General features: G+C 71.3%; 78 protein-coding genes and 1 tRNA gene (1 of these 79 cut by a window edge). 12 read left to right on the top strand and 67 right to left on the bottom strand.

Annotated features, from left to right (window positions below; translation table 11 throughout):
- The 13 genes from J7523_RS13645 to J7523_RS13585 all read right to left on the bottom strand — a co-directional run.
- Window positions 1–1,372 carry the 5' portion of a hypothetical protein gene (locus tag J7523_RS13645; protein WP_291887499.1) on the bottom strand. It extends 1,463 nt beyond the left edge of the window, so 1,372 of the gene's 2,835 nt are visible here — the first part of the coding sequence; it begins with the start codon at window positions 1,370–1,372; its stop codon lies beyond the left edge, outside the window.
- A 1-nt stretch (window position 1,373) separates the two neighbouring features.
- Window positions 1,374–1,736 carry a hypothetical protein gene (locus J7523_RS13640; RefSeq protein ID WP_291887496.1) on the bottom strand — a complete coding sequence of 121 codons (363 nt, stop codon included), beginning with the start codon at window positions 1,734–1,736 and terminating at the stop codon, window positions 1,374–1,376.
- 46 nt (window positions 1,737–1,782) lie between these two features.
- On the bottom strand, window positions 1,783–2,193 hold the full coding sequence (locus J7523_RS13635; RefSeq protein ID WP_291887493.1) for a hypothetical protein: 411 nt from the start codon (window positions 2,191–2,193) through the stop codon (window positions 1,783–1,785).
- Window positions 2,186–5,221 carry a tape measure protein gene (locus J7523_RS13630; protein ID WP_291887491.1) on the bottom strand — a complete coding sequence of 1,012 codons (3,036 nt, stop codon included), beginning with the start codon at window positions 5,219–5,221 and terminating at the stop codon, window positions 2,186–2,188. Before J7523_RS13630 ends, J7523_RS13635 begins: the two co-directional genes overlap by 8 nt.
- The gene (locus J7523_RS13625) at window positions 5,208–5,732 is read right to left on the bottom strand and encodes a hypothetical protein (protein WP_291887488.1); all 525 of its coding nucleotides are present in this window, start codon (window positions 5,730–5,732) and stop codon (window positions 5,208–5,210) included. Before J7523_RS13625 ends, J7523_RS13630 begins: the two co-directional genes overlap by 14 nt.
- On the bottom strand, window positions 5,732–6,229 hold the full coding sequence (locus J7523_RS13620; protein ID WP_291887486.1) for a hypothetical protein: 498 nt from the start codon (window positions 6,227–6,229) through the stop codon (window positions 5,732–5,734). Before J7523_RS13620 ends, J7523_RS13625 begins: the two co-directional genes overlap by 1 nt.
- Window positions 6,230–6,303: 74 nt before the next feature.
- On the bottom strand, window positions 6,304–6,801 hold the full coding sequence (locus J7523_RS13615) for a hypothetical protein (protein ID WP_291887483.1): 498 nt from the start codon (window positions 6,799–6,801) through the stop codon (window positions 6,304–6,306).
- A gap of 47 nt (window positions 6,802–6,848) precedes the next feature.
- Window positions 6,849–7,295: a hypothetical protein gene (locus tag J7523_RS13610; RefSeq protein ID WP_291887480.1), complete on the bottom strand. Its 447-nt coding sequence runs from the start codon at window positions 7,293–7,295 to the stop codon at window positions 6,849–6,851.
- The gene (locus tag J7523_RS13605; RefSeq protein WP_291887477.1) at window positions 7,292–7,732 is read right to left on the bottom strand and encodes a hypothetical protein; all 441 of its coding nucleotides are present in this window, start codon (window positions 7,730–7,732) and stop codon (window positions 7,292–7,294) included. The genes J7523_RS13610 and J7523_RS13605 overlap by 4 nt, the downstream gene beginning before the upstream one ends.
- Window positions 7,729–8,136, bottom strand: a complete 408-nt coding sequence (locus J7523_RS13600) for a hypothetical protein (protein WP_291887475.1) — start codon at window positions 8,134–8,136, stop codon at window positions 7,729–7,731. Before J7523_RS13600 ends, J7523_RS13605 begins: the two co-directional genes overlap by 4 nt.
- Window positions 8,129–8,473, bottom strand: coding sequence for a hypothetical protein (locus tag J7523_RS13595; protein ID WP_291887473.1), 345 nt, complete (start codon window positions 8,471–8,473; stop codon window positions 8,129–8,131). Before J7523_RS13595 ends, J7523_RS13600 begins: the two co-directional genes overlap by 8 nt.
- A gap of 10 nt (window positions 8,474–8,483) precedes the next feature.
- Window positions 8,484–9,479: a phage minor capsid protein gene (locus J7523_RS13590; RefSeq protein ID WP_291887470.1), complete on the bottom strand. Its 996-nt coding sequence runs from the start codon at window positions 9,477–9,479 to the stop codon at window positions 8,484–8,486.
- Window positions 9,476–9,808 (bottom strand): hypothetical protein, encoded by a 333-nt coding sequence (locus J7523_RS13585; RefSeq protein ID WP_291887467.1) that lies wholly within the window; start codon window positions 9,806–9,808, stop codon window positions 9,476–9,478. Before J7523_RS13585 ends, J7523_RS13590 begins: the two co-directional genes overlap by 4 nt.
- An 86-nt stretch (window positions 9,809–9,894) precedes the next feature.
- Here J7523_RS13585 and J7523_RS13580 point away from each other — a divergent pair, with 86 nt between their 5' ends.
- Complete coding sequence (locus tag J7523_RS13580) at window positions 9,895–10,341, top strand: hypothetical protein (protein WP_291887465.1); 447 nt, start codon at window positions 9,895–9,897, stop codon at window positions 10,339–10,341.
- 23 nt (window positions 10,342–10,364) lie between these two features.
- On the opposite strand, the gene J7523_RS13575 is transcribed toward J7523_RS13580, so the two are convergent.
- From J7523_RS13575 to J7523_RS13535, 9 genes are all read right to left on the bottom strand, one after another.
- Window positions 10,365–11,597, bottom strand: coding sequence for a hypothetical protein (locus J7523_RS13575; protein WP_291887462.1), 1,233 nt, complete (start codon window positions 11,595–11,597; stop codon window positions 10,365–10,367).
- Window positions 11,594–12,007: a hypothetical protein gene (locus J7523_RS13570; RefSeq protein ID WP_291887458.1), complete on the bottom strand. Its 414-nt coding sequence runs from the start codon at window positions 12,005–12,007 to the stop codon at window positions 11,594–11,596. Before J7523_RS13570 ends, J7523_RS13575 begins: the two co-directional genes overlap by 4 nt.
- Before the next feature lie 62 nt (window positions 12,008–12,069).
- A complete protein-coding gene (locus J7523_RS13565) occupies window positions 12,070–13,149 on the bottom strand; it encodes a major capsid protein (protein ID WP_291887455.1) in 1,080 nt (359 codons plus the stop codon).
- A 14-nt stretch (window positions 13,150–13,163) separates the two neighbouring features.
- Complete coding sequence (locus J7523_RS13560; protein ID WP_291887453.1) at window positions 13,164–13,559, bottom strand: head decoration protein; 396 nt, start codon at window positions 13,557–13,559, stop codon at window positions 13,164–13,166.
- Between the two features lie 313 nt (window positions 13,560–13,872).
- Complete coding sequence (locus J7523_RS13555; protein ID WP_291887450.1) at window positions 13,873–14,490, bottom strand: hypothetical protein; 618 nt, start codon at window positions 14,488–14,490, stop codon at window positions 13,873–13,875.
- Window positions 14,490–14,732: a hypothetical protein gene (locus J7523_RS13550; RefSeq protein WP_291887448.1), complete on the bottom strand. Its 243-nt coding sequence runs from the start codon at window positions 14,730–14,732 to the stop codon at window positions 14,490–14,492. Before J7523_RS13550 ends, J7523_RS13555 begins: the two co-directional genes overlap by 1 nt.
- 1 nt (window position 14,733) lies before the next feature.
- Complete coding sequence (locus J7523_RS13545) at window positions 14,734–15,042, bottom strand: hypothetical protein (protein WP_291887445.1); 309 nt, start codon at window positions 15,040–15,042, stop codon at window positions 14,734–14,736.
- The gene (locus J7523_RS13540; protein WP_291887443.1) at window positions 15,039–16,646 is read right to left on the bottom strand and encodes a hypothetical protein; all 1,608 of its coding nucleotides are present in this window, start codon (window positions 16,644–16,646) and stop codon (window positions 15,039–15,041) included. The genes J7523_RS13545 and J7523_RS13540 overlap by 4 nt, the downstream gene beginning before the upstream one ends.
- A 112-nt stretch (window positions 16,647–16,758) precedes the next feature.
- The gene (locus J7523_RS13535) at window positions 16,759–16,950 is read right to left on the bottom strand and encodes a hypothetical protein (protein ID WP_291887441.1); all 192 of its coding nucleotides are present in this window, start codon (window positions 16,948–16,950) and stop codon (window positions 16,759–16,761) included.
- A 181-nt stretch (window positions 16,951–17,131) separates the two neighbouring features.
- Here J7523_RS13535 and J7523_RS13530 point away from each other — a divergent pair, with 181 nt between their 5' ends.
- Both J7523_RS13530 and J7523_RS13525 read left to right on the top strand, forming a co-directional pair.
- The gene (locus J7523_RS13530) at window positions 17,132–17,326 is read left to right on the top strand and encodes a type II toxin-antitoxin system HicA family toxin (protein WP_291887439.1); all 195 of its coding nucleotides are present in this window, start codon (window positions 17,132–17,134) and stop codon (window positions 17,324–17,326) included.
- On the top strand, window positions 17,323–17,703 hold the full coding sequence (locus J7523_RS13525) for a hypothetical protein (protein ID WP_291887436.1): 381 nt from the start codon (window positions 17,323–17,325) through the stop codon (window positions 17,701–17,703). Before J7523_RS13530 ends, J7523_RS13525 begins: the two co-directional genes overlap by 4 nt.
- A gap of 49 nt (window positions 17,704–17,752) precedes the next feature.
- On the opposite strand, the gene J7523_RS13520 is transcribed toward J7523_RS13525, so the two are convergent.
- From J7523_RS13520 to J7523_RS13325, 40 genes are all read right to left on the bottom strand, one after another.
- Complete coding sequence (locus J7523_RS13520; RefSeq protein ID WP_291887433.1) at window positions 17,753–17,968, bottom strand: hypothetical protein; 216 nt, start codon at window positions 17,966–17,968, stop codon at window positions 17,753–17,755.
- 52 nt (window positions 17,969–18,020) lie between these two features.
- Window positions 18,021–18,302, bottom strand: a complete 282-nt coding sequence (locus J7523_RS13515) for a hypothetical protein (protein ID WP_291887430.1) — start codon at window positions 18,300–18,302, stop codon at window positions 18,021–18,023.
- A 74-nt stretch (window positions 18,303–18,376) separates the two neighbouring features.
- Entirely contained in the window at window positions 18,377–18,952 is a 576-nt protein-coding gene (locus J7523_RS13510) for a hypothetical protein (protein ID WP_291887427.1), read from the bottom strand.
- Entirely contained in the window at window positions 18,945–19,541 is a 597-nt protein-coding gene (locus J7523_RS13505; RefSeq protein WP_291887425.1) for a hypothetical protein, read from the bottom strand. Before J7523_RS13505 ends, J7523_RS13510 begins: the two co-directional genes overlap by 8 nt.
- Window positions 19,538–19,825 (bottom strand): hypothetical protein, encoded by a 288-nt coding sequence (locus J7523_RS13500; RefSeq protein ID WP_291887422.1) that lies wholly within the window; start codon window positions 19,823–19,825, stop codon window positions 19,538–19,540. The genes J7523_RS13505 and J7523_RS13500 overlap by 4 nt, the downstream gene beginning before the upstream one ends.
- A 66-nt stretch (window positions 19,826–19,891) precedes the next feature.
- The gene (locus J7523_RS13495) at window positions 19,892–21,379 is read right to left on the bottom strand and encodes a terminase family protein (protein WP_291887419.1); all 1,488 of its coding nucleotides are present in this window, start codon (window positions 21,377–21,379) and stop codon (window positions 19,892–19,894) included.
- Window positions 21,376–21,708 (bottom strand): hypothetical protein, encoded by a 333-nt coding sequence (locus tag J7523_RS13490; protein ID WP_291887418.1) that lies wholly within the window; start codon window positions 21,706–21,708, stop codon window positions 21,376–21,378. The genes J7523_RS13495 and J7523_RS13490 overlap by 4 nt, the downstream gene beginning before the upstream one ends.
- Window positions 21,705–21,950 carry a hypothetical protein gene (locus J7523_RS13485; protein ID WP_291887416.1) on the bottom strand — a complete coding sequence of 82 codons (246 nt, stop codon included), beginning with the start codon at window positions 21,948–21,950 and terminating at the stop codon, window positions 21,705–21,707. Before J7523_RS13485 ends, J7523_RS13490 begins: the two co-directional genes overlap by 4 nt.
- 480 nt (window positions 21,951–22,430) lie before the next feature.
- The gene (locus J7523_RS13480; protein ID WP_291887549.1) at window positions 22,431–23,216 is read right to left on the bottom strand and encodes an HGGxSTG domain-containing protein; all 786 of its coding nucleotides are present in this window, start codon (window positions 23,214–23,216) and stop codon (window positions 22,431–22,433) included.
- A 69-nt stretch (window positions 23,217–23,285) separates the two neighbouring features.
- Window positions 23,286–23,903: a hypothetical protein gene (locus tag J7523_RS13475; RefSeq protein WP_291887413.1), complete on the bottom strand. Its 618-nt coding sequence runs from the start codon at window positions 23,901–23,903 to the stop codon at window positions 23,286–23,288.
- Between the two features lie 64 nt (window positions 23,904–23,967).
- On the bottom strand, window positions 23,968–24,147 hold the full coding sequence (locus J7523_RS13470) for a hypothetical protein (protein ID WP_291887410.1): 180 nt from the start codon (window positions 24,145–24,147) through the stop codon (window positions 23,968–23,970).
- Between the two features lie 53 nt (window positions 24,148–24,200).
- On the bottom strand, window positions 24,201–25,487 hold the full coding sequence (locus J7523_RS13465) for a DnaB-like helicase C-terminal domain-containing protein (RefSeq protein ID WP_291887407.1): 1,287 nt from the start codon (window positions 25,485–25,487) through the stop codon (window positions 24,201–24,203).
- Complete coding sequence (locus tag J7523_RS13460) at window positions 25,475–25,765, bottom strand: hypothetical protein (protein ID WP_291887404.1); 291 nt, start codon at window positions 25,763–25,765, stop codon at window positions 25,475–25,477. Before J7523_RS13460 ends, J7523_RS13465 begins: the two co-directional genes overlap by 13 nt.
- On the bottom strand, window positions 25,762–26,661 hold the full coding sequence (locus J7523_RS13455; RefSeq protein ID WP_291887401.1) for a hypothetical protein: 900 nt from the start codon (window positions 26,659–26,661) through the stop codon (window positions 25,762–25,764). Before J7523_RS13455 ends, J7523_RS13460 begins: the two co-directional genes overlap by 4 nt.
- Complete coding sequence (locus tag J7523_RS13450; protein ID WP_291887398.1) at window positions 26,658–27,146, bottom strand: DUF4326 domain-containing protein; 489 nt, start codon at window positions 27,144–27,146, stop codon at window positions 26,658–26,660. Before J7523_RS13450 ends, J7523_RS13455 begins: the two co-directional genes overlap by 4 nt.
- Window positions 27,143–27,736 (bottom strand): hypothetical protein, encoded by a 594-nt coding sequence (locus J7523_RS13445; RefSeq protein ID WP_291887395.1) that lies wholly within the window; start codon window positions 27,734–27,736, stop codon window positions 27,143–27,145. The genes J7523_RS13450 and J7523_RS13445 overlap by 4 nt, the downstream gene beginning before the upstream one ends.
- The gene (locus J7523_RS13440) at window positions 27,736–28,152 is read right to left on the bottom strand and encodes a hypothetical protein (protein ID WP_291887391.1); all 417 of its coding nucleotides are present in this window, start codon (window positions 28,150–28,152) and stop codon (window positions 27,736–27,738) included. Before J7523_RS13440 ends, J7523_RS13445 begins: the two co-directional genes overlap by 1 nt.
- Entirely contained in the window at window positions 28,152–28,523 is a 372-nt protein-coding gene (locus J7523_RS13435) for a hypothetical protein (RefSeq protein ID WP_291887388.1), read from the bottom strand. Before J7523_RS13435 ends, J7523_RS13440 begins: the two co-directional genes overlap by 1 nt.
- On the bottom strand, window positions 28,520–28,870 hold the full coding sequence (locus tag J7523_RS13430; RefSeq protein ID WP_291887385.1) for a hypothetical protein: 351 nt from the start codon (window positions 28,868–28,870) through the stop codon (window positions 28,520–28,522). Before J7523_RS13430 ends, J7523_RS13435 begins: the two co-directional genes overlap by 4 nt.
- Window positions 28,867–29,373, bottom strand: a complete 507-nt coding sequence (locus J7523_RS13425) for a hypothetical protein (protein ID WP_291887382.1) — start codon at window positions 29,371–29,373, stop codon at window positions 28,867–28,869. The genes J7523_RS13430 and J7523_RS13425 overlap by 4 nt, the downstream gene beginning before the upstream one ends.
- Window positions 29,370–29,615, bottom strand: a complete 246-nt coding sequence (locus J7523_RS13420; RefSeq protein ID WP_291887380.1) for a hypothetical protein — start codon at window positions 29,613–29,615, stop codon at window positions 29,370–29,372. The genes J7523_RS13425 and J7523_RS13420 overlap by 4 nt, the downstream gene beginning before the upstream one ends.
- 140 nt (window positions 29,616–29,755) lie before the next feature.
- Window positions 29,756–30,226, bottom strand: coding sequence for a hypothetical protein (locus tag J7523_RS13415; RefSeq protein ID WP_291887378.1), 471 nt, complete (start codon window positions 30,224–30,226; stop codon window positions 29,756–29,758).
- Window positions 30,226–30,504 carry an HNH endonuclease gene (locus J7523_RS20620; RefSeq protein WP_363267018.1) on the bottom strand — a complete coding sequence of 93 codons (279 nt, stop codon included), beginning with the start codon at window positions 30,502–30,504 and terminating at the stop codon, window positions 30,226–30,228. Before J7523_RS20620 ends, J7523_RS13415 begins: the two co-directional genes overlap by 1 nt.
- Before the next feature lie 278 nt (window positions 30,505–30,782).
- Window positions 30,783–31,241: a single-stranded DNA-binding protein gene (locus tag J7523_RS13405; RefSeq protein ID WP_291887372.1), complete on the bottom strand. Its 459-nt coding sequence runs from the start codon at window positions 31,239–31,241 to the stop codon at window positions 30,783–30,785.
- Window position 31,242: 1 nt separating this feature from the next.
- Entirely contained in the window at window positions 31,243–31,572 is a 330-nt protein-coding gene (locus tag J7523_RS13400; RefSeq protein WP_291887369.1) for a hypothetical protein, read from the bottom strand.
- Entirely contained in the window at window positions 31,569–32,522 is a 954-nt protein-coding gene (locus J7523_RS13395; RefSeq protein ID WP_291887366.1) for a hypothetical protein, read from the bottom strand. The genes J7523_RS13400 and J7523_RS13395 overlap by 4 nt, the downstream gene beginning before the upstream one ends.
- Entirely contained in the window at window positions 32,522–33,571 is a 1,050-nt protein-coding gene (locus J7523_RS13390; RefSeq protein WP_291887364.1) for a ParB N-terminal domain-containing protein, read from the bottom strand. Before J7523_RS13390 ends, J7523_RS13395 begins: the two co-directional genes overlap by 1 nt.
- Entirely contained in the window at window positions 33,552–34,031 is a 480-nt protein-coding gene (locus tag J7523_RS13385; RefSeq protein ID WP_291887362.1) for a WhiB family transcriptional regulator, read from the bottom strand. Before J7523_RS13385 ends, J7523_RS13390 begins: the two co-directional genes overlap by 20 nt.
- Entirely contained in the window at window positions 34,028–34,927 is a 900-nt protein-coding gene (locus J7523_RS13380) for a helix-turn-helix transcriptional regulator (RefSeq protein WP_291887360.1), read from the bottom strand. Before J7523_RS13380 ends, J7523_RS13385 begins: the two co-directional genes overlap by 4 nt.
- Window positions 34,924–36,618, bottom strand: coding sequence for a DNA cytosine methyltransferase (locus J7523_RS13375; protein ID WP_291887357.1), 1,695 nt, complete (start codon window positions 36,616–36,618; stop codon window positions 34,924–34,926). The genes J7523_RS13380 and J7523_RS13375 overlap by 4 nt, the downstream gene beginning before the upstream one ends.
- Window positions 36,615–37,484, bottom strand: a complete 870-nt coding sequence (locus J7523_RS13370; RefSeq protein ID WP_291887356.1) for a hypothetical protein — start codon at window positions 37,482–37,484, stop codon at window positions 36,615–36,617. Before J7523_RS13370 ends, J7523_RS13375 begins: the two co-directional genes overlap by 4 nt.
- Window positions 37,481–38,047, bottom strand: coding sequence for a hypothetical protein (locus tag J7523_RS13365; protein WP_291887354.1), 567 nt, complete (start codon window positions 38,045–38,047; stop codon window positions 37,481–37,483). The genes J7523_RS13370 and J7523_RS13365 overlap by 4 nt, the downstream gene beginning before the upstream one ends.
- A complete protein-coding gene (locus J7523_RS13360) occupies window positions 38,047–38,328 on the bottom strand; it encodes a hypothetical protein (protein ID WP_291887352.1) in 282 nt (93 codons plus the stop codon). Before J7523_RS13360 ends, J7523_RS13365 begins: the two co-directional genes overlap by 1 nt.
- 117 nt (window positions 38,329–38,445) lie before the next feature.
- On the bottom strand, window positions 38,446–38,655 hold the full coding sequence (locus J7523_RS13355; RefSeq protein ID WP_291887350.1) for a hypothetical protein: 210 nt from the start codon (window positions 38,653–38,655) through the stop codon (window positions 38,446–38,448).
- 299 nt (window positions 38,656–38,954) lie between these two features.
- A complete protein-coding gene (locus tag J7523_RS13350; protein WP_291887348.1) occupies window positions 38,955–39,326 on the bottom strand; it encodes a hypothetical protein in 372 nt (123 codons plus the stop codon).
- Window positions 39,323–40,033, bottom strand: coding sequence for a 3'-5' exonuclease (locus J7523_RS13345; protein ID WP_291887546.1), 711 nt, complete (start codon window positions 40,031–40,033; stop codon window positions 39,323–39,325). Before J7523_RS13345 ends, J7523_RS13350 begins: the two co-directional genes overlap by 4 nt.
- A gap of 20 nt (window positions 40,034–40,053) precedes the next feature.
- Window positions 40,054–41,019, bottom strand: a complete 966-nt coding sequence (gene bet / locus J7523_RS13340; RefSeq protein WP_291887346.1) for a phage recombination protein Bet — start codon at window positions 41,017–41,019, stop codon at window positions 40,054–40,056.
- On the bottom strand, window positions 41,016–41,918 hold the full coding sequence (locus J7523_RS13335) for a lambda-exonuclease family protein (RefSeq protein WP_291887344.1): 903 nt from the start codon (window positions 41,916–41,918) through the stop codon (window positions 41,016–41,018). Before J7523_RS13335 ends, bet begins: the two co-directional genes overlap by 4 nt.
- The gene (locus J7523_RS13330; protein ID WP_291887342.1) at window positions 41,915–42,403 is read right to left on the bottom strand and encodes a hypothetical protein; all 489 of its coding nucleotides are present in this window, start codon (window positions 42,401–42,403) and stop codon (window positions 41,915–41,917) included. The genes J7523_RS13335 and J7523_RS13330 overlap by 4 nt, the downstream gene beginning before the upstream one ends.
- 144 nt (window positions 42,404–42,547) lie before the next feature.
- On the bottom strand, window positions 42,548–42,763 hold the full coding sequence (locus tag J7523_RS13325; RefSeq protein ID WP_291887339.1) for a helix-turn-helix domain-containing protein: 216 nt from the start codon (window positions 42,761–42,763) through the stop codon (window positions 42,548–42,550).
- A gap of 112 nt (window positions 42,764–42,875) precedes the next feature.
- Here J7523_RS13325 and J7523_RS13320 point away from each other — a divergent pair, with 112 nt between their 5' ends.
- A complete protein-coding gene (locus tag J7523_RS13320; RefSeq protein ID WP_291887336.1) occupies window positions 42,876–43,331 on the top strand; it encodes a hypothetical protein in 456 nt (151 codons plus the stop codon).
- A 25-nt stretch (window positions 43,332–43,356) separates the two neighbouring features.
- Here J7523_RS13320 and J7523_RS13315 read toward each other — a convergent pair whose 3' ends face one another.
- The 3 genes from J7523_RS13315 to J7523_RS13305 form a co-directional block, all read right to left on the bottom strand.
- Window positions 43,357–43,593 (bottom strand): DUF3039 domain-containing protein, encoded by a 237-nt coding sequence (locus J7523_RS13315; RefSeq protein ID WP_291887334.1) that lies wholly within the window; start codon window positions 43,591–43,593, stop codon window positions 43,357–43,359.
- Window positions 43,590–44,339: a phage antirepressor KilAC domain-containing protein gene (locus tag J7523_RS13310; protein WP_291887331.1), complete on the bottom strand. Its 750-nt coding sequence runs from the start codon at window positions 44,337–44,339 to the stop codon at window positions 43,590–43,592. The genes J7523_RS13315 and J7523_RS13310 overlap by 4 nt, the downstream gene beginning before the upstream one ends.
- Before the next feature lie 127 nt (window positions 44,340–44,466).
- Window positions 44,467–44,700, bottom strand: a complete 234-nt coding sequence (locus J7523_RS13305) for a helix-turn-helix transcriptional regulator (RefSeq protein ID WP_291887329.1) — start codon at window positions 44,698–44,700, stop codon at window positions 44,467–44,469.
- A gap of 250 nt (window positions 44,701–44,950) precedes the next feature.
- Here J7523_RS13305 and J7523_RS13300 point away from each other — a divergent pair, with 250 nt between their 5' ends.
- From J7523_RS13300 to J7523_RS13265, 8 genes are all read left to right on the top strand, one after another.
- A complete protein-coding gene (locus tag J7523_RS13300) occupies window positions 44,951–45,403 on the top strand; it encodes a helix-turn-helix transcriptional regulator (RefSeq protein WP_291887326.1) in 453 nt (150 codons plus the stop codon).
- A gap of 8 nt (window positions 45,404–45,411) precedes the next feature.
- Window positions 45,412–45,825: an ImmA/IrrE family metallo-endopeptidase gene (locus tag J7523_RS13295; protein WP_291887325.1), complete on the top strand. Its 414-nt coding sequence runs from the start codon at window positions 45,412–45,414 to the stop codon at window positions 45,823–45,825.
- 258 nt (window positions 45,826–46,083) lie between these two features.
- Entirely contained in the window at window positions 46,084–46,542 is a 459-nt protein-coding gene (locus J7523_RS13290; protein ID WP_291887322.1) for a hypothetical protein, read from the top strand.
- A 106-nt stretch (window positions 46,543–46,648) separates the two neighbouring features.
- A complete protein-coding gene (locus J7523_RS13285; RefSeq protein ID WP_291887320.1) occupies window positions 46,649–47,710 on the top strand; it encodes a site-specific integrase in 1,062 nt (353 codons plus the stop codon).
- Window positions 47,705–47,780: transfer RNA gene (locus tag J7523_RS13280), tRNA-Arg, on the top strand. The genes J7523_RS13285 and J7523_RS13280 overlap by 6 nt, the downstream gene beginning before the upstream one ends.
- 307 nt (window positions 47,781–48,087) lie before the next feature.
- Window positions 48,088–49,239 (top strand): DUF262 domain-containing protein, encoded by a 1,152-nt coding sequence (locus J7523_RS13275; protein WP_291887318.1) that lies wholly within the window; start codon window positions 48,088–48,090, stop codon window positions 49,237–49,239.
- Window positions 49,236–50,327: a DUF3696 domain-containing protein gene (locus J7523_RS13270; protein WP_291887316.1), complete on the top strand. Its 1,092-nt coding sequence runs from the start codon at window positions 49,236–49,238 to the stop codon at window positions 50,325–50,327. Before J7523_RS13275 ends, J7523_RS13270 begins: the two co-directional genes overlap by 4 nt.
- Entirely contained in the window at window positions 50,327–51,259 is a 933-nt protein-coding gene (locus tag J7523_RS13265; protein WP_291887315.1) for a hypothetical protein, read from the top strand. Before J7523_RS13270 ends, J7523_RS13265 begins: the two co-directional genes overlap by 1 nt.
- A 386-nt stretch (window positions 51,260–51,645) precedes the next feature.
- Here J7523_RS13265 and J7523_RS13260 read toward each other — a convergent pair whose 3' ends face one another.
- Window positions 51,646–51,885, bottom strand: coding sequence for a ribbon-helix-helix protein, CopG family (locus J7523_RS13260; protein WP_163275276.1), 240 nt, complete (start codon window positions 51,883–51,885; stop codon window positions 51,646–51,648).
- Window positions 51,886–51,930: 45 nt separating this feature from the next.
- Window positions 51,931–52,378: fibronectin type III domain-containing protein (locus J7523_RS13255; protein ID WP_291887313.1), on the bottom strand; the 448-nt coding region annotated here is incomplete at its 5' end.

Raw genomic sequence — 52,378 nt, 5'->3', positions numbered from 1 at the left:
GCAGGTACCCGGTGACGCGTGGCTCCCACCCGCCGAGGACGGACGTCAGGCACCCGGTCACTACGGGAGCGAGCGCGTCGTGGCGGCGAGACACGGCGGAGTTCAAGACCTCCGCGACGACGTCGCCGATGTCCCTGGGCTGCGTCAGGAACGCCGGCTGCCGCAGCTGCAGGTCGGTCGTGTAGAGCGCGCCGACGCACTCGATGGTGAAGAGGCCGGTGTCTGCGCGGTGCCCGAACGTCCCGATGACACCGGCGAACAGGTCACCAACGCCCCCGCCTGTCCGGGCGATGCGGATGTCCACGGACGCTCCGGGGACGCACCAGTCCGGGAGACGGTGGAACGGCGTGATCTGCGGGACCTGGATCGTCGCAGCCGCGGACCCGAAGGGCTCCGTCCTCGTCCACGACGGCACCGGCAGCGGGGCGCCGTCGAGGTAGGTGATGTCGACGCCCTCGACGACGACCTGGATGCGGCCCACCTGCTCGCGGATGACCTGCGACGGCGTCCATGCGACCGGGTTCCCACGTCCGTCCAGGTCGGGCGAGGGCATGACCTCAGAGACGCGCCACAGCACTGGGTCCGGGACCCCCGGCGGCGGCGCCTGCGGCTCGGGCAGCGGCGGCGGCGTCACCGCGCCGCCCGGGGTGCCAGCGGGCAGCTCAGGGATGGGCGGATCGCCGACCATGACGGTGGCGGTGCCCGTGATCGTCCACGACCCGGCCGCGCCCTCGTGTGTGGGTGCCTCGATGCCGGTGGCGGCGTAGATGTCCTGCGTGAAGGCGTAGGGGTCGGTGACGCCGTCACGCACCTCGACGAGCGCGACCTGCGTGTTCCGCAGACCGGTGCGCAAGTACCCCTCGGCGATCTCGACGGGCGGGTACCACGTGCCCGACGTCGCGGCGGCCTGCTCGCCGTCGACGTGCAGGCGGACGGCCAGGGTGCTTCCGTCGGCCGTCCACGACACGACCAAGACGCGCCACACGTCGTCGTCGACCGGACCCGGCAGCGCGTAGAACGCCACCTGCCCGTCGACCGACGCCAGCACGTCGCCGGACGACATCAGCAGCAGCTGCAGCGCCGTCGACCAGTTCGAGCGCGCCAGGAGGATCTCGAACGGGTCGAGGGCCGCGCCGCCGGGCGGGACGCGCAGCGCGATGCCGAGGGCGCCGTCTGCCGGCAGGCCCCAGGTGCCGGTCAGGACCGCGGACTCCTCGTCGTCGTCCAGCACGACCGCCTGCACCGGACCCGTCAGGTCCAGCGACGCGCCCGCCCCGGTCGACGCGAGCTCGGCTGCTCCCGGAAGCGGCCACGTCGTGACCCGCCCACCGGTCTGCGGCAGGGTGCCCGGCAGCCACGCGAACCCAGCCACGTCAGGCCGCCACGAACACGAGGGCACCGGGCTCGAACGCGAGCGCCTCGTCCTCGTCCGGCGTCACCGGCGCCCCGAGGGCCGCGGCGACGACGAGCGTCCCGTCGACGGCGGCATCGAACAGGCCGACGCCGCGCAGCGTGCCCCACCCGTCGCCCGCCGCACCCGCGTCGATCGCCACGACGTTGGAGACGCCGTCACCGGACGGACCCCACACCTCGTGCGTGACCGACGTCCCCGACATGGCGATCAGCCCGCCCGAGCCGTCGAGCCAGCCCAGCCACAGCACCGCGGGGATCAGTTCCGAGTGCGACGGTCCGAGGACCGCCTGAACCGCACGCGAGCGGTACGCCTCGCCGATCACAGGTCACCTCCGCGATTCGTCACGCGGCATCATCACGACCCCGGTGTCACACGGGCGCGATCGGGATCGACAGCGTGACCTCCTGCCATCCCCGCATCGCCCGGAACTTCTCCAAGGGCGCGGACGAGTCGGCCGGCTCGCACGTGTACGTCGTGAAGTGGCCGTCCACGTACACGGTCACCTGGTGCTCGAGCCGCTGCACGTACGCCAGCAGCGACCCGAGGCGGTTCTGCGCCGCGACGTACGTGGCGCCCTTGCAGCGGATGACGATGTCCAGGGACGTCGTCTCGAGGACCGCGCCCAGCAGCACCCGGCCGTGCATGTAGGGGCCCTCGGCGGTCCGGCGCCGCCACGTCCGGTCGCCGACCGTGACGGTCACGAGCTCGTAGTCGGGGCCCTCAGTGATCGTGAGGTCCGGGCTCCCGTGGAACGTCACGCGCGCGTCGAGATCAGCCACGGTTGCCTCCGAAGATGTTCCGCTGCTGGCGGGTGCGGTCCCCGTACAGCCCGAGGGAGCCCGCGTCGACGACGTAGGCCTTCTGCACAGTCACGGGGGAGTACCGCTCGTGCGTCGACGACACGGGGACGGTGACGACCTGCGGGATGCCGCCGTTGGCGAACCCGCCCAGGTAGCGGCCCATCGCCTCCCGCACGCCTCCCACCCCCGCGGTCCGGGCGATGCGGTTCATCATGTGCACGAAGTCCGGGCCCACGGCTCGCGTCCACTCCGGGCGCATGATCGCCTCACCACCCGAGACGCCGATGTACCCGACGTCCCGGCCCGGGGTGTACCCCGGGAAGATGCCGCCTGTCGCGTACCCGCGGGTGGGCCCCCCGGGAACCCGGAAAGACCCGTCCGCGAGCGGCTGGAACTGCGACGCGTCGGAGAACCCCGCCAGGAACGACAGACCGAACTGCTGGCCGACGTTGTAGATCCGCTGCGGGTCCTGACCCAGGGCGTTCGCGATCTCCTGGATCGTGCTCGCCGACCCCTCCTTCGCCGCGACCTGCATCCCGAGCAGCAGGTTCGCCCCGAGCTGCAGCCCCGGCGCTTCGAGCGCCGACTGGTTCACCTTCGCCTGAGCGGCGATCTCGCTCGAGAGGGCGTCGATCGTCGTGCGCGCCTCGTTCGTGAAGTCCACGAGCGACGGGTCACCCAGGAGCGCCTTCCGGGCCTCCGCGGACGCCTCCGGGCCAGCGGCGTACAGCGCAGCGAGGTCCGTCGAGTTGAGGCCCTGCTCCACCAGCGACTTCATGTCGTCGTTGAACGACCGGGTCTCGTCGATGATGCTCTGGACTTGCTTGCGGTACTGCGCCACGGGGTCCCGGCGCGCCTCGACATCCCGCAGGTCCGACGTCGCCGACGCGAGGGACTTCCGCGCCTCGGTGACCGCCTCGTCGGCCTTCACCTTGTCGTTCGCGGAGACCTTCTTCCGCGAGTACGTGTCCTCCCGGTCGGCCTCCTCGTTGCGGACCTTCCGGGTCGCCTCCGCGACCTTCTCCCGCGCCGCGGCGAGGTCGTCCTCGGTCGACAGGTTCAGGTCGAGCGTGCCGAACGCCGCCTGAGACGCCTTGCGCGCCGACTCCGTCGCGGAGTCGATCGACTTCTGCTGCTCATCGGACCACTCGCGCATCGCCGAGATGTTCTGCGTGATCGCGTCCGTGCTCGCCTCGGTCGCCTCAGCGTCAGCCGTGCCGGCGCGAGCCCGCTGCTCCTGCGCCTTCTGCGCCTGCTCGAACGCGCTCCGCTGCTGGAGGACCTTGACGCGGATCTCGTCGAGAGCGTTCCAGTCCTTGGAGTCCGCGGTCCGGTGCATCTCCTCGAGCATCGCGATGTACGCGTCGAACTCCTTGCGGGGCCCGACGATCGTCTTCCCGACCTCCTCGAGCGAGAGCCCGAGGCCCTCCACGGCGTCGGCCGCGGAGTCGTACCCGGACTGCCACTTCTGGAACCAGCCCCAGTCCGCGTTGTCCCCGGAGATGAGGTTCTCGATCGCGATCTTGCTCGCTGCGCTCTGCGCCCGATCCCCGACCTCCTCGACAGCCTGCGCGTAGGAGTCGGCTCGTGCCTTCGCGTCCGCTGCCGCAGCGGCGAACGCGGTCACGGCGGTGGTCACGGCGACGATCGCGAGCCCCACCGGGCCACCGAAGGCACCCAGCAGGGCGGACTTCGTCGCTGCGCCGAACACGACCATCCGTGCCGTGTTGACGTTGACCTGTCGTCCGAGAGCAGCCTGTCGGTCCATCGCCTGGCCGACATTCGCCTGGTAGGTCCGCCACAGAGCCCTCGCGCCCAGCCACGCCGCTTGCGCGCGGCCCTGGACGTTCAGCAGTCGCATGGCCACCGCCGTGGCGGACAGGGCGAGTGCCGTGCTCTGGACCGGGCCCGGGAGTTCGCCGAACCATCTGGCTGCCTTCTCCACGAACCCGAGCCCACCCTGGACGGTCCGCACGAGGTCGAGGAACGCGGGGATGAACGTCTTGGTGACCTCACCGGCGGCGTTGCGCATCGAGGTCCGGAACGAGTCGATCGTCGCGGTGATCCCGCCGGACTCCTTCACCTGGGCCATGAACCCACCGAAGGCAGCCGTGGTGCCGTTGATGCCGGTCGTGCCCTCGTTGATGCCCTTCACCAGGCCGTCGATCGCCTGCTCGGCCGGGATCAGCCCGGCCGTGACCATCTTCTGGTACTCGAGGGTCGTGACGCCGGCCTGGTTCGCGAGGATCGCCAGGCCGTTGATGCCGATCTCGTTGAGCTGCAGCAGCTCCTCGGACTGCAGGCGGCCCTTGGCATTGATCTGCCCGAGCGCACGGGACAGGCGCTCGACGCCCTCGGTGCCCTTGCCCATGAGGGTCGCGGCGTCACCGACGGCGGTGAGGATCGGGATGATCTGCTCGGCGTCGAACCCGTACGACAGGAGCTTCTGCGCCTGGTCCGTGAGGTCGGTGAACGCATACGGCGTCTGCTTCGCGAACGTGAGGATGTCCGCGAGGAACGTTCTGGCCTTCGCGGCGCCGCCGAGGAGGTTCTCGAGCGCGATCGTCGAGTTCTGCTGGAACTCGTTGAAGCCCAGGCCCAGGTCCCAGACCTGCTTGGAGAGGACCGCGAGCCCACCGAACCCGGCGACACGTCCCAGGGTCCCTGCGACGCCCGAGAGCGAGTTCTTCGTGCGGGTCGCGGACCGCTCGACCTCGTCGGCCGAGTCACGAGACGCCTTCGCGGCCTGCTTCTCCGCAGCCTCGACGCGGCGCATGTACTCGGTGAACGAGTCGGCCCTCGTCTTGTTCGACCGGGTCGTGCGAGACGCCTGCGCCTGCATGCCGGCGGCCGACTGCTCGAGCGCGGTCGCGGCCCGGTTCAGCGCCTCCACCGAGGCGTTGGAGAACTGGCTGACGAGCTGGGCGCCGGCGGCGAGCTCCTGCCGGAGCCCGGCGATGTCACCGGTCAGGCGGACGCCGAGCGTGTACGCGTCACCGAGGGACACGGCGCACCTCCGTGAACCAGCCCACCGTCATGTCCGGTGCGGCGTCCTTCAGTCGCTCGTCGAGCTCGTGCTCGCGCGCGCACGCCGCGCAGTAGACGCGGTGGATGTCGACGGCGTCCGGGTCAGTCATCGCCTCACGAGGGTGGCGACCGGCGGGGCAGACATCGGCGTGGCGGATGTGCCGGGCGATCGCAAGGTCCTGCGAACGCTCGGGCCAGTCCAGGAAGGCGTCGTGCGAGATCCCGAGGTCGGCGCATACCTCGACCTCCAGCGCGAGGAGCGGGTCGCGGGCGAGCGCATCGACCGCCCACGTGTGGTCGGGAACCAGGTCGCGCAGGGCGCGCTGGTACGCGGTGAGCGCGTCCCTCTCCCCGCCGGTCTCCCACACGTCCGGGTCGCCGCCGGCCGCGGCGATCACAGCCTGCGCGAACTCGTCCGTGGGCTCTGCGGGGTCGACGGCGGGGTGGGTGAACCGCAGGTCCGCCCACACCCGCCGCGTCCCCTGCGCCATCAGGACTGCACCGTCACCGCGGCGCCGATGAGCAGGGAGACCTCGCCCTCGGACCACGCGTCCGAGGTGAGGATGTCCTCGACCTGCGCCGCCGACAGACGCGGCTCGTACGACGCGTCACGCAGCAGCGGGGCCGCGATCGAGTCGAGGTCGAACAGCTCGTCCTTGTTCTTCGACGGGTGCGCTGCCTTGAGCGCGCGCCACGCCTTGAACCCGAGCGGGCGGAACGAGTACACGGTGGCGTGCTCGTTGAGGGCGGCCTGTGCCTTCGTGTAGGCGGCCTCCAGGTCGGCGAGCTCGGCCATGTCCGCGTCGTAGACGGCCTGCGGCGCGTCCGCGTCGGGGTGCATGGTCTGGTGCTGGCGGACCCGGGCGTTGAACGTCTCGAGGAGCGTCTGCGACCGCGCGTCGAGGGTGCGCTTCGCGTCGAGGACGGCCTGCTCGATGGCGGGGTCCGTGACGATCGGGACGGAGACGGTGCGGGGCTTCTTGTCCACGGTGGTGCCTTCCTGTGGGTGTGGTGGCGCCCGCCCACCCCGGGGCGGCATGGGTGGGCGGGCGCAGCGCGGGGTCAGGCCTGGACGGCGCCCTTGCGCAGGGCGTGCGACGCGGCGAACGTGATGCCGACCGTCGACGCGGCGGCGTCGAGGGTGAGCGTCGGGACCTGCGCGGACACGACCTCGCGCTGCCAGTAGCACTTGTCCCCGACGGCGGGGGCCTGCGTGTGCAGGAAGAACACGAGCGTGCCCTCGGCCCCCGGGGTCAGCGTGTCGAGGACCTCCTGCCGCAGCAGCGCCAGGGAGTCCGTGCCGTCGTCGTCGACCACGGTGAGCGTCGGCGTGCCGAGCGTCTCCTCACCGGCGATCTGGATCGGCGTGCGCGAGCGCAGGATCGGGACGTTGATGTTGTTCGGGGTCGTCTCGAGCCCCGACACACCGGTCGTGGAGTCCGTCAGGTCGAGGACGTCGGGGTCCGCGAGCTGCTCCTCGGTCGGGCCCAGGGGACCGACCTCGATGTCCGCGGGCAGCCAGTACGCGCTGCCCGTACCGCGCCACATGTACAGGGCCATGTGTGTACCTCCGGGGTCAGGCAGCCGTGTCGCTGCTCCCCGGATGGTCAGGCGGGGGGTGCCACTCGGTACTGCCAGCCCAGGCGGAACGTCTCGACCCACGTGTGCACGCCGCCAGACGTCTCGACGTGCCCGTCCTGCTGTGACGTGGGCACGTCGAACACGTACCCGGCGGCGTCCAGCGGGTACACGGCGCCGCCGCGGCGCCGGGACGTCAGGACGTCGCGCACGTGGTCGCCAGCCAGGCGGCAGCCCTCGCGGGTGGTGTCGCGGATCGTGACCTGGATGAGCATCGTGGAGCGCTCGGGGGCGCCCATCGTGACCCACTGCGGGTCCGGGGTCGTGACCGGGTCGATGACGACCTCCCTGGACACGGGGGTCGTGCCGTCGGCGAGGGATCCGCCGTCCAGGGACACCGCGTACAGGGGCGGCATCTCGACCGTGAGCAGGGTCCGAACGGCTTCCAGCGGGACGCGGGTGCGGGTCAGGCTCACTGCGACCTCCTCACGGCGCGCGCGAGCGCGGCGGCCATGTCGGCCTCGAAGCGGGGCCGGTACTGCTCGACGGCGGGACGGACGTGCGGGTACGGCGGCTGGGCGTACCGGCGGCCGAGGGAGTCGACATCGGTGAACCCGTACTCCAGGCGGGGGCCCTGCGGGGACCGTGTCGACACGAGCGCCACCACGGCGCCGGCGGCGTCACGACCGGTCTGCACAGCCCACGACCGCCGGTAGTCGCCGGTGGCGACGTTCGGGCCGGGACCGGTGCCGGGGATGTGCGGCGCCCCGGGCTTGTGCGACCCGGTCGCCGCGTTGCGGCGGATCTGCGTCAGCAGCGCCAGCGCGGAGTCCGTGACGACGCGGGACACCTCGTCCTCTGCCGCGACCGCGAGGGAGTCGAGCGGGACGGACCCGTACACCTCGACCTTCACTGCGCCGGCCCCGGCCGCGCGAACACGAGCAGCACCGCGCCGGCCGACGACACGGTGTGCCCGAGGACCTTCGCGTCCATGCCCGGCAGGTGCAGGTCCCGGGACGCCTCGACGACGACCCACGCCCCGACCGGAGGCGGCGTGACGTCGGGCGCCAGGACGACCTTCCAGTCCCCGGGCCGCAGCTCGACACCCGGCACGGGGTCGGTCGTCGCGTTGACGTTGCCCGCGGGGACGACGAGCGCCGGGTGCGTGCCGAGGGCCGTGGTGGTGACGGTGTCGCGGAGCGTGTCGGGGGCCCGAGTGGTCACACGGGTCTCCAGGCGCACGGTGGTGCCGCCGGTGCGGACCGCGTCACGCACCAGCGCCTCACCGATCGCGAACAGCGGGCTCAGGTCAACCATCGGCGAGCTCCACGATGACGTCGAGGGTGGTCTGGTAGGGGTCGGCCCGCGGCGTGATGCGAAGGCGCTGCTGCACCCGAGCCGCGACGTCTGTGGCGTCGAGGCGGCGCAGCGCGGCGACCGCAGCCTGGTCGATCTCCTGCGCGGTGGGGTCGCGCACGATCTGCACGACGCCCTCCGCGGTGATCGTGCCGGCGCCCGTGACCCAGGCCGTGAGCGTCGGGATCTGCCCCTCGCCGATCTCCAGCACAGCCCGGACGGCCTCGACCTCCTGACCGTCGACGAGGATCGCGTGCTCACCCGGCTGCGCGGTGATGGCGATCGATGCGAGGCTCATGCGGGGATCGTCACCCCGCTGGTGCCACCTGGTGTCGTGCGAGCGTCGCGGCATGCCGGCGGGCCGCCGCGGTGTTCGGCAGGACGTCGAACCCGACCGACGCGGTCGCGCGCTCCGGGGTGAGGGACAGCCCGGTTGTGCCAGTCGCCGCGGCCTGCGCCTCGACGGCGGCCCGCCACACCGCCTCGTCGGTGGGCCGCGTGGCGTCCGCGCGTCGCGCGTGGTCCGCGCTGCGGATGTCCGGGCGCGGGGATGTCGACCGGCGGCAGTTCGGGTGCGAGATCGGGTGGGCGCGGGCGTCGTCGAGGTCGACGATCAGCCCGTCGGCCTTCCGGGGGTCGTCATGCGACGTCCACCCACACCCCGGGCCGTCCATGACCTCCCACCACACCACCCCGAGCCGGTTGCCCTGGCTCAGACCGCCCTCCTGGTAGGCGATCGCGGTCTTCGTGCGCATCACCATGTCCGCGTACACCGGCAGCGACACCGCGCGCCCGTCGCGGTAGATCACGGCCACGATGCCGCGGTCCGCGAGCTGCTGCGCGAGCGTGCGACCCGCCTGCGTCGCGGTCTGCCCGAGGTACACCTTCGAGCGGACCTGCTGGCGGACGAGGTCCCGGACGACGATCTTCACGTCCTCGCGCATCCCCTTGGTCGCCGCCAGGAGGTCGCTCATCGTGTCCTGCGCGAGCGCGGTGATCGCGTCGACGTCGACCGCAGCGAACGTCGCGCCGCCGCCCGCGGTGAGGGCCGTGGCCCACGCCCCGACCTCGTACGCCGTGCGGGTCCCACCGAGGACGTGCCGGGCGGCGATCGTGTCCGCGCGGCCGATGAGGGCCTCGACGTCGCGCAGCACGGCCCGCGCGCGCTGCTGCCGTACCGTGACCCGCAGCGACGCGACCTCGTCCGCGAGGGCGACCAGCAGCGCGAGGACCTCGTCGTACACCGCCTGCAGGTCAGCGACGAGGGCCGTCGTGAGGTCCTCGAGCTCGCGCGGCTGCGTCACCGGTACCGGTCCGGCCGGCGGATCAGGCCGACGGACATCCCGGACGACGACCCGTTGGCGGCGGCGATCTGCGCCTCGAGGTCCGTGATCGCCTCGGTGAGGGACTTCGTGTCCGCCGTCGCCAGGCCCACGGACAGCACCCCGTCGAGGGCGAACGTCTTCGCCGACGACCCGCCGGCGGCGGCGTTCGCGCGGCGCCGGTAGAGGACCCTCAGGGCGACCTCCTGCCAGCGCGTCGCGTCCTCGGCGTACAGGTACAGGGTCGTGTCGTCGGGGGTGTCACCGACGTAGTCCCGCACCCGCTCGAGGTCACGCTGCGACAGGTCCATGCGGGCATAGTGCTGGCAAGGGTGCAGTTCATTGCGGCTCGGGTTCTCAGGACGTGGGCTCGCCTCGGGCGCTACGGTCACGAGCCATGAGCTCGCACCCTGCACCGACTCCGGCAGAGATCTGGCGTCGCCCTGCCACCGTCGCCGACCTCACGGCCTACCGCAGTCTCAAGGATGATCAGCGACTTGAGCGACGGCTGGTGGCTCAGCAGACCGCGGAAACGGCAGAGCGCGTGTTCCATCGAGCCTGGGTCGGCCCCGTGCTGGCCATCATCACGTTCAGCGTGGGTGCACTAGCACTTGTGTGGGAGAGCCCGATCTACGAAGACATCAGGGCTCTCCGCAACGTAGGGCCTGTCGTCGTGACGGTCCTACTCGGCCTGTTGATGTTCGCGTCCTGGGCGTTGCTCAGAATGGGCCGTCGCTACGAGATTGAGTTGGCGAATGCGCGCACATGGGTGACTGGGTACGCCGAGATGGAGACGCGCATCGCCACCGAGCAGGCGCCAGTCCGGCGCCGCTGGAGGCGGTAGTCGACGACGCCTTCTGTGCGGTCCTACGCCTGCGTGACGACGAGCGCGCCACCGTCGGTCACTGTGATCCCGAAGCGGTTGCCGTTCGGTGACCGGAGGATGACCCGGCTCGCGTCCGACGTCATGCTGCTGTACAGACGGAGGTCGGTCGCGTTGACTCGGCACTCATCCTCGGCCTCGGTGCTCGCCTGTGCGCCGAGAGCGATCGAGCGCGCGTACTGCGCCTCGGCGTAGTCGCCGATCGCAACCGCGCTCTCCGCTGTGTGGATGGCGTTGCTGGCTCGCGCGCCCGATCCAACCGCGACACCACTGGTGTCGGCCGTAGCCGAGTCGCCGAGCGCCACGGAGTACGTGCCGTGAGTCGCGGCGTAGCACCCGACGACCGTCGTCGCGCGTCGCTCGTCGCCCGCGGCGGCAGCGGATGCCCCGTCGCCGATGAGGGTCACGGTCGTCTGCCCGTTGGCGTCGATGGACGCGCCGGTCGGGAGCCACACGCCCGGGTTGTCGTCGGGGTCCAGTGCGGCGGCGTCCCACGCGCGCAGCGTCGCGCTGGTCGTGTCGAGCCACAGGTCCCCCGGCTGAGGGGCCTCGGGAGGCGTGTCCTGCACCGAGATCCCGCCCCCGCCCCCGCCCGCCACCGGCTGCCACGACCAGGCGCCTGCACCGTCGGCCGTCGGCACACGACCCGCCGAGACACCCGTCGCGTCCAGCCCGCCCGGGTCGCCGGGGTCACCCTTCGGGCCGCGCAGCGAGGTCAGCCACTCGGCCTCCGTCCCGGTGAAGCCCCGCGCGACCGCGACGTCGTACGCCGACGCTCCGTCCGCGCCCGCGGGGCCGTCCGCGCCGTCCGGTCCCGCGGGTCCGGTGAGCGACTCGAGCGGCACGAGGTCCGCCCACGCACCGCCGGTCTGCCGCCACTGCACGAAGCCGCCCGCGGTCCGCAGCTCGACCGACCGTCCGTCCGGCCCAGGCGCACCGTCGGCCCCGTCACGCCCGGGCTCGCCGTCGGTGCCGTCCCTGCCGGGGGCGCCGTCCTGCCCGGGCGGCCCCTGCAAATCGGCCAGCGGCACGAGGTCGACCCACGCGGTGTCACGGACGTACCGCCACTGCACGAACCCGGCGGCCGCGCGCAGCTCGACCTCACGGCCCGGAGCGCCGTCCACGCCGTCGGCACCGGGGTCACCACGCGGGCCGACGACGACCGGGATCTCGACGACCTCGACAGGAGGCTGCACGACCTCCACCACGTCGGTCATCGCGTCACGTCCGCGCTCACGAGTACCTCACCCATCACCAGTCGCACGACCTCTCCATTCGGCGCCACGAGCTCGAGGTCCCAGGCGCCCTTCGCCCGCGCAGGGCTGTTCCACGCGGGCTGTTCCGTCTCCGAGTGGTGCACGTGCAGGGTCACGAACCCGTCCGCGTCGAGGGTCAGGGTCGACCCGTGGTCGGTCGGGGCCTCGGTGGTGACGGACAGCCACACGTCGCCACCCGGCCGCGGACGCACCTGCGCGCGCCCCGCCCACCCCGTCAGGTCCACGTACTCCACCGGGGCGTCCGGGGCCGCCCGGGTGCCGTACCGGTAGCGGTACGTGTTGTCCGACCCCTGCGACACCACCAGGTCCCCCACGGGGGACTGCACGAGCGCGGCACGACCCTGCGCCATCAGGCACCTCCGGTACGGGACGGCCCCCACCCCGTGCAGGAGTGGGGGCCGTCCATCAGCGGTCAGAGACCGGCGTCGTCGTCCTCGTCGGGCTCGACGTCGATCGCGATGCGACCCTCGGGCGTCGTGGCCGGCTCGAGGACCTCCGCGACGAAGAGGCCGTTGATGTCGCCGGCGACGACCAGGCCCGTGGCGTTCGCCTTGGACCAGAGGTTCACCGGGTCCGTGGTCTTCCACGCCGACGCCGTGATCTTCGGCGCCACCGTCGACACCTGGTCGACCGCGTTCGACCCGAGGAGCGTCAGGCCCTCCGCGGTGTCACCCCACTGGAACTCCGCGACCGTGCTCGTCACGAGCGCGATCTTGTTGTCCGGGGTGACGCGGGCCCCGCCGACCTTCGCGTCCACGACGAGCAGCGGAGGCAGGCCGTACTCCGCGCGGACGGCGTCGCGCACCGCCGGGGTGACCCGGCCGGTGGTGACGTTCGCCGCGGCGACGTACTGCCGGTTCGTCAGCATCGCTCGGGCGATGCGGGACGAGACGACGGCCCGCACCACGGTCTCCTGGGTCTCGTCCTGCACCTGCTCGACCCACGCGAGCTCGAGGTCGATGATCGGCGCGTCCGGGTCGGACCACGCGTCGCCGACGTCGGCCAGGTCGAGGTTGTGGTCCGCCGGGAGCCCGAAGTCGGCCTCCTGGATGAACCCGTTCTCCTCGATCTGGACGCCGCCCGTGAACAGGAACTGCCCGCGGAGCTGCAGCGCCCGGTTCAGGATCGACGCCACGTTGTTCTCCGTGTCGTCGTACAGCGCTGCGATGACGTCCTTGAGGTCCGAGTTGTCGGCGAGGTACCGGTCCAGGATCTCCAGCTCCCGCAGGGGGAGCTTCTGGCCCAGCGGCGCGAGCTCGACGGACTCGACCGTCGCCGCGACCGGGCGCCGGCCGATGGGGGTCTCCGCGTCGAACGACCGGAACTTCGCGGCCGTCGTAGTGCGGCTGACCCGCGTGACGCGGGACCGGCGGCCCCGGATGACCCGGTTCGGGATGACCTGCACCAGCGGGTCGACCTCCCGCGCCGCGAGCTGCCGCGCGAACACGGTCAGGTCGGCCGGGGGCAGCGCCTCGAAGAGGATCTCGCTCATGATCGTCGTCCTCCTCAGACGTACCGGATGCGGCCGGCGGCGTCGGTCTTGCCGCTGGCGTCGATGGGAACGGGCAGGTTGGCCTCCACGACACGGCCGTGCGTGAGCATGCCGGCCGCGATGCGCTGCGTGGCCGACGCGACGTGGCGCGGGGCGACCAGGTGGCCCTCGAACGTTCCGCGGCCGTCGGTCGCGGCGTTGTCGTAGGGGCCGAACAGGCCGGTCGTGGTGACCTGCGCGAGGTTGAGCCCCGACGGCAGGTAGCCGTCCGGGTAGTGCGTCTCGGCGTCGAACAGGCTGACGTCGAGCGTGACGGTCTCGGTCGCGTCGGTGCCGTGCGCCGAGCCCAGCCACGACGGGTCGTCCGTGACCCAACCCGGGTCACTGGACTGGGGGGCGATGCTGACCATCGCGTGCCTCCAAGGGGTCGAGTTCTGGTGTCGTGCCTTGCTCGGGCACGGGGCCCGCCCACATCAGTCGCGAGTGGTCAGCACCGGTCCGAGGACCGTGCCCGCATCTTCGACAGGGGGGTGTCACACGAGGCGGGAAGGTGGGCTGGTGTGGGCGCAGGTACGCCGCTGCAGGGGGAGAAAGGAGCACGACGGCCAGGCGCGGCGTTACCCGCCACGGGCCCCCCAGTCGTCCTTCACCGCTGTACCTAGCACCCGTCCTCGGGTTGGCCGTCTTCGCGGTGTTGACGCCCACACCAGCCTGATCGTGGGGTCAGGCGGTCTTGCCGAACCGCCGCTCGAACTCCGCGGCGCCCGCCGCGCCAGCACCCGCCACGGGACGCGGGGCGCCGCCGGGGGCGCCCGGGTCGGCGGACGTGCCACCAGCGGTGCCGAACAGGCCGGGGAGGGTCTTCTTGAGGCCGTCGACGGCGGTCTTGATCTCCTCCGGGGTGGACTCGACCGTGACGCCGGGGACGGTGATCGCGGCCAGGCCCGCCTCGGGGACGCCGGCGGCGACGAGCGCGGCCGTCACGCGGGACCGGTGGAGCTCGGTCTTCGCCTCGGCCTGGATGCGCTCGGCCTCGGCCTTCGCCGCGTTCGCGGCCTCGAGCGCGCGGTCCGCCTCGGACTTCTTCGCGTCCTCGGCGTCCTTCGCGGCCTTCGCGGCGGCGAGGACCGCGTCGAGGGACTGGTCGCCGAGCTTGGCCTTGAGCGCGGCCTCGGCGTCCTCCTTCGCCTTGCGCTGGGCGGCGGCGACGCGGGCCTGCACGATCGCGTCGACCTGCTCCTGCGTGAGGCCGCCGGTGGAGGCGCCGCCGTTCGCGGTGGGGTCAGCCTCGATCGGCTCACGGTCGAAGCGGAGTCGGGGGTTCACGAGTCGGCGGTGCATCAGCCCTCCTGGGGACGGTCGTTGATCGTGAGGGTGATGGTGGTGGTGGGGGTGTCACGCGATGTGGCGCGGCTCGCGAGGTAGTGGACGGCCCGCGCGGGGATCGACCGGTACACCCGCACCTCGCGCGGGCTCGTGTCGTCGTACGGGATCACCTCGAACCCCGAGCGGAGGTCCCCGGCGTACACGCCCCACAGGTCCCACGCCTCGACATCGGGCAGGACGAACGTGCCGGCCGACATCTCACGGGGCGACCGTCGTCGCGACGAGCTGCACACCGCGCTGGTGGATGCGCCGGAACACCCGCCACTCGGCGAGGCGCCCCCAGTGCCGGACCCGGTGCACCGGGGTGTCCGCGACGTGCACCTGCCACAGGTCGTACTCGACGCCCGAGACCCGTGGGGTGAGGGCCCACGCGTCGAGCGGGGTCGTCCCGAGGCACACGGCGAGCCCACGACCCCCGGTCGGGCACGTGGGCCGCAGGCCGCGGCGCCGGATCGACGCCCGGTTCTCGGCGGGGGACCAGTGGTACAGCGGCGGGATGCCCCTCACGCCTGACCGGCCGCCTGCTCGAGACCGGTCGTGGTGACGGGCGGGACACCGAGCATCTGCGCGGCCGCCGCGGCGTTCCCCGTCGCCTCGAAGAGCTTCACCGCGTCGTCGAACCGCTCGCGCATGATCGCCTCGACCTCGGCCTTGGCGTCCTCGATGGGGAACCCTGCGTCCGTGAGCACGCGCACCGCGGTCGCCGTGGAGATCCCATGCACCGGCAGCAGGTCCTTCACCTCGGCGACCGCGGCCGCCCGGTCCGCCGGAAGCGATGCCCCGAGGGCGACGGCGATGTCCGGGGTGTCCCCGGCAGGGGCCCAGCCGTTGGCCTGCGCGAGGCGCAGCGCGAACCGCAGGATCAGGGGGAACTTCTCGTCCCTGATCGTGCGGGCCTCGCGCATGAGCTGCCGTGCCGGGTGGAACCCGAGCTGCAGCGCGTAGCCCGAGGGGACCTCGTTCGGCTGGATGCGGCCGAGGAGAGCCTGCGCGAGGCGCGTGTTGACGGCGATGCGGTCGAGGAGGGTCTCGAGGTATCCGGTCATCGCGACCAGGTTCTTCGAGGTGTCCGTCCAGGACGCGCTACCGCCGTCGGGCAGCCCGAGCGCCTCGCCGGGGCGGCCGGTGAGGGGCGCGGGCCCGCTACCGGTCGTGACGAAGGTCGCCGAGGTGGAGGTCTGTGCGCCGAGGGCGAGGTCGGTGTCGGCGCCGGCGATGTCGTCGAGGATCTGCCCGACCCTAGTCAGGGTGGACTGCCCCCACACGTGCGGGGTGTTCGGGACGTGCACGACGGGGATGAGGTCCACGCCGAGGTCCGTCCAGTCCTGCACCACGACCGGGTCGCGGGAGATCTCCGGGGAGTAGACGGTCGCGTTGTCGAGCATGAGGTCGACGCGGTACCGGGCCTTCCGGAACCAGCACGCGTACGTCTGCAGCCCGCCCCAGGGCGACGCCCGAGGCGTGTCGAGGGGGCGGATCTGCCAGGTCGAGCGGACGACCCACGTGTACCCGCGGTCGTCCTCCTCCTCCCACGCCAGGTGCACGATCGACGGGTAGTCGTCGTCCCACCCGGGGAGGGTGGCGAGCGTGTCGGGGAAGTAGAACCCGGGGTCGTAGACCCTGAGGCGGGGCCGCTGCTTACCGGCGTCGGGGCCGAGGACGTACACGGAGTCCCCGCAGGTCGCGGCGTCGCCCTCGCCCTGCAAGAGCTTGCGCGTGAACTGCTCGGAGCGCGCCCACCCGGTGAGCCACGAGGTGATCGGCTCGGGGGTGTCGTCGGGCAGGGTGATCGACTGGTCTTCGCCGAGGACGAGCGCGCGGGCGGTGTCGACGAGCAGGGCCGCGTCGCCGTACTCGCGGATCCCGTCAGCGGGTGCCTTCTCGGCCTGGATGTACCCGTCGACGTTCGTGATGCCGCGGCGCTGCTGGTCGGCGGGGAGGAAGTACCTGCGGGCGTTGTCCCGGTAGGCGGCGAGGACGCGGTAGGCGGTGAGGCGGCGGGCGTCGAGCGTGTCGACCCAGGTGGGTGCGCCGACGGGTCGGGCGGTGTCCTCGGCGAGCTCGGGGATGTACGAGAGGGGTGCCCACTCGTCGTGGATGAAGCGGCGCACGTGCGTCCTCCCTGGGGCTGGTCTCCAGGGAGTGTCCGCGTGAGGGTGTCACGCACACCTGCGGGTTCCCCCGGAGTCGGCCAGCGTCTCCGGGGGACCTGCGGGCGTGGTGCTACGAGGTCGGGAGTTCCTCTGCCACGGTCGCGCGGAGCCATGCGCCCGGCGCGTACACCGCAGCGTTGTAGTTCCTGCGATCCTTGTCCGTCGCCAGGACGAACAGGTGTCCCTCGGCGACGACGGCGTTCCACCCCTCAGGGTGCTCACCGTCCGGTACGGCGCCCGGGCGGATGACGGTGACGGCCACGCTGTGCTCCTTGCCTGTCAGGCCCTGTCGGGCTGGCTCCGCGCGGCCTGGTGGCGGCGCGGGTGGTGCGAGCCAGCAGCGTTCCACGGCCCTCCGACAAGGGGATCGGGGCTGGGTCGAGGAAGTGGCTGCTGTCTAGTCGCGCTTGACTTGTTCTGTCTAGTCGGGCTAGACTATTCTCATGGTCAGCGAGCAGCCCACCCGCAAGGTCACCCGCGAACTGCGGGACGCCGGGTTCACCCCCACCCGCACCGTCGGGTCCCACACCCGGTGGCAGCACCCCAGCGGCGTGAGCATCACGGTCCCCGACGGGCACCGCACCATCAGCCCCGGCGTCTACCGCCAGATCACCAAGGCCATCAAGGAGACCCGATGAGCACCACCTACACCGCCACCGCGGCCCGCGAGGGCCGCTGGTGGACCATCACCGTCCCCGACGTCGGCGTCACCCAGGCCCGCCGGCTCGACGACGTCGAGGGCATGGCTCGCGAACTCGTGGCCGTCACCCTCGACGTCCCCATCAGCGCCGTGACCGTGACCGTCGAGGTCGCGAAGGTGGGTGACGTCGACGTCGCTGACCGCCTCGCGACTCTCCGCCGGGAGCGCGCCGAGGCGGAGCGCCTTGAGGCGGCGGCGCGCGAGCACACCGCGGCGCTCGCGCGGGACCTCGTTGCGCACGATGTTCCTCTGCGGGACGTGGGCGCGATCCTCGGAGTGTCGCACCAGCGCGCACACCAGCTCGTCGCGGGCTGAGACGCAGCAGGGCCGGGTCGACGATGCGACCCGACCCCGGTGCGAGCCCTCACTTCTGCGCGTCGCACTCCGCCTGCTTGACCTCCGCCTGCATGCTCGCGACGAGCCGGTCATGCCCAGTGGAGCCCCTTGCGATCGCAGCGGCGTCTCTGGCCTCGTCGCACGGGCCCTTCCCGATGCCGAAGATCTGCGACGCCAGCCACAGCGTGAAGAGAACCCCCACGACGACGCCGAAGCATCCGCATCCACTGCGCCCCTGACTCATGGCGCCACGATCCCACGCCGGCGGTGGGCTCGAGGGCGGTTCCGCTCCCCGCTCACGCCCCACCTCCCGCCCGCTCGGCCTCAGCACGAGCGCGGAGCCACGTCTCGGCAGCCGCCTCGGCGTTGTGGTGCTCTGAGAGCCCGCCTGTGATCGCCGGATCCAGGTCCACCTCGTCCGCCGCCTCGCCCAGCGCCGCCGCCCGCTCCTGCGCCAGCCGCTCCGGGGTGGTGAGCAGACCCGCAGCGGCGAGGGCGTCGAACACCTCCGCGACCGGAGGCGTCCCCTGGATGCGCCAATACGGCTCCCCGAGCACACCTGGCTCGACCTCGGGCACGACAAGATCGGCTAGCCCCCTGCGCCCGAGTGCTGAGGCCACGCGCCACATGTCAACCGCGCTCGGCTGCCCGGTCACGGGGTCACCTCGATCCTCAGGGCGGTGAGGCCCGCGTCGGCCTCCGCGAGCGCCTGCCTCCACATCGGCGAGCCATCGCCCTGCGCCTCGTAGAACGCGACGTGCTCGGCCCCGGACCGCGCCGCCGCGAAAACGCGAGCCAGGGCAAGCCGCTGCTCCGCGCTCACGGACCGCACCGGGGCGTCACCCCGGGCGGCGAGGAGGGCCTGCACTAGCGGACGTGCGAGCAAGTCGTCGGGGATCGCACCCTCCGCCTCCCGGCCCACCGCCTCCCCGCCGCGCTGGGCGGTAGCGGCCGGAGCGCCGTGCACGCGAGCCGTGACGCCGCCGACCTCGCACTCGCCCTCGTGGCCCGGTGCACGACCGCACCACGCCCAGCAGCGGACGACCATCGTGTTGCCGCACTGCCCGTCCAGTACGGGCTCCGCCTCCCCAGCGCGGGCAGCGGCGAGAGCGGCGCGGGCGTGCGGGCGTGCGGACGCGCCGGGCATCACGAACCCCGCAGCGCTCATCGAGCGCACGAAGGCTACGGTGGCCCGCTCGACGGCGGCCGGGTCCAGGTCGTCAGCCACGGCGGGCCCCCTCCTCGATCAGGGCGCGGATGCTGTCCTCCGCCTGGGTGAGGGCATCACCGTGCGCCTCGCTGTACGGCTCGACGCGAGCGACAGCCGAGAGGGCGTCGTCGAGGGCCTGCCTGCGCACCGTGGCGGCGTTGGTCGTCGTCTCGGGCTGACGGGCGGCGAGCTCGCGCAGGACCGCGAGCGCGTCGTCGCGGGACCAGCCCGTCGTCGCACCCAGGGTCGTCGCGATCGCGGCCAGGTCCGGGCCCACCGGGGCGGGCTGACGGGTCTGCCGCTTCCACGTCATGCCGCAGGCAGTGCAGCGCCCGTACAGGGACTCCGCGTGGTCGCATCCCCGGTCCTCGGCGGACGGGGCGGGGGCGTCGGGGCGGTGCAGGACCGTGAGGGTCGCACCCCAGTCCAGGAGTCGCGCCCACGTGGCCTCGTCTGCGATCGTCCAGCCGCCGGAACCCGCGCCGCCGCGCCGCCCGCCACGGGCGATGCGGTGGTCCTCGTGCTCGCCGCTCGGCCAGTGCGCGAGCACGACGCTGTGGACGGGCAGGGCGTCCAGCGCCTCAGGTGTCTCGATGGTCTCGCTCATCGCTCGGTCTCCTCACGGACATCGGCCTCAGCGGCCAGGTCGTAGACCCGCGGCTCACGCCACGTCACCGACCCGCCGGCGTGGAGCAGCAGGTCGTAGTCCCCGAGCGACGTCACGATCGGGCGCGGCTCGGCGTCGTTCAGCGTCGGCGTGGAGATCACGCGGGGGCAGCAGGGGGTGATGCGGACGCCGGCGATCTCGATGGCGCACCCGGAGCGGCGGACCTCGGCGATGAGGGCGGCGTAGTCCGGGGGCTGGGCGGGCGTGGTGGGCAGGCTGGGCATGGCGGTCCTCTCTCGGGGGCGTGCATGACGGAAGTGACTGTAGCGCGAAATAGTGCTACCGACAGGTCATCGGAACCGGGACGCTGAGCGCCGCTGCGGAGCACGCACCGCGTCCCCCGAGTGCGCCGGCAGGAACAACGCCGTCAGCCCGTGCGTGAGCGCGTCGATCCGGTCCGGGGAGTCCCCGTCCCCCGTCCACGAGAGCATCTGCCCCTCGAGCTTGCTGAGGCGGTCTGTGCCGTCCGCGGCGTGGTGAACCCTGCCCGTCTCGTAGTACGCGGCGACGGCCTCCGCGCGGACACGCTTCGACTGCCGGGCCGTCACCGGGGTGACCTTCGGCGCGAGCTGGGTGACGCGGCGGCGGCCCTTCACCGCGGCCCACGTGGTGCGCATGACCTCGAGGACCATCTCGCCGCCCTGGTTGTCCTCGACGACGACCTCGGTGCCGTTCCAGTCGAGGAGCGCGTCCCACGCGGCCATGCCCCACTCGGTCGGGGTGCCGCGCAGGGTCCGGTCGTCGAGGACCCACCCGTGCCCCTGGGTGTCGAGGCCGACGACGACGATGCCGGTGTAGTCCGACGTGCGCTTCGACTTCGCGGCGGGGTCGACGGAGACGATGACGCGGGCGAGGTTCTGCCACACGTCGCCGGTGCGTGCACGGTTGAGCTCGATCCACGGCGCCTTCCACACGGCGCCCTCCACAGGCGCGGGGCGCTGCTGGTACAGCGCGGCCCAGGTGCGCGCGGTCGACCGGGTCTTGATCGCCTCCCACTGCTCCCGGGTGCGGCCGCGCGCGGACACCATGTACTCGCCGACGTCACGGCCGAGCGGGTCGTTCGCGTCTTCGGCCTGCGCGGGGATCGACACGACCCGCCACAGGTGCCCGTCCTCCGCGGCGAGGATCCGGCCCGCGAGGTCGTCCTCGTGCCACCGGGTCAGGATGAGCACCACTGGTGCGCCCGGTGCGAGGCGGGTCGCTGCGGTCTCCTGCCACCAGTCCCACGCGCGTTCCCGGTAGGTGGGGGAGTCGGCTTCCTCGCGGCCCTTGATCGGGTCGTCGATGATGAGCATGTCCACGGGGCGTCCGGTCATGGCGCCGCCGACGCCAGCGGTGAACACGCCGCCGTCGTGCCCGGCGAGCTGCCACTCGTGCTGCGCGGACAGGTCGTCGCGGACGCGGAGGCCGAGGTCGGCGCCGTGCGTGGTGATGTCGTCGCGGATCGCGCGGCCCCAGCGGCGGGCGACGCCGGCTTCGTAGGACGCGATCGCGATGCGCAGGTTCGGGTTCTGCGTAAGGCCCCACAGGGGGAACCGGCGGGACGCGCGCTGGGACTTCCCCTCCTGTGGGGGCATCGAGATGATGACGCGCGCGTCGGGGGTGGTGAACGTCTGGACGAGTGCGGCGTCGATGACGTCGAGCGCGGGCGTCTGCACGGTCCGCGGGTCGAGGAACCGGGCGAGGTCGCCGGGGGTGGCCCAGCGGGGTGGGGGCGGGGGTTCGAACATGCGGGCGGCGTGCTCCCACCACTCCACGGGTGCCGCAGTCACGGTCACGGCCGCGCCTGCCGCACGAGCCGGTCGCGTCCGGCGTCGTCGAGCGCGTCGCGGACGTGCGCGTATGCCTGCGCTGCCGGGTCGCCGGAGTACGACGGGTCGATGGTCGAGCGCCACGCGACGACGCGGCCGCCGGGGAGGCGCACGACGAGCACCCGTCGGGCCACGGCGAGCGATGCGGCGTGGCGGGCGCGCCGGTCCTCGTCTCCGATGAACGTGGGCTGCCACCGGCGCCACGACTCGCGCACGGCGTGGGCCGCGAGGAGGGTGAGCCAGCCGACGAGCGCGACGGCGGGGAGCGTGGCGACTCCGAGTAGGTAGGTGCTCACAATGCGGCCCGGTCGCGGTCTCGGCGGCGCTGCGCCTCGGCGCGACAGCGGCGGTGCTCAGCGCGGACGCCGGCCTCGTAGCCGAGCGTGTAGATCGTCCCGGCGAGGGCGTGGAGCGACCGGATGCCGGACTCGTCGAGGGTCGTCCGGTTCTCGTACTTCTCCGCGTCGGCGAGCTCGACGGACACGTGGTGCTCGACGGCGTCGACGACCTCGATGGGCTCGATCGCGGGTGCGCTCATGCCCGGATGGTGCGTTGGGGGGTGTCACTCATTCCGTCACGCGTTCACCCTCGCGGGACGGGTCTGCGCGACAGAATGAAGCCGTGACCCTAGACGCCTGGCTCGCCCTTGCCGCTGTCGTCGTCGGCGTCATCATCACCGCCGCGAGCTGGCTCGTCGCCCGCCGCAGGTCGGCCCGTGACGACATCCTCGACGACCTCAAGATCCGCGATGCCCTCCAGCCCGGGGACATCCGCGATCGGCTCGAGGACAGCATCGATGAACGGGTGTGGGCGCTCGCTGTCAGTTCCGAGAGGGTCCGCAACCCGTTCCTCATCGCCAACGGCATCTCGGTGATGTGGGCCGCGGTCGTGATCTTCGCCACCGCCGGCACGGGTCTCTTCACCGCGACGTGGGTCCCGCTGGTCGCAGGCGCGCTGTGGCTTGTGGGGTACGCGCTCCTGTACTGGGGCGCCTGGCCCACCCACCGCACGACTCGCCTCACACCGCGCCGGACAGCAGTCTCAGGTGCCGCGGCACCACCTCAGCCACAGCCCGACCCCACTCCGTCACGAACGCGTCCCGCCACCCCTCCGCCGGGGCCATCCGACCCACCAGAGCCACGACCACGGTCAGCAGCGCGTCGAGGATCTGCCGGATCACGTTCCCCACGACCTGGCCCTGCTGCTCCGCCAGCTGGATCTGCCGCTCAGCCACCCCCGCCTTCAGCGCCGCGACGGCGAGGTTGGCGAGCCGGTCGCGCTCCTCGTTGAACAGCCGCAGCCACATCGACACCGCGGCCTTCGACTCGACCTCCGACGCCGGCACCGACCCGAAGTCGACCAGCCCCACCGTGTCCTCGTCGTCGACGTCACGGCCACCGAATGTCAGGCCCATGCCCCCGGCGGTCTCCGTCTTCGTCTTCGTCACGCCCCACACCAGGGCACCCGGCTCAAGGTCCCGGATCTGCTCCCGGTAGAAGTCCACCAGCCCAGACGACACCTCGATCAGCCCGACCAGCACCGACCCGGGGTCCGCGACACCCTCCGCCGGCGCGCCGAACGACTCCAACGCGCGCCGCGCACGAGCCTCACCCTGACGACGCTCCGCCGCGGCCTGCGCCTGCGGGGACCGGCCGCCATGCATGCGGCACACCTTCTGCCCGGGCAGTGGGCCGTTCTGGCAGGGCTTCCCGGCGCGGTTGTGGCTGGTGCAGGTGGGCTTGCCGTTCTCGCGTGCATGGGGTGTATCGCACTTAGGGCAGTTCACGGGGTCGTCGGACCACATGTCGGGTCGTGCCATGTGCGTCCTCCACCGGGCTCAGGTCCACGACGGGTGCGTGGTCGTCGCGCATTCTCAGGGGCGCCGTGCCAGCTCGGCCATCGACTGCTTGATTGCTTCGAGGCTGACCGCGACCCTGCGGATGCTGCCGAGCTCCGAGTTCGACGCCACAGGGTCGGACTCGCTGCTGACCGTGCGTGTGTCGAGGATGAAGGACTCTCGGATGACCCGCCGTCCTGAGCGGTAGGAGACGGCTACGGTGCACCGCTCGGGCGCGCTCGACAGGACGCCGTGGTCGGTCCACGTCTGCCATGTGTTGGTGAGCGCCTGTCCTGGGCTCAGGTTAGGGATCGGCTCCGAGTACCGACGCGCGACGGATCGGATCGCGTCGTTTGATCCGGGCTTCGGCTCTCGGGGTGTGAGCTCGGGCTCGAACTTGAGTACGACGTCGCGCGCGACTGTCTGTCCGCTGTTGACCACCCTGAGCACAGCGCTGAATCCGCTCAGTGGAGCCGGCGCGAGTTCGACGGTGATGTATGGCCGTGCACGCTCGCGGCTATCTCGGGCGGCGGCGAGGAGGGCGCCGATAGCGACCAGGGCCGTGACCACCGTGGCGATGGTCGAGATTGCTCCCCCGTTGGCGTTGATCCACGACCAGAGGTCGCCTGGCGGTGAGGAGGGCTGCATGAGCATGGTGCCGATGCTGGCACGGGGTGCCGTCCGGCGTGCGGAGTTTCCCGGGTCAGGTCGACGCCTGTCAGCCCTCCTTGGGCGCGCGGACGCGGCGGGCCTTGATGTCCGCGGCGACGAGGCCGCGGATGTACTGGGAGCGTGTGGCCGTGCCTCGTGCGGCGTCCAGGAGGGTGGTCCCCTTGGGGGTGAACCGGACGTGCACGGTGGTCGTGCGGGGCTCGGCGCCGTCGGGCTTGCGGGTCATGGGTGGATCATGACCCTGGGGGTGTCACACGAAATCCGCGTAGCGCGTGACACTCACCCGCGGGCCATGTCGACGAACCGCGCGTAGTGCAGCTGCGCAGCGAGGACCACCCGCCCGCGGGGGCCGTTGCGCTGCTTGCGCACGAGCATGTCCACCTCACCAGCGCGGGGGGACTCCGGGTCCTCCATGTCCTCGCGGTGGATCATCACGACGGTGTCGGAGTCCTGCTCCAGGGCGCCGGTCTCGCGGAGGTCCGACAGGCTCGGCGGGTCAATCTCCCGGCCCTGGGGTGGTCGACGGAGCTGCGCCGCGGCGACGACGGTGACGCGCTCGTCCTTCGCGAGGACCTTGAGCTTGCGGGACATGTCCTCGAGGGCCTGCCGGCGGTCGCGGATCGACGGGTCGGTGCGGGCGAGCTGGATGTAGTCCACGAGGAGCACGACGGGGCGGTGCTCGCGGACGGCGCGGCGCATGTCGCCGACCGCGGCGTCCGCGGAGTCGACGATCGTCAAGGGCGCGGCCATGAGGCGGGCGGTGACGTCGGCGATCTTCGCCCACGCGGCCTCGTCGAGGTCGCGGGTCTGCATGCGCGACAGCGGGATGCGGGCCTCGGCGGCGATGAGGCGCTGCAGGACCTCCGTGGACGACATCTCCATCGAGAACAGCACCACGGGTCGTCCCTGGTGGAGGGCGACGTCGCGGGCGATGTCCAGCAGGGTGACGGACTTGCCGACGGACGGGCGGGCGCCGAACAGCACGAGCTGCCCCGGCCGGGGCGGGAGGAGCAGGTCCCGCAGGTCGAGCCACGGCCACTGCCACTGCGCGGCTTCCTCGCCCTCGAGCTCGTCGAGGGTGGCCTGTACCTGGTCGACGATCGTGGGTGCGGCGACGGTCGTGCGGACGGCGGCGGTCATCTGCTCCGCGGCCGTGGTCGCGATGTCCCCGGCTGGGCCCTCCATGCCGCGGGCGACCTGCACGGCCCGCGTGGCGGCGAGGACGACGCGGCGGCGGGTGGACAGGTCCGCGACGATCCGGGCGTGCGCGTGCACGGCCTCTGGTCGGCCGGCCTCGTAGCAGTCGAACACGAACGCCGGGCCCTCCACGGGGAGGGTGCCGGTGGCGCGCATGTAGTCGGTGACGGTGATCGTGTCCACGGGGTCGCCGGCGTCACGCAGGGTGGTGATCGCGACCCACACGGCTTCGTGGGTGGGGCGGTAGAAGTCCGCGGCGGTGAGCATGCCCGCTGCGGTGGTGGCTGCGGTGGGGGAGCGGAGGGCGGACCCGAGGACGGCGCGTTCGGCGTCGACGTCGACGAGGTCCTCGAGGTTCAGGTCGGCCACGGCGCGGGTTGTGCGGACCGGAACAAGCCTGTGGCCTTGTGGCGGGGCTCGTGCTGGGTGGTGATGTGGACGGTCACGCCGCACGCGGGGGTGCTCCGCCACCCGTCGGGGGTGGGCGCGGCGTGCAGGGCGTGCGCGGCCGCGCGGGCCGCGGCGGGGTGGACGTACCGGATCGTGAAGTGCACGTCGTCGCCGCTGCGGGTCTCGTCGACGCGCTTCGGCGCGGTGGCGTCGATGCGGACCCGGGCCTGCTCCGCCGGGGTGATGAGCGTGGTCACGATGCCTCCCTGGTGGTGTCGAGGTCGAGCGCCGACTGGTGGTGCTCGGCGCGGCGCATCGGTGCCGCGGGCGGGATGACGTGCCGGGCAACCTGCTGCAGCACCCACTCGCGCGGCGCGACCGCGGCGGCGTGCTCGCGGAGCTCCTGCACGTACATGCGCGACACTGGCCGGGCGAGGTGCCCCGCGCGCTTGGCGATGTCGTTGAGCGCGGGCCGCCCCACGACGAGGTTCATCGCGAGGCGCGGGGACACGTGCGGGTTCGGATCGGCGGGCCGGTCGAGGCGCAGGCCCGCGGAGTCGTGGACCAGGACACCCCAGTGCGCCGGCAGCAACGCGGTGGCCTTGGCGTGGTGCCGCGACCCGACAGCGAGCCAGCACCGCTGCGCGACCTGCTCGTACCCGGTGATCTGCCGGGGCAGGCGTGCCACGGAGTCGGCGTCGGACTTGATCTCGAACGCCTCCAGGAGCCCGCCGGCGCCCGTGCCTGGGTCGGCTCCGGTCACTGCGAGTACGTCGATGCGGACCTCGACAGCGCCAAGGCCGCCGACGAGGACCTCGTGGCGGACCCGCCGCTGCGTGCCGTCGGGCTCGATGTGCGCGACGAGCGCTGCCCGGATTTCGGGGTCCAGTCCCTCGACCGCGACCGTCTCGCCGCGGCGCCACGCCTCGTCCGCGCGCTTGCACTCCCCGCACAGGTACCGGCCGTCGCGGAGCCACCGGCCGGGGCGCCGGAAGCGTGTGCGGCCCTCCGCACCGCAGGCGTTGCGCGCGTCGTCCGGTCCCCAGCCCTCGCAGGTCGACAGCGGGTACTCCAGGCGGCGGTACACGCCGTCGCGTCGGCCCGCCGCGGTCCACGTGTCGCGGTACGGGACGACCTCGGCGGCCGCCCTCATGGTCGGCCCCGGTCGGCGCGCGCGTTCGCGAGCTCAAGGAGCACGTCCGCGTGGCACGGCTCGTCGAGCGGGCACCAGCACGCCAGGTCCCGGCCCGCGAGCTGCTCACGGATCGCGCGCCGGAAGGGAGCAGGAGCGGCGTCGACGTACAGCCGGAACGCGTCGACCGCGGTCGCGCGCGTGTGCTTGAACGGCCACCCGTGCTTCTCGCGCCAGACCGGGGTGACGTCTCCGACGCGGGCCGGGTTCCCCCACGGTGACGGGCGGGCCACGATCACCGCGTCGGGGTAGTCCGCCCGCCACGGGCGCTGCCGGGTCATCCGGACGCGCTGCGGTGCACCGAGCCCCTCGCGCAGGACCCGCCCCGTGAGGGCCTCCGTCGTCAGGCCGCACCAGGTGCAGACCGTGTACGGGTCGTCGCCGTCGAACCGCCAGTCGTGCTCGCCGTCCGCGCGCCGCGAGCGCAGGCACACCCGCGCGGTCACGACGCTCTCCCGTGGCAGTCGTGCGCGCACGGCACGAGCACGTCACGCTCGTGGTCCCACGCGTCGCCCGAGCACGCCCGGCACTTCTCCGCCTGGCAGTCCGGCGACGTCGCCGGCGGCGCCACGGCGAGCGGCTCCGTGCCGACGAGTGCGAGCTGCTGTTCGATCGCAGCGGACAGCGCGTCGTCGGGGCGCCACAGGCCTAGGCGCCCGCGCGCCGGGACCGGTATCGCGAGCGGGCGCGGGTTCGCGAGCTCGAGGTGCCGGTGGCCGGCCATCGCCCACGGCGTGCAGCGGTCGTTGCCGTAGTACCCGGCGCAGTCCTGCTCGGTGTGCTCGCCGACGAGGTCGATGACGCCGATGACGTGGCCGCGCTGGCCGCCGGGGTCGCGGCCGTTGTTCTGCTCGTTGCCCCACCACATCTGCCAGGCGATCTCGAGCGTGGGCGGGGCGTTGGGCGCGTCGCGCACGGCGGCGTGGATCGCGACGAGCCCGCGGTACGGGCCGAGCGGCCGCACGCGGTTCTCGACGTCCTTGCCGCCGTGGACGATCGCCCACGCCCACGGCTGACGCACAGTCAGGACGCGCATCACGCACCCCACCCCTCGTGCTCGATGCTCACGACGACCTGCCGCATCTGGGGCGACCGGCCGTGCGCCGAGCACTGCTCGCATCTGGGCTGGGTACGCCGCTCGGACTCCGTGGCGCCCGCGGTCGGGTGGAGCAGGGTGCCGCAGGGGCATGCCCAGTACGGGGCCCGGATGACCCGGGCGAGGTCGTCGAAGACGAACTGCTGCTCGGCCATCACGCACCCGCCCTGCGTGGACGCCTCGGGCATCAGGTGGACGTCCCGACCCGTGCCGGGGCACACCTTGGAGAACGGCGACCCGGGCCACTCGGGGCGCCCGTTCGTGTGGTGGCGCAGCGTGCCGTTCTTGCGCACGGCCACGCGCTTGTAGCAGTGCGGGCACTGGGCCCGGGCGTCCGGGGTTTCGAGCGCGGCCATCAGGACTCACCCCGGGCGATGCGGGCGGCGTGCGCGTAGGCATCCCCGACGGCGGAGAACCCGACCTGTGCCGCGTCGTGACGACGCATCGGGGCCTCGATCTCCCGCGCGATCCGCTCCCGCTCCTGCTCGCGGACCTGGCGCTCGATGTGGGGGAGGGCGGCGCGCACCATCGCGGTGGCGTCGTAGGAGGCCGTGCAGTCCGGGACACGGCACGTTGCGGCGTGGGCGGCGTCGATCGCCGCGGTCAGGTCGATGTCGGGAGCCGTGGCCGAACTCGTCGACGGCACGACGTCCGCGCGTCCGGGGCGGCGGGAGCAGTCCATCTTGTGGGTGCCGCCGATGCGACCGCACTCGGGGCAGAGCGTCACCGGTCTACCTCCGCCGTGCCCGTGAGGTTGAGGTCTGCGGGCGCCACACGCAATCCAGCGCCCCCGTCGGCCTCGTGCTGGGTGATGCACGCCGCGACGTACGCGTCCATCTCTGCGTCGGTGAGCCACCGGGGCATCCCCAGGCCGTACCCGAACCCGACGAGCGAGGAGAGCCGGCCCTGCCCGTCGGCAGGGAAGACGCAGGTGTCACCCTCACGACCGAGGGAGAGGACCAGGTGCTCGAACGGGGTCGGGTGGTCCTCGGTTGTCGTCGCCTGCGACAGGCGGTAGTGCGTGCGGGTCGCGCGGGTGATCAGCCCCGTGCGGGTGGCAGTCAGGTCACTCATCGGTCCACCTCCGCCGTGCCAGCGAGGTTCAGGCCCCACTGCCGCGCGATCGCGAAGTCCTCGTCCTGCAGCGACAGGACCTCGGCGGCCGGGTTCGAGAACGCGAGCGCGTCGGCGGCGTGCTCGTCGAACCCCGTGTCGTCCGACCGGCAGTTACGGATCGCGGCCAGCAGCCGGTCCGCCTGCTCGGGCGTCGGCAGCGGGGCGACCCCGGCCTCGGACAGCAGGATCGCGGCCTGCGTGGGCGACGGGCGCCACCCGGCCGCGCGCTCCTCCTGCGTCGGCCACCCGACGAGCGCGAGCTCGTGGTAGCCGGGCACGCAGGGCCCGACGACGCGCATGTCCGCGTCGCCCGGGTCGTACCCGCACACGGTGCAAGCGCGGGGCGCGTCGTCGCGCAGGCGCCGGGTCCCGACGCCGTCGAGGGCGTCGAGGTTGGACGTGTCGCCCGCGGGGGCGTCGGACACCCAGGACGCGAGCCAGGCGCGCAGGCGGGCGATCACGCCGCCACCGCCGAGGTGTCGCGAGCGATCCGTGCGCCGGGCCGCACGCGGGCTCCGGCGCGCTCACGGGAGTCCGCGGTCCGCCGCAGCGACTCGGCCCCGAGGAGGTCGCCGCGGGCCTCGGCGGCGTCAGCCTCCGCGCGCATCCTGGCGACGACCTCGGCCGTGCGCGCTGCCACGCGGGCGGCCTGCGTCTGGGTGACGACGGCTGGGCCGGCGTCGGTGCTGGTCTGGTGGTTCATGGTCGTGAGACCCTTCCTGTGAGTGGTGAGGCCCGGGCGTGCTGTGGAGGCGGTCCGGGCCTCGCTGCGTTCGGAGGCTGTCGGTGGGGCTTGGTTCGTGCCTGCAAGCGACTGTAGCGCGAATTCGCGCTACACAACAGTCACGACACGGCCTCTGCCAGCGGCGAGCCGTACCCCACCGCCCTGACCTGCGCCAACGCCGACTCCAGCGACATCCGCACGACCGACGAGTCCGTCACCATGTCCCGCAGCTCCGTCGGGTACCCGCGCAGGTCGCAGATCCACCCGTGACGCCAGAACGCATGCCAACGGTGCGCGTTCGGGGCCCCCACGCCCGCGCGCTGCACGACGAGGAACGCCACCGCGGCGCCCGCGTTCGCGCGCTCCCGCTCGGTCTCCGCGAGCCACCGCTCGATGGCCCCGTCCGACGCCCTCCGCGCGGCGTCCCCGCCCTTCACCTCCACGATGACGCCCGGGCAGAGCCCGACGTCCCCGCGGTCCTGGGAACCGGTGAGGGTGAGCCGGTCGGCACCCGGGAACCCGAGGCGCCGAGCGGCGCGGACGACTGCGGTCTCGGCTCGGGTGCCCAGGTTCTTGCTCCTGTTGACCATCAGGCCACGTCCTTCCGGTAGGTGCGTGAGGCCAGGGCCGACACGTGACCCTGGGTGATGCCGAAGCGCGCCGCGATGGCGCGTTGACGCTCGCCGTCCGCGACGGCGGCCCGAATCTCGCTGACCTGCTCGTCGCTGAGGCGGGTCTGCGGAAGGGCGCGACCTCGGGCCTGGCGGGCGCGAGCGACCATGTCGCCGACGTTCTGGGTCTGCGTACCGAGCTCGAGGTGCTCGGGGTTGCAGCACGGCGGGTTGTCGCAGCGATGCCGGACGATCATGCCGTCGGGGATCGGCCCGTACGTGACCTCCCACGCGGCACGGTGCGTGGCGACGAGGCCGTCGCGACGTGAGCCGCGTCCGATCTGCCCGTGACCGGTCGGTCCGCGGAAGCCCTGCCACTCCCAGCACCCGGCTTCGGTCTTCGTGACGCGGGACCAGAGGCGGTCAGCGAGCGGGCGGGGCGGGCGGTGGCCGGCGACGTACCGCGCGTCCCACCGCCTCGGGTGCTGACCGCATCCGCACGCGCACGGCGTGATCGCCTTCGGTCGGTTGACCATCAGAACGGCGGCTCGTCGCCGTATCCGCCGGCAGGCGTCGCCCACGGGTCACCACCGGCCGCGCCGCCCGACGGAGCGCCACCACCGCCGGACCGCTGGGTCTTGGTGACCTTCGCGGTCGCGTACCGCAGCGACGGGCCGACCTCGTCGACCTGCAGCTCGTACACGGTGCGCTTCTCGCCCTCGCGGGTCTCGTACGAGCGCTGCACGAGGCGGCCCTGCACGATGACGCGGATGCCCTTGGTGAGGGACTCGGCGACGGACTCGGCCGCCTCCCGCCAGATCGAGCACCGGAGGAACAGCGTGTCGCCGTCCACCCACTCGTTCCGCGCCTTGTCGAACGTCCGCGGCGTGCTCGCCACCGTGAAGTTCGCGACCGCCGCACCCGACGGCGTGAACCGCAGCTCCGGGTCCGCGGTCAGGTTCCCCACCACCGTGATCGTGGTCTCTCCGCTCACGTCATCCTCCGATCTGCCTACGTCCACCACTCGCGAGGCGCTTCACCTCAGCGAGGTACCCGGCCACGTCGTCCGGGTCAGCCACCGGCAACGGTGCCGGGGCGTCTGCCAACCGCGCCGCACGCGCCCGCTTCACGCCGGCGAGCACGTGCGCCGGCATCAGGTACACCCCCGGCTGCTCACGGAAGTGCGCCGTCGCCGCGGCCTTCGCCTCCCCGACGTCGACGTCCGGGAGGACCTCGGCCCACGCGTGCGCGGCCTCCCGCGTCACCCTGCGGTTGTCGATCGTCGAGACCCACGCCAGCAGCGCGCCCGCCTCAGCCGGGGTCACGGGGCCGCACCGATCTGCACCGGAGCCTGGAAGATGCCTTCCTCGGCGGCGAGCTCACGGACGACGGCGAGGTTGTCGTCGAGCCGCGAGCCCCCGCCGCGCACTGGTCGCGCGCGCTCGTGCTCGCGGCGCAGCCAGTTCCTCCACGTGGCCGGCCAGTCGAGCTTCACGCCCTTCGAGCCCGGGACGCCACGCCAGTAGTCCACGAACCGCTCGGTGACGGCGCGGTGGTCGATGCCCGGGGTCTCGGTGCGCGCCCACTCGACCATGTCCGGGGTGATCGGGAACGGCTCCGGGACGCGCGTCCCCCGGGGGCGGGCCGGCTTCGTCTCGGCGACCGCGGCAGCGGGCGCGTCCTGAGACACCGTAGGTGTCTCGGGGGTAGGGGGTTGGGGGTAGGGGGAACGCGCGCGCGCACACGTGGGGGGTACCGCATACCCTTCCGATACCCTTCCCGAAGGGTTCCCGAAGTCCTCCCGAAGGGCATCCACAACCCCGCTGACCTGCGCGTTCACCGACGGCGCCCCTCCACGGCCCGGCTCATCCGACAACTCGTCGAGCGGCAGCCGATCCAGCTCGACCGCGAACGCCTCACGCAGCCGCTCCGACTCGATGAGCTTCGCGTCCTCGCGCATGCGGAGCATCACCTTCGGCTGCTTGTACACGCCGTCGTTGCGGACAAACGTGCGCACGAGGACCTCCTCGGTGTCGTCGTCGACGACCACGAACCGGGCAGCCTCCAGGACGCCCAGAGCGGCCCGCACCGCGTCCGCGGACCCGCCGGCGTACTTCTGCGCCCAGCGGCGTGCACGCAGCGGCAGCAACCCCGCCTGCGTCAGGTCGGGCTGCGACAGCAGGAACAGGTAGAGCCGCTGCGGCTCCGGCTCGAGCGCGAGGAAGTCAGGGTCCTGCCAGATGCCGGTCAGGATCCGGCCGTGCGAGCGGGCCATCACGCACCTTCCAGCAACTCGACCTCGACCGGCGACGGCTCGTAGTCCAGACGCGCCAGCAGGTCGTACTGCCCTGGGACACCCGACGCCACGACGGTCGCCAGAGCGAGCAGCGCACGGTCCGGGTCGACCTGGTGCACCTCGACCGGCTCCCCGAGGCCCAGAGCGTCCAGCCACGCGCGGACGACCCGACGGGGCAGGCCCTCCGCGAGGGAGGTCACGACCTCCCGGCGCAGCCCCGGGAGGGCCGCCCGGGGTGGTCGCTGCGCCCCCGTGAGGAACGGCTCGAGGAACTCCCGCCGCAGCTCGGCCGCGAGGGCGGCGCGGTCGTCGGTCTCGAGCCGCTCCCGGGCGACCTCCTGCCGGAACGCTGTCGTCCCGACCGACCGCAGGACACGGTCGGCCTTCTCGGGCGGGAGGTCGAGCATCGCCTCGGCGTCCCCGAGGGTCATCTGCCCGCGGGCGAGCTTGCGGCGCGCCCGCTCGTCGAGGCCCATGAGCGCGAGACGCCGGTCGACGGTCTTCTTCGACCTCTTCACCTGCTGCGCGATGCGCGTCGCCGTGAGTCCCTCGAGCGTGAGCTGGTGGAACCCCTGCGCCTCCTCCAGCGGGGTCAGGTCCCGCCGGTGGGAGTTCTCGCGGAGCATGAGCGCGATGACGTCGGCGCGGGTCCGCAGGTCGTACCGCGTCACGCACGGCACGTCGTGCACGCCGGCGTCGAGGGACGCCTGGCGGCGGCGGTGCCCGGCGACGACGTACCAGTCGTCCGCCGCGGGCTCCGCGCCGCCCGCGCATGGTCGTCCGTCGACGACGTGCTCGGCCAGGACGCCGGAGCCGTGGCGGGGCACGTCCTGGTCGCAGTCCCCGCACAGGCCGTGCCCGCGGCCGTACGACCCAGGGATCACGACGAGCGGCTCGATGAGCCCGTTGTCCCGGATGTCCGCGGTCAGGTCGGCGAGGTCACCGAGGTCCATCCGCGGGTTCGCCGGGTGTGGTCGGATCGACCTCAACGGCAGGAGCCTGATCCCGTCAGGCGATGTCGGAGACACGGGCCCACCCCTTCATGTACGTGCGTCGCAGGTAGTTCACGGTCCGGTGGGTGATGTCCTCCCGGCCGAGGCGGTCGACGATCTGGTCCGCCGACATGCCTGCCTTCGTCATCCGCAGGACCAGGTCCCGGACCCGCGGGTGGATCTCCCCTCCGCCGGACGCCGGCAGGTCGTCGAGCATCGCCGCGGTGATCTGCCGGGCCGGGGTCACGTCCAGCAGGGACGTCGACTCCGGGTGCACCCCGTGCCGCTCCTGCCACGCCAGCCGCTCGCCGCGGGTCAGGCCCGCGGCCACGCCGGCGACGTCCATGCGCTTCACCAGCGGTGAGCAGCGCATCAGCGCAGGGCACGCCAGGCACACGGCGCGGGCCTCGTCGATCCGGTCCTGCGGGGCGCCGTCACCGACGGTTACCAGGTCGATCGGCGGGTCGTTCTCGGGTGCGCACGCGATGCTGCTCACGCTGCTGCCCCTCTCTCGTTGCCGCGCATGCGGTGCAGCAGGTCGGTCTGGTGGTGGTAGCGCAGGAGCTTGTCCAGCGCGGACGGGGTGGTCCCGAGCCGGGTCGCGGCCTCGGTGAACCCGACCCCGGCCGAGGCGAGGAACTCGGCCTCCTCGACGACCGTCACGCGCTCGTCGGAAGCCGCGGCCGGGGCAGGGTCGGTGTCGATGTCGTCCCACGCCAGCGGCGGCACCCATCCCTTGCGGGCCGCGACCTTCCGCACCTGCTCCGACGGCCCCGGGGTCATCGACAGCGCCTCGTACACGGCCCGCAGCGAGTCGTCCGACCGGGACTCCACACGCGTCGAACGCCCCGCCGTGAGGTCCGCCACGACCGCGATCGACACCCCGGCGCGTGACGCGACGTCACGGGCCGGCCACCCGATCGCTGCCAGCGCGCGCACCCGGCGCGCCACCGGCTCCGCGGGACGCCACCCGGGATCGAACGTCACGGCCAGCAGCCGCCGTGCCGTCTCCGGGCGGATCCCGTGCCGCCGCTGCTCGACCGTCTGGACCGTCGACACCGAGACCCCGGCGCGCGCTGCGATCCGCTTCGCGCCCATCCCGCGGCGCTGCAGCTCACGTACGTGCCGCACGACTCGGCGAGCGTCGACGTGCGGGACGCCCTCCACGTGCTTCCGGGCCTCGTGGTAGTACGCACGGTGGTACTCGTGCGCGGCCTTCTTGCACGGGTCGCACGGCTCCTCCCCGCGGGCGTGGTGCGAGACGAACCCGGGCCGGCTGCCGCAGTTCGACACGTGGTCCGGCGCGTGGACGCGCTCGTGCGCCCGCAGGTTCGCCGCCGCGCGCGCCGGCGTCGCACCGGCCACGACCCGACCGCAGGTCTCGCACGTCACGCCGCCACCTCCCCGGTGATTGCGGCGGCGACCGTCGCGATGAGGTCGCGCGCGGCCGGCGGGGTGACCGCGTTGCCGGCCATCTTCGTGACGTCCGCGTTCGACGCGGGACGCCCCTTCTCCGGGTCGATCGCGTCCCACCGGTAGTCCGCCGGGAACGCCATGCCCGCAGCCACCTCGTGCGGCCTGAACATCCGGAACAGGACGTCGTCGACCATGTCGAGCGCCTCGCGCAGGTCGGCGGGCGACAGCCGGGGGCGCCCGGACTGCAGGAGCGCCTGGTGCCCGGCGGTCGTCAGGGTGCGGAGCTCCTCGAAGACCGGGGTGGTCATCTCGGCGCCGCCGCTGTTGTTCCGGTGCACGAGCGCGTCCATGTCGGCCTCGATGAGGCCGTGCCCGCCGCCGGTCGCGGTGGTGAACGTAGGCATGGGCTCGGACGTGAGGCGCGGGCGGTTCTCCCGCTGGTTCGTCATGACGAACGGGAGGGTGGCGACCCCGTAGGCGTCCCTCGTCGTGAGGGTCCGCAGCGGCTCGTCGGTCGGGCGAGCGTCGTCGTTCCACGTCCCGCCGCACGGGGTGACGAGGCCGTGGTGGTTCCCGCCCGCCGTGAACGTCCCGGCGGGGTCGGTGACCGGCCGCGCCGTCGACGTGCCGTACATCTCGGCGATGAACGGCGGCGTCGCCAGTGCCTTCGTGGCGTCGGTCGTCAGCGCCCGCAGGTACTCGCGCGTCGACCACGAGCGGTAGTACGCGTTCGGGTCAGCGTGCTGCGGGTGCTTCGGGTTCGCCGCGTCGAAGGTGTTCCCCGCTGCCTCGAGGTGAACCGGTCCCCAGTACCGGGCGATGCCGGCCGCGATCCGCAGACGCGTCTTGTCCGCCAGCGGCTTGCTGCGGTCCCCGACGCGCTCGCCCGCGATCGACCAGTCGATCGCCGCGGCCGCCGGCAGCCAGTCCGGCTCGACGACCGTCCCACACGCACCGTGCACGTACACGTACTGCGCCCGGTACTTGCCGACCTCCCGGCCGTTCTTCCACGCCTGGTTCGCCTCGATGATGCGGTCGCACCTCGAGCAGTACGCGCGCGGGCGCAGCGCCCGGTCGAGGTCCGGCGCCCGCTCGCCCTCGCGCCAGCACACGATGTAGATCCGGTCGCGGGACTGCGGCGCCGGGGCGCCCAGGACGCTCGCGTGCATGCTGTTCAGCGACACGACCCGGAACCGGTACCCGAGCGCCCGCAGCTGCCGGCGCCACTCGTGCCACGCCAGCCGGTACTTCGCCTGCGTGGCGATGTCGACGACGTTCTCGATGATCATCGCCCGGTACCGGTGGTGCTCGGCGAAGCGGAGCACGTCGAACATCAGCAGGCGGCTGCGGGTCGCGGCGTCGTCGGACAGCGGGTCCTCGAACAGGCCCTCCTCGATCGCGGGGCGCGCCTTGCCGTTCGCCTGCGACCACTTCGTGCACTCCGGCGACGCCCACAGGATGTCCGTACGGGGGAAGAACCGGGGGTCCTCCTGGTGGAGGTCGACGGCGGCGTGGTCGGTGTCCGGGTGGTTCTGGTTGTGGACCTCGCAGGCGAGCTTCCAGTGGTTCGCGGCGATGACGACCTCGATGCCCGGGACGGAGGCCATGCCGGTCGACGAGCCGCCGGCGCCCGCGAAGAGGTCGGTGACGGTCAGGTTGGCGCTCATCGCTGCCCTCCTCGGTTGTCGCGGACGAGGCGGCGGATCTGCCAGCCCACGCCGATAGATGCGGCCGCAGCGATCACGGTCCAGAACGGGTCGATCCCGGTGGCGGCGAGGGCGTCGCGGCTGTCGAGCTCGTAGAGCGGGTGGCCGTCGTCGTCGAGTCCGGCGGCGGAGACCTCAGCGCGCTCAGAGGTAGGCGGCGGGGCCGAACCGGTCGAGGGGGACGACGACGGGGCGGTGGGAGGCGTCGAGGGCCGCTCGGGCGCGGGCGGAGCGGCGGGCGTCGGCGTGCTGGTCGGCTCGCCGCTGGGCTCGGGCGTCGGCGTCGCGGTCGCCGGAGTGGGGGTCGAGCTCGAGGACGGGCTGGGTGACGCCGTCGGGGAGGTCGTCGGGGTCGGGTCGGGCGTCGGCGTCCACGTGGGCTCCTGGGTTGGTCGGGTGAGGCACACCGGGGGCTGTCCGCCCTCGCCGTAGTGCTCGTCGTGGGTGGAGATCTGGACCCACGTGACGCACGCGGTGGTGGGGATGCCGAGCGCGGTCCACGGGATCGACGTGGCGCCGATCCACGTGGCGCCGGGGTGCCCGTTGTTCGGGTCGAGGTGCACCCCGAACGTGCGGCCGTCGGCGGTGCGGACGTTGACGTGCCCGTGCGCATGGAACGTCTCGCCCGCGGGCAGGGTCACGCCCGAGGTGTCGACGACGTACGGGGTGGGGGAGTCGGACCCGGCGCGCGCGGTCGCGGCCGTGAACGCGAGCCCGATCCCGAACGCGACGAGCAGGGTCATGGCCCGCAGGAACCACAGGGCCAGGCCCCGGGCGCGCCGGTGGGACCGGTACGTGCGGGTGGGCTTCGGGGCGCGGGGGCTCATCGGTCTGCCGCCTTCGCCGCGTGGTACCGCTTCGCGCCCCAGAGGATCGCGTGCAGCGCGACGAGGAAGTGGTACTCGTAGTCCTCCCAGGCCTGCACGTCGTCGGAGTCCCAGTCGTGCCCAGCGTCGAGGAGCGCTTCGGTCGCCTCGTGGAGCGACTCGACGTCTGCGGCCAGGCTGGCGTCGATCCCCTCGTCCTTGAGCCATGCAGCGAACCGCTCGCGGCAGAACTCCCGGACGCTGCGTGATCCACGGTCGAGCTTCTGGGCCCAGTACGAGGCGTTGATCCAGCCGGCGGGCTGCCCGTGGTCGAAGAACGTGAGCATGTCCAGCTCGCGCGTGAAGATGAACCCCTCGCCGATGTCACCGCGGATGGCGAGTGACCAGGGCCAGGTGATGAGGTCCCAGTGCCACATGCCCGTGCCGGGCCGCTGGAACCGCAGGTGCCGGTAGTGGCCGTCCTCGTGCAGGACCGTGAGCTCGTGCTCGGCGACCTCGTTGAGGAAGGCGTCGTAGACGCTCGGGTAGTGGTACGGCCGCAGGTGCTCGGTCGTGGCGGTCATCAGGTCCACCTCGCCTCGTCCTGCACGAGGCGGTACCCGGTGCTGTTCGGACGGAAGCGGCGGACCGCGATCGACGTCGTCGCCGACCGCGGGTGCGGCGCCCACTGGCCGGTGTCGAGCTGGACGACGCGTCGGACCCGGGCGCGCGGGCCGCCGCCGAGGTCGGTCACGTCCTCGACGAGCAGGAACCGCTGGTCGCTGAGGGGGATGCGCGGGTCGTTGTCGGCCCACACCTGCCCTGGTCGAACGTCGGGCAGTACGGTCTTGGTGCTCTCGCTCATGGCGCGAGTCCTCTCCTGTGGTGAGGGCCCGGCGGCGGTGGCTTCTTGGTCGGAGTGCCCGCCGCCGGGCGAAGGAACCGGGGCGTACGCCCCAAGCGACTGTAGCGCGAATTCGCGCTACCGAACGGTGAGAGGCCGAGCCTTCACCCCGAACAGGTCCGCCGCCGCACGCGACAGCCGAACCACCTCCTCGTCCTCGTGGGACAGCCCACGAGACGTCATCTCGTCGTCCAACCACTGCCCGGCCAGCAGCCACAGCTCGGGCTCCGACAGGGCCCGGTACCCGCCCTCAGTGATCCACGACCACCCGCGCGCGTGGTGGCGCACCGGAACGTCCCCGGGCTCGCGCCACTGGGGCACCAGCCACCCGTGCAGGCGTGCCTCCTCGCGATGCGCTTCGACATGCCCGTGGCAGCCGGTCGTCCCGGAGCCGCACAGCACGACCCCGTTCACCGGCGACGACGCGACCGCTGCGCGCGTACCGCCCATGCCGCGCGGACGCCGGTGCTGCACCGACCAGCCCCAACCGCGGTCATCGACACGGATCGCCCGGCCACAGCGCGCGCACGCCTCCCCGTCGCGCTCGAGGATCGAGCGGACCGTCACAGGGGAGAACCCGCCGGCGCTCACGCCGCACCCCCGACGCCGTGGCCGTGCAGGGTGTCCGCGGCGCGCTCGTTCGCGATCACCGACCGGCCGAAGCCGATGCGGTCCCGCAGCGCCAGGATCGACTTCTGCGCGGCGTCCACGAGGGCGTCCGCGAGCAGGTACTCGCGCCACAGGACCTCGAGGCCCTCGTCGGCGGCCGCGATCGTCTCCGCCTCCGCGATCGACTTCGCGCCCTCGGATCGGGCGCGCATGATGCGGCGCGCGCGGGCGGCCTTGAAGTCGACCTCCGCGCCCGCGCGCCGCGTGGTCAGCCCGTCGTACTCGCGGACCTTCACGTCCAGGTCCCGGCACAGGCCAGCGACCGCGGCGGCCGTGGTTGGTGAGCTCACGCAGCGTCCTCCTCGAACGGGCGCACCGGCCAGGACGCGTCGACGACGGCGTGCTGGTCCTTCGTGCGTCGCAGGTAGTCCTGCAGCGACTCGCACTGCTCCCGGCGCCAGTGGACCTGCCCGGCGTGCAGGTGGTGGGCGTCGGCCGGCGGCCTGTGCTCGCGGCCGATCGCGCGCGCCACCTGCACCGCGGCCAGCGCGTCCGCGTCAGCGCTGTGCGCGTCGACGAGCTCGACGCCGTAGTGCTCGGCGCACGCCGTCAGCGTCCGCTTCCCACGCCGGTACCGGTCCGCCTGCTTGTCCAGCACGAACGGGTCGATCACCGGCTCCGGGGCGAGCGGCGCCTGACCGTGACGGCGGGCCTCCCGGTCGAGGACCGTGAAGTCGAAGGACGCGTTGAACGCCACCAGCGGGTGCGCCTGCGCGCGCAGCACCTCGAGGATCCGCGCGACGGCAGCCCGGGCGGGCTGGCCGTGCTCGCGCGCGTGCTCGGTCGTCACCCCGTGGACAGCGGTCGCACCCTCGGGGATCTCGACGCCCGGGTCGACGAGCCACGTCGCCACGACCGGTGCCTCACCCGGCACGTCGACGACCACGCACGCGGTCACGATCCGCGCCTCGTCCGGCTCCGGGCCCGTCGTCTCGAGGTCGAAGCCGACGAGCGGGCCGTCCCACCACGACGCGCCCTCCCACGGGCGCGCGGGGATCGTCTGCTCGCTGTAGGTGCTCACGACGTCTGCCCCGCGACCTGCTCCGCCGGCTGCATCTCGGCCTCGAGCGCCGCGATCACCCGGTCCGCCTCGTCGCTCATCAGGTCCGTGCGCGCCGCGACCTCCCGACCCACGACACCCGCAACGAACTTCCGCGCGGCAAGCCGGTCGAACCCGGCTTCGGTCATGAGCGACCCGACCCGCTTGAGCTGCGCCGCCGTGATGCCCTCCGGGACGTCGATGACCTCCGCGTCCTGCACGTCCTCAGGCGGCGGCTCGGGGGCCGGCGTCTGCTGCTCGCTGTCCTGGGCGGGGACCGCGGCCCGCAGGCGTGACACGCCCGACCGGGATGACGGCTCCGGGGTCGGGTCCGGCGTGTGGTCGGCCTGCTGCATCTCCTCGTCGACGTAGATGCCCGCGAGGTCCTGCGGGAACGCCTGCCGCCACGCCAGGGCCTCCGCGCACTTCGCGATCTGCCCGGCCGGACGCTGCTCCCACATCTGCGTGAGGCCGCCGTCGCGCTTCGTCTGCTTGTACTCGTCGAACAGGGCGACCGCGGTGAACGGCGACTGCCCGCGGTGGATCGTGACCCGTGCCGCCACCGGCCAGCCCCAAGCCGAGCGCCACACCGGGCGCCACTGGCCTTCCTCGGTGCACCACTCCGGGGCCGACACGCTGATCGTCTCGCGGCGGGCGTCCGCGGCCCGGCGGCCGATGAGCCGGTACCCGTCGATCCCCGTCTGGATCGTGTACTTCGTGCCCTCCCGCGACCAGCGGCCGATCATGTAGATCTGCCGCGCGAACGGGTCCAGGCCCGTGCGCTTCACGACGTGGAAGAAGACCGCGAGGTCCCCGTCGGACGCCCCCTGGACGCCGAGGTGCTGCAGCGCTGCGACCTGCTGGTGGTTGAACGAGGACTGGTCGTCCGCGATGGTCAGTGCCGTGCTCGGGGTCTGCCCGTGCGTGGTGATGTCGGTGCTCATGCTGCGTGGGTCCTCTCGATGACGGGGGGAAGGGCGTCGAGGTCGACGGGCCTGCGGGCGGCGTACAGCGCCGGCGTGCCCGCCGACGTCCGCTGCCGCTGGGCGATGACCTGCTCACCGCAGACCGCGCGGTGAAACGACCCCATCGCGTCGGTGACGGCCGCCCGGGCGCGGCGCTCGCGCGCCTCGGCGTCCTTGCGGGCCGCGGTCGCCTCGACGAACTCCCGGGCGACCTCCGGCAGGAGCTCGACGCTCGAGCCCTGGTCGATCTGCGGGTGCAGGCGCCGCACGGACTCGAACGTCGCGACGTGCCCGTCCAGGTCCGGGGCGGTGCCGTCCATGACGTCGCACCAGAACCGGTAGCACGCCTGCTCGATGTCCGTCGCGAGATCCGAGTCGTACTCGATGACGTACTCGCGGAACTCGAGGTGCGCGGTGATGACCGGCATGTAGGTGCGCCGGGTCCCGGACAGGTGCATCGCCCACATCGCCTGGGCGGCGTAGTAGGCGGGGACCTCGTCGGTTCCCTCGCGACCCCACTCCCACTCGTTCGCGGCCGACTTCGCCTCGACGACGGCGGGCTCCACGTCAGGGCCCTCGGCGAGCGCGTCGAGGTTCGCGGCGCTCCACGGCAACTCGTCGCGCAGCGCGAGGTGCGCCCGCGTGACGGTCGTGTACTCGGGGTGCCGGTCACGCCACCACGCGATGATCGCCGGCTCGAGATAGTGGCCGCGGGACTGCTCGTCCGTCGTCGCCTCGCGCGGCAGCTCGCCGCGCATCGAGTGGTACAGCGACCGGGGGGAGTCCCACGGGGACACCCCGAGGATCGCGGCGACCTTCGACGCGGTGATGACCTTGAGCCACTCGTCCGACCCGGGCTCAAGGGCGGCGGCGCTCACGCGTCGGCCTGTCGGATCGCGGTGGCCTTGCTGACGAGGTGGTGCGGCAGGTCGGCCGAGTAGTAGATCTCGTCGCGCAGCGCGGTCATCCGGTCTGGCTTCCACGTCTCCCGGTCGGGGTACTCGTGGCGGCGGTCGGTGCAGTAGCACAGCGCCCACTCCACCTGCGGCCAGGCCAGCCGCGCGGGTGCCTCGAGAGCGCCCAGCGCTCGGGCCGCAGCGGCGGCGTCCGTGAGGGCGCCGCGGACCGCGGACGCCGTGGTCCCGACGAGGTCGAGTCCGTCCCGGCGGCCCTCGATCTCCTCGGCGACGCGCTCTGTGGTCGCCGTGATGACGACCTCGATGAGGCGCTCGAACTCGTCGGCGTCGACCCGGTAGTACCCCGACTCCGGCTCGTAGTGCGCGGACCGCTCCTCGACTAGGAGGTCGATGATCCCCTCGCGCAGGGTGTCGTCGGTGCGCGCGGACTCGGCGACGGCGGTCATCGGGTCGCCTCGCGGCGGGTCGTGCGGTCGGGGTCGTCGGCCCACGGGTCGCGCCGGGCGCCCGGCGCGGGCGGGTCCTGTGGGTGCCAGGTCGTCTGCATGTGGTCTCTCCGTTCAGGTGTAGCGCGAGTTCGCGCTACCAGTTCAGGAAGCGAGTCGGTTGGTGGCGGCCTCGCGCTTGGCGATGAGCTCGTCGACCGCGGCCGGGCGGAACCGGTAGGGCGAGGTCCGGCCGCCGAACTTGATCGCCCGGATCTGCTTGCGGCGGGCCATCTCGCGGACGGTCTCGGGGTGGATGCCGAGCATCTCGGCGACGTCGCGCACGCCCAGTAGGGCAGGTGAGGAGTGGCTTCTCGTCATGCAAACCACTGTAACAGCAGGTGACGCTACAGCAGGTAGTAAAGGCTTCCGGTTCCCCCGATCGGGACCCTTGCTGTATCGCGAATCTGATTCAGCATCGTAGGCTCGCCCCGTGGCCACATCGACACCGCGCCCGGCACCCGAGGCTGACCTGGTGAAGCGTCACCAGCGGAACCGGAGCCCCAAGATCACCTCGCAGGCGGCGGCACATCAGGCAGGCGTCTCCTACGGCACCTGGCGCAACATCACCCGCGGCCTGCGGTACCGGAACTCCGGCGAGATCACGACCTACCGGGCCGAGCCCGAAGTGCTCGCCCGCGTCGCCCTCGTCCTCGGCATCACCCCCGACGAACTGCGCGACGTCGACCGCGCAGACGCCGCCAGATCCCTCGAGGTCACCCTGCGGAACCGGTCTCCCTTGAGCGCGTTCCCCACCGAGCAACTGATCGCGGAACTCGCCTCTCGGGTGCGGCCCGCTGATCCCTATGGCATCGACGGCCTTGCTGCGAACGACACGGCCGTCGCCACGTACGACTTGGCGCGACAGGCAGAGGGGCCCACTCGCTGACGAGGGCCCCTCTGGGAGTCGTTGACTAGAGCAGCATCGAGAAGCGGCGCTCGCACTCCGGGCACACGACCTGAACAGACGGTCCGTCACCGGCTGCTCCGGGGGCGACAGGAGTCGCGAAGTTGCCGCACAGGGCCGTCGCTGGTGCACCAAGAACGATCCCTCGGGTGATGTCGTCCTTGCGCAGGTAGTGCAGAACGACCACGGCTGCCGGCTCAGCCTCGGCGCGCGCGCTCGTCCGCTGTTCCAGGAGCGCGCTCACGCGGCACCTCGCATCTCTCCGGCGTACCGGTTCACAAAGTACGACTGCCCCTTGCCGGTGACCTTCGGCGTCTTCGAGATCGAGACCCGCCCGTCGGAGTGCGTGACCGCGGTCTCCTTGATGCGGAACAGGCCGAGGTTCATCGAGCGCTGCGTCGGCATGTTGTGGTCCGTGCCCTCGCGGCGGATCAGGTACCCGTCGCGCCGCAGCCACGCGAACAGGCGGACCGCACCGACGTCGACGCCGTTGCCCTTGAGGATCTTCGCGAGGTCCCCCACGAGGATGTCGGTGTGCGACGTCGCGACCGCGTCCGCGAACAGGACCTTCGGTGCGTCGGCCTCCACCTTCGCCTCGAGCGCGGCCCGGGACTCGACCTCCGCAGCCAGCGCCCGCAGCGCCGTCGGGTAGTCCTTCGGCAGACCGTACGACCCGGTGCGGCGGATCTCCGGCAGCAGCTCGTGCGTCACCCAGCGCTTGAACTCGCGGGCACCGGGCTTGTCGCTCCGCAGGATCAGGGCGTAGAGGCCGGGCTCGTTCACGATACTCACGGACTGCCGCCCGCCGGGGGTATCAGCCAGGCTGACCCCCTTCTCGTCGTCGTCGAGTCGACTGAGCGCCATCGAGGTGTTGCCGATGCCGAGGACGTTGCACACGTCCTTGGCGACGAACCAGGGCTCGCCGTGCTCGTCGGTGATGACGCGCACGGCCTGGCCGTGGAACGCGTGCTGGATCAGGTCGGTGCTCATCGGTGCTCTCCTCGTCACGCCGCGAGGCGCAGGTAGTAGGTCGGGACGGCTGCCGCGACCGGGGCGGGTGGCTCGGGCTCAGGGGCGGGGTCCGGGGTGACGTCGCGGACGACGGAGAGGTGTCGCATCACGCCGCGTCATCAGCCGGGACAACCTCGAACAGGTCGTCGAGGTCCCAGCCGGGGAAGCAGGCCACGAGGGCTGCGATGAAGCGCGGCCCGGGCGTCTGCTTGCCGCGCAGCACCCGCGACACCGTCGCCGGGTCCATCCCCATCCGCCGCGCGAGCGCGTCGTCGGTCGTGATCCCCGCGAGTGTGCGGAGCTTCACGAGCTGCTCCCGCCGGAGTCGAAGAGTCGCCATCACGGCGTCGCCCCCTCTGATATGCCGCTGACCTGGTGTCTTGCGGCGACGTAAGTCAACTTACCCGGGAGCATACGTTGACGCAAGATCGGATGGTAACGATTCGATAACGTGGTGCGAAAAGGTCACGAGAACGCCGCCTGACCAGCAGAAACGCGAGCGGTGTAACTTGGTGCCGATCATGCTTGCGCGTACGCAAGTCCTCTTCGTCCGATCCGGAGGCCCCGACGTGTCTGCCAAGGTGCAGCCAGTGACCAGGTGGTGGCAGTACGTGAGGTCGGTCGCCGGATCGGCGTCGCAGAAAGAGATCGCTGAGGCGGCGGGCGTCAGCCAGCCGACCGTGTCTCGATGGGCGAAGGGCGAGATTGAGCGGGCGACCGCCGATGTCGCTGTGAGGTTCGCCGTGCACTACGAGGCATCTGTCGGTGAGGCGCTCGTTGCCGCAGGTGTGATCGACGCACACCATCTGCCGGTCACGGTCATGCGCAACGAGTCGCCGGACGATGAGATGCTCATCGCCCTTCTCTCGGAGCGCCTCCGCCGAGATCGAGAGGAGTTGGTGGGCAATGGACAGCAGCCCGCCCCCACCAAGGGTTCCCGCCCTGCCGAGGCTGGACCGGTGTCAGTGGCCGACTACACACTGGCCGCTTCCGACGACGAGACAGTCGACCGGGAGATGGAAGCGCACGAGGAGCAGCCGTAGGGAGGGACGTGGACGATCTTCTGAACCACGCCGCCGGCCTCGGCCTGCGCGTGCAGTTCCGTGACCTCGGCAGGGTGAGGAACGGGGAGATCCACAGCAGCGGCCTGGTCGTCATCAACGACCGCCGGACCGTCGCAACGCAGCGGATCACCCTGGCCCACGAGTGTGGACACCACGTCCACGGGCACGACTGGACGACCCGTCACGACCGTGACCGCGACGAGCGCGAGGCCGACACGTACGCCGCTCGGCTGCTCATCAGCCCCGAAGCTCTCGCGGAGGCCGAGGCGCTCGTCGGGTGCCGCGACTCCGCCCTCGCCCGCGAGCTCAACGTCCAGGCCAAGCACATCGCGCTCTGGCGGGCCTCGTACCTCAAGGAGGTCGGCGTGATCCGACGCAAGCACCTTCGCGCTGTTGGGTGAGGCACACCGGTGCCGCAGTCCGGACCTGCGCCTCAACACGCACCGTAGATCTGCCGATGCGTGACGTACCGGTCAAGCAGGGGAGAAGACACCGTGAGCAGTCCAGAACCGCAGGCGCCCGATGCCGCGAGCAGCAACCGTCGACGCTGGAGCCGCGGACGCATCGCAGCGGTAGCGGTAGGCGCAGCACTGGTCCTAGGCGCAGCAGCAGTGGTCGGCGCGCGCATGGCGCAGCCAGCCCCCCCAGAAGCCGTCGCGGTGCCCGACGTGATCGGCATGACGGCTGGCGCGGCGGCCGACGCACTCACCGAGGTCGGTCTCGTGCCGGATCCAAGGAACCGGGCTGGCGACAGCGGCCTGAGCGACGAGTGGCTCGTGACCGCGAGGATCTCGAGCGCCACCGAGGCGATGCCCGGAGAGTCGGTCGGCTACTACGTGGAGAGCCCTCTCGCTTCAGCATCGAGGTCCTGCGGGGCGAACGGCTCAGTGGGGGACCAGGGCAGGTCCATCGCACTCGATAGCGGCTACAAGAACGGGAAGCTCGAGGAGGTCGTGTGCGTCCTCGTCGCCCTCAAGACCCCCGACTCCGTCCTCCGCAAGATGGACACCACAAGAGCCCTCGACGGACGCCAGCAGGCATCGTGGGAGGACATCTCTGCGTCGTGGACGTACCACCCGGACAGCGGCTTGGACGTCATCATCGAACTCACTGAGTGATTGGAAGGCGCGCGTGGCCCACGTCGAAGACAGGTGGACCGCCCCGGGCCCTACCGGGAAGCGCGTCCGCACGGACCGTTGGGGCCGCGGGTCCCGGTGGCTGGCGGTGTGGGTGGAGCCTGACGGCCGCCGTCGCAAGCGGGCCTTCGACACCCGGGATGCGGCTGACGACCACCTCGCGCAGGTGCGCACGCACCAGCTCTCCGGCACGTACATCACCCGCGACCGCGGCGCCGTCACCGTGGCCGCGATGTCGGCCGAGTGGACGGCGTCGCACCCCGAGTGGTCGGTGTCCACGCGGGCGCGGAACGAATCGATCCTGCGCCGACATGTCCTGCCGCGGTGGGGCGCCGTCGCGCTCGACATGGTGCGCGAGGAAGACGTGCAGGCGTGGGTGAACCAGCTGCCGGGCGCCGTCGGCACCAGGCGCCGCATCCACCAGGTGCTCTCCGGAGTCCTGACCCTCGCTGTGCGCCGCAAACGGCTCCCCGCGAACCCTGCGGCCGGGGTCGTGTTCCCACCGTCTGACGCCAAGAGGATGCGACCCATGACGGTCCGTGAGGTCGACGCGTTCGTGGAAGCGCACCCGTCGTACCTGCGCACGTGGGCCCGGTTCCTCGCCTACACCGGCCTGCGCGTATCCGAGGCTGCCGGCCTCCGCGTCGGCGACGTCGACCTCGAGCGGCGCCGCGTCACCGTGCGCGAGGCCATCGTCGTCGTCGACGGCCGGAAGATCGAGCAGGACCGCCTCAAGACCCGTGCGTCCCGTCGCGTCGTCCCGCTGTACGGCGAGCTCGTGGACGACCTGCGCGTCATCGCGACCGACCGGGCGCCCGAGGAGCGGCTGTTCCTGGGCCGCAACGGCGCGACGATGAACCGTGCGAACTACTCCCGGCGCACCTTCCGCACGGCGGCCGCCGCGGTCGGGCGCCCCGGGATGACGCCGCACGAGCTCCGGCACACCGCGGTGTCCCTGGCCGTCGCGGCCGGTGGATCCGTCATGCTGGTGCAGGCGATCGCAGGTCACGCCGACCCGTCGGTCACGCTGGGCGTGTACTCGCACCTCTTCGAGGACGAGCTCGACACGGTCGCAGCGCGCGCCGAGGCGTTCCTCGCAGCAGCCCGCCAGCCCCCACAGGGCCCCCAGGCCCCATCCGCGACGGCGTGACCAGCACGAATGTCGGAATGTCGCCGCTCTCCTAAAGCGGGTGTCGGCAGTTCGAATCTGCCCAGGCGCACATACTCTCTTCAGAAGCGGATGGTTTGCTGCGGCCATCTTGAAGTTCCCGTGTGGGCTTGAGCCTGGCTCCCCGACCCCACATTCGTCTTGCGGCTCGCGATCACCCGAGTAGCAACCCACCCGCCCGGTGCGCAGCGTCGCATCGGCTGGACTGCCGGTGCGACGCTGAGCCGGCCCATAGGGGTCCCCGTCGCTCACGTCCCGGGCCTAGATTGGGCGGGCGACGCTATGTGCTGGAGGCCGCGACCGTGAGAACATGCCCCTAGCGGGGCGATGACGCTAGGGATGATCGGAGGACCGTGAGCATGAGTCACGACGGTGACGAGCTGGTCGTACTTGAAGAGACCTTTGCAGGGCAAGGTGTCGGGGTTGAGGCGGAGCCTGATGAGTTGGAAGCTGGGATTAAGCCGTGGGATCCCGAGAAGATTCGCGTGTCAACAAAGAGCTTCTCTCTTCGCAACGTGCTTGACATGATCGACAGTAAAGATCTAGAACTAGCGCCCGACTTCCAAAGAAACCGCGTCTGGAAGGCAAGGCAAAAATCGCGACTGATCGAGAGCCTGCTACTTCAGATTCCGCTACCGGCTTTCTATTTCGCCGAGGATGTCGATGGCATGCTTCGTGTTGTTGATGGGCTACAGCGACTCTCGACGATTCATTCCTATGTTCGCGAGCAAAATCTTGCGCTTGAAGACCTCGAGTATCTGCACACCTCGGAGGGGCAGATCTTCGACGAACTCTCGCCAGCGCTTCAGAGGCGCCTAAATAACGCACAAATTGTCGTTCATGTGATCGATCCGACGACTCCGGACGAAGTCAAGTACGACATTTTTAAACGCATCAACACTGGCGGTGAGCCGCTAAATGGCATGGAGATCCGGCACTGTATGAGCCGCCCGAGAAGTCGCGCATTTCTCCGCAGGTGCGTTCAGAGCGACCAGTTTCAACGAGCAACGAATGGGACGCTGCGCGATCACGTTCGGATGCACGATCGGGAAGCGGCTCTGAGATTTATCGCCTTCAGGCTTTTGGGGAACGTCGATCGCTATGAGGATTTCGGCAGTCTCGAGCGTCTCCTTGACTGGGCAGCCGCACAACTGGACGACCCAAAGCTCGTCGCAGATAATGTTCTCGACCAGCTATTCACCGGCTTCGAGCAGGCAATGTTCAACGCAGAGTTGCTCTTTGGCGCCCATGCTTTTCGAAAGTGGTCGACATGGAACGAGAGGCTATCTCCGATCAATCGCGCGTTGTTGGAGAGCTGGGGCTATGCACTCGCTGAGGCTAACCCGGCAGCACTCGCCGTGGCGAGAGAAGAGATTGTCTCGGAGGCGCGAAAAGCTATGACACAGGACTACAGATACATCGAGTCCATAAGCTCATCTACATCTGACGCACGCCGTGTCCGTGAGAGATTCGCAAAGCCCCAGGCGATTTTGAAGGGTGCTCTCGAATGATCGAGCAAATCAAATTCCACGACTTCAAACGGTTCAGAGATCAAGCGCTAGACCTTGGAGAACTAAATGTTCTCACCGGAACTAACGGCAGCGGCAAGAGCACAGTGTTGCAGGCGCTGAATCTCATGCAGCGAGCGGCACGATCTGATGCTTCCATCGTCCGTCTCGTCGACAGCCCCGGACTAGAACTGGGTAGTTCCAGTGAACTGATTCACTTCGACAGCACTGAGTCAACGTTTTGCCTGGACATGCGTTGTGATGGCTCAACTTACTCTTACGAGTTTGACTGTAGCGAAGGGCCGTCTAGCGAGTTGCCGTTCGTCTCCGTTGCTTCCCGACCGGCCCGTCACCCTCCGTTCTTTGACGGTTCCGACCTCGCTTACCACTATCTAGGTGCCGAACGTGTTGGACCACGCGTAAGTATGCCGCTGAGCTCCGCGAAGCCGGGAACGTTCGAGTTTGGCGAGGACGGCCGCTATGTCGCGAGCGTGCTCGCGACTGAATCCCGCGCCGAGATACCATCCGGGAGGCGTCACGGGGGGGCCGGGGAGGTTACCACCCTCATTGCTCAGACCGAGGCTTGGTTGAGCGAGCTTCTGGGACCAACGCAATTGCAGGCTACGCGCGTGCCAGGGCTGCCCTCCGTTGCCCTCCGTATTCGACGAGCCAATAGTTATGGTGAATGGATGCTGCCGACCAATACAGGGTTTGGCATCAGCTACGCTTTACCGATCATTGTTGCCGGACTACTCACACCGCCCGGCGGAGTCTTGGCTGTGGATAGCCCTGAGGCACACCTGCATCCCGCGGCCCAGTCTGCCGTCGGCCGCTTCCTTGCCATAGTCGCAGCAGACGGAGTTCAGGTGATTTTGGAGACGCACAGTGATCACGTCGTTAACGGCATACGCCGGGCGCTAGTAGATGGTGTCGGTCCACGCGCTGATAATGCGGTGATCTGGTTCTTGGGCGACGAAAGCCCGCAGCGCATTCGGCTGTCACCGAATGGCAACTTGGACCACTGGCCAAAGGGGTTCTTTGATCAAATCGCCTATGATTTGCGAGCGATCAAGGTTAGGCGCGCCGACTAATGTTCGATATCGACTTTGTGATCGACGAAGCCGGGTTTCAGTTTTCGAAATTGGGGCCGTCGGATATCGAAGACGCGCTGACCAATTTCTGCTTGCTTCTCGATGCAGTCGAACAACCGGTGGCGAAGTGGAGTGCAATTTGGCAGATTCCGAGTGTGGGCGATCAGATCCTGGCAGATCTGCTGTTCAGCGAGGGTTACATCGATAGGGACCTCGGTCTGCTTGTGGGTGCCAGCCTCGATCGACTGCCCGACTGGGACGAAACTGCAGAAGTGGCCCCTCTGATGAACCTGAGTTGCGATGGTGTCGACCTGTCGATGGCGCCGTCGCTCGCTCTGTGCGGATTGGTGCGTGCAAATGGTGGTCGTCTTGGTGCTTTGTCCACGCCTGCGTCACAGCGCTCCGGTATTGTTTGGCTCCGCTTACCTGAGGAAGCAGACCCCGTAGATGTTGACGTGATATCAGCGGTTGCAGATATTAGCGTCTACTGGAGGCGGGTGGCTTGCGACGATAAGTTCACGGAGAGTCAGGTCGCTTCCCTGGCAAAATCGATGTTTCCAAATTGCGTCTTTGCCGCGGGGTTCTTTGGGCAGTTCGATCGCTTGGTAGGGAGCTACCTTAATCTGCTGCCTGATGTATTGAGGCACCTCGCGGCCCTCTCGGATCACGCGCCCGAGGTGTGGCGTATTCGCTCCCAGAATCACGAACGGATTGTCGAGATGGCGAGCCGCGCGAAGGTGGAGTGCTCTCCTGAGGGGCCCCGCACGCACAGAAATGTGGCTGCGATGAATCGCCGAAGGTTTGAATTTGCGGGCGAACACGTACTTTGTGAATGGCACACCAAGCTCGAGCCGCACAGAAATCGAATCCATTTCGCCGTCGAAGGTGAGAGGGTTTACATTGGATGCATGATTGAACATTTCCCAACATAAGTCGTTGTGGCGATGGTCTAGTTGCTCGCGGTTGCACGCGGGAGTCGTTTGCAACTCAATCGTCGGATGACGCCTTCTTGGTTCTGACGAGACTTGCGATTGCTGGCAGAACTCTGGCGACTGTTCTCTGTCGAGGCGTTGGCGCGGCGGGGTTCGGTTCGAGGCGTCAGGGATGTGATTTCTTGGTTGTCGCTCGCTGCCTAAAAGGTCGCTGCTCGGTTTGGGTCTTATCGATCGATGGTTGTGGAATGGTGGGCCGGGTCGACGGGCACCGAGCTCTGGTGAAAGTGGTGTGGTCACAACTACCGCACTGGGGGCGCTGAGTGGCGCGGCTGTGCCGTCTTGAGAGGGTCTTGCGCCGTGAGTGAGCGCGCGGCGGTGAACCCTCACGCAGCAAAGTGCGCGAGCGCGGCCCGGATCGCCTCGGACCGGGTCATGTGCTGCTTCGCCGCGGTGGCGTCGAGGGCCTCGAGCTCGGCGGCGGTGAGCCGCACGGCGACGACCTGCATCGGCTCCGCGCCGCGGCCGGGCCGGCCACGGCCTCGACGCTTGAGCGCGTCGACGTCGTAGCCGGCCTCGGCCTCGTCGGCCCACTGCTGGATCTGCTCGTCACTCACCACTCGAATAGCGTATGACGAAATTGTCGGTGACGACAGACCCCGCCGACAGCGTCACCCGCAGCTCACCCCCGCGTACCCGGCGTCGTACCCGCTGAGCCCGGCTCCCCACGCGACGATCCCCGCCCCGGTGACCCGCACGGCCCCGGCGTCGACGCTCGTACCGGGCACGGTCCACGTCTTCTGCACGGTCGACCCGGGCCACACCAGCCACCCGCCGACCCCGCGCCACGGGGACGTCGCGGCGGCCAGCACGGGCACCTGTTCGGTGTTCCGCACGTGCACGGTGACGCGCGGCTTCCCGTCGACGCACACCGCCTCGGCGGACACGGCCAGCGCGACGGACCCGCGCGTCCCGGGTGCGCCGAACGGCGTCACGGGGGCCGACGGCGCCGACGCCTCCGACGTCCCGGCCGCGTTCGTCGCGGTCACGGTGAACGTGTACGCCGTGCCGTTCGACAGTCCGGTGACCGTGCACCCGGCGGCGTCCGTCGTGCACGTG

Origin of the sequence: Cellulomonas sp., from assembly GCF_017744555.1 — a bacterium.
Taxonomy (GTDB): Bacteria; Actinomycetota; Actinomycetes; order Actinomycetales; family Cellulomonadaceae; genus Cellulomonas.
Note: the sequence above shows the minus strand (reverse complement) of the source record. Positions and strands in the feature narration are given on the sequence as shown.

Bases quoted from the DNA above. Each gene is read 5' to 3' on its own strand.
- J7523_RS13555 (WP_291887450.1), bottom strand. From the start codon at position 14,490: ATGCACCGCCGACTCGTGAACCCCCGACTCCGCTTCGACCGTGAGCCG.
- J7523_RS13565 (WP_291887455.1), bottom strand. From the start codon at position 13,149: ATGAGCGAGATCCTCTTCGAGGCGCTGCCCCCGGCCGACCTGACCGTG.
- J7523_RS13585 (WP_291887467.1), bottom strand. From the start codon at position 9,808: ATGGACCTGTCGCAGCGTGACCTCGAGCGGGTGCGGGACTACGTCGGT.
- J7523_RS13485 (WP_291887416.1), bottom strand. From the start codon at position 21,950: ATGAGCGCACCCGCGATCGAGCCCATCGAGGTCGTCGACGCCGTCGAG.
- J7523_RS13420 (WP_291887380.1), bottom strand. From the start codon at position 29,615: ATGAACCACCAGACCAGCACCGACGCCGGCCCAGCCGTCGTCACCCAG.
- J7523_RS13600 (WP_291887475.1), bottom strand. From the start codon at position 8,136: ATGGTTGACCTGAGCCCGCTGTTCGCGATCGGTGAGGCGCTGGTGCGT.
- J7523_RS13375 (WP_291887357.1), bottom strand. From the start codon at position 36,618: ATGAGCGCCAACCTGACCGTCACCGACCTCTTCGCGGGCGCCGGCGGC.
- J7523_RS13475 (WP_291887413.1), bottom strand. From the start codon at position 23,903: ATGCTCATGCAGCCCTCCTCACCGCCAGGCGACCTCTGGTCGTGGATC.
- J7523_RS13305 (WP_291887329.1), bottom strand. From the start codon at position 44,700: ATGGCGACTCTTCGACTCCGGCGGGAGCAGCTCGTGAAGCTCCGCACA.
- J7523_RS13270 (WP_291887316.1), top strand. From the start codon at position 49,236: ATGATCGAGCAAATCAAATTCCACGACTTCAAACGGTTCAGAGATCAA.
- J7523_RS13325 (WP_291887339.1), bottom strand. From the start codon at position 42,763: ATGACGAGAAGCCACTCCTCACCTGCCCTACTGGGCGTGCGCGACGTC.
- J7523_RS13480 (WP_291887549.1), bottom strand. From the start codon at position 23,216: ATGTGGTCCGACGACCCCGTGAACTGCCCTAAGTGCGATACACCCCAT.
- J7523_RS13550 (WP_291887448.1), bottom strand. From the start codon at position 14,732: ATGTCGGCCGGCACGTTCGTCCTGCCCGATGTCGAGGCGTGGGACCTG.
- J7523_RS13395 (WP_291887366.1), bottom strand. From the start codon at position 32,522: ATGGCCCGCTCGCACGGCCGGATCCTGACCGGCATCTGGCAGGACCCT.
- J7523_RS13275 (WP_291887318.1), top strand. From the start codon at position 48,088: ATGAGTCACGACGGTGACGAGCTGGTCGTACTTGAAGAGACCTTTGCA.
- J7523_RS13370 (WP_291887356.1), bottom strand. From the start codon at position 37,484: ATGAGCCCCCGCGCCCCGAAGCCCACCCGCACGTACCGGTCCCACCGG.
- J7523_RS13455 (WP_291887401.1), bottom strand. From the start codon at position 26,661: ATGAGGGCGGCCGCCGAGGTCGTCCCGTACCGCGACACGTGGACCGCG.
- J7523_RS20620 (WP_363267018.1), bottom strand. From the start codon at position 30,504: ATGATCGTCCGGCATCGCTGCGACAACCCGCCGTGCTGCAACCCCGAG.
- J7523_RS13575 (WP_291887462.1), bottom strand. From the start codon at position 11,597: ATGACCGACGTGGTGGAGGTCGTGCAGCCTCCTGTCGAGGTCGTCGAG.
- J7523_RS13330 (WP_291887342.1), bottom strand. From the start codon at position 42,403: ATGACCGCCGTCGCCGAGTCCGCGCGCACCGACGACACCCTGCGCGAG.
- J7523_RS13445 (WP_291887395.1), bottom strand. From the start codon at position 27,736: ATGCGCGTCCTGACTGTGCGTCAGCCGTGGGCGTGGGCGATCGTCCAC.
- J7523_RS13520 (WP_291887433.1), bottom strand. From the start codon at position 17,968: ATGAGTCAGGGGCGCAGTGGATGCGGATGCTTCGGCGTCGTCGTGGGG.
- J7523_RS13310 (WP_291887331.1), bottom strand. From the start codon at position 44,339: ATGAGCACCGACCTGATCCAGCACGCGTTCCACGGCCAGGCCGTGCGC.
- J7523_RS13595 (WP_291887473.1), bottom strand. From the start codon at position 8,473: ATGAGCCTCGCATCGATCGCCATCACCGCGCAGCCGGGTGAGCACGCG.
- J7523_RS13580 (WP_291887465.1), top strand. From the start codon at position 9,895: ATGAGCTCGCACCCTGCACCGACTCCGGCAGAGATCTGGCGTCGCCCT.
- J7523_RS13615 (WP_291887483.1), bottom strand. From the start codon at position 6,801: ATGGCCCTGTACATGTGGCGCGGTACGGGCAGCGCGTACTGGCTGCCC.
- J7523_RS13415 (WP_291887378.1), bottom strand. From the start codon at position 30,226: ATGGTCAACAGGAGCAAGAACCTGGGCACCCGAGCCGAGACCGCAGTC.
- J7523_RS13625 (WP_291887488.1), bottom strand. From the start codon at position 5,732: ATGGCGCAGGGGACGCGGCGGGTGTGGGCGGACCTGCGGTTCACCCAC.
- J7523_RS13505 (WP_291887425.1), bottom strand. From the start codon at position 19,541: ATGAGCGAGACCATCGAGACACCTGAGGCGCTGGACGCCCTGCCCGTC.
- J7523_RS13500 (WP_291887422.1), bottom strand. From the start codon at position 19,825: ATGCCCAGCCTGCCCACCACGCCCGCCCAGCCCCCGGACTACGCCGCC.
- J7523_RS13440 (WP_291887391.1), bottom strand. From the start codon at position 28,152: ATGGCCGCGCTCGAAACCCCGGACGCCCGGGCCCAGTGCCCGCACTGC.
- J7523_RS13525 (WP_291887436.1), top strand. From the start codon at position 17,323: ATGAGCACCACCTACACCGCCACCGCGGCCCGCGAGGGCCGCTGGTGG.
- bet (WP_291887346.1), bottom strand. From the start codon at position 41,019: ATGAGCACCGACATCACCACGCACGGGCAGACCCCGAGCACGGCACTG.
- J7523_RS13430 (WP_291887385.1), bottom strand. From the start codon at position 28,870: ATGAGTGACCTGACTGCCACCCGCACGGGGCTGATCACCCGCGCGACC.
- J7523_RS13365 (WP_291887354.1), bottom strand. From the start codon at position 38,047: ATGACCGCCACGACCGAGCACCTGCGGCCGTACCACTACCCGAGCGTC.
- J7523_RS13560 (WP_291887453.1), bottom strand. From the start codon at position 13,559: ATGGTCAGCATCGCCCCCCAGTCCAGTGACCCGGGTTGGGTCACGGAC.
- J7523_RS13265 (WP_291887315.1), top strand. From the start codon at position 50,327: ATGTTCGATATCGACTTTGTGATCGACGAAGCCGGGTTTCAGTTTTCG.
- J7523_RS13360 (WP_291887352.1), bottom strand. From the start codon at position 38,328: ATGAGCGAGAGCACCAAGACCGTACTGCCCGACGTTCGACCAGGGCAG.
- J7523_RS13470 (WP_291887410.1), bottom strand. From the start codon at position 24,147: ATGACCCGCAAGCCCGACGGCGCCGAGCCCCGCACGACCACCGTGCAC.
- J7523_RS13570 (WP_291887458.1), bottom strand. From the start codon at position 12,007: ATGGCGCAGGGTCGTGCCGCGCTCGTGCAGTCCCCCGTGGGGGACCTG.
- J7523_RS13530 (WP_291887439.1), top strand. From the start codon at position 17,132: ATGGTCAGCGAGCAGCCCACCCGCAAGGTCACCCGCGAACTGCGGGAC.